Origin of the sequence: Yersinia artesiana (genome assembly GCF_902726545.1) — a bacterium.
Taxonomy (GTDB): Bacteria; Pseudomonadota; Gammaproteobacteria; order Enterobacterales; family Enterobacteriaceae; genus Yersinia; species Yersinia artesiana.
In genome coordinates, this window is record NZ_CACVAD010000028.1 from 1 (window position 1) to 57,671 (window position 57,671).

The following is a 57,671-nucleotide window of genomic DNA, read 5'->3' on the forward strand; positions in this document are numbered from 1 at the left end:
CAATAATTGAGAACTATAGTACGGTAATTAAAGAATATGCGGGGAATAACCTGAAGAAGTTTAAGGAGTTTTATCCCGATACAGAAATTAAAGACACTTATGGTGCCGATGAGTTAATGGATTATAGTTGTTTTTTCTTAAAAGAAAATCCCGAATTGAAAAACCTTTTACTTGAGTATGATCTAACTAATATGGATACATTGAATTCTATTACGGATGAGATGAGAGAAAAAATGGAGGATGTAGAGGATATTGAGAAGAGGGATAAGAAGATAGGTGAATTAACCTATACACTGATGACAGTTTCTGGCTCGCTGATAACCACGAAAAAACTAGATAATGATTATATGTGATCTGAATGACGTAATCACTTATCGTTACGCTCTCAAAAAATAAAGCCAATAGGGACAATGCCAAATTTCAATTTTTAATAAGCATTGTCCTTTTTCTTATGTTATATCCGCCATTCCCTCGGCGGCCTCTTGACGCCACTTGACGACTAATGCCTTCCGCCCTGTTACGCCCAGATTTTTAACAATTTCCGCAGTCGTACGCCCCTGCTGTAAATATTGTCGCAATGCGGGAAGAGGGGCTTTTGTTTGCAGTAGTAGCCGCTGTAACGCAGGCAAACTCGCCTCTAATGGGCGCAAAGCAAACGCAAACCCGGTAAGCTCGCGCCAGTCATCATCATTTAAGGTAGTATCAGGTTGCTCTGGCGGGTGTAACGATACTGGCATTTCCAGACCAATCCATTGCTGCAACCAATACCAATCCCGCTCTAATTGCTGCCGTGCCGCCTCACAGAGCATGTTCCCGGCGGGACTCAGGGGTAACACGGCCATTGCCGCGTAACAGCCACTGCTGGCTTCTTTATGACTCCCGATACGCACCAGATGAAAGCCGCAAGCATGCCAAAAATACGCTAATTCTGCCGTATAACCAAAGCTGACCGAAAGAAAATCCAGCCCTTCGCGCTGCGCCCGAGCTTGTTCGGCAGCAATCATCTGCCGGGCAATCCCTTGCTGTCGCCATAATGGTGCTACCGCGATTCGACTAATTCGTCTGGATAATAATATTGGCGCTTGCCATTGCCCGCTGTGGGCCGCCAGTGATTGTGCCACCAAACTGCCTTTTGGCCGCCGCCTGCCAGCCCAAACAGCATGAGCTAATGCGCTATCCAGCCCGCCTTCATCCACCAACCACAAAGCCCCCACCACTGAATCAGCAACCTTTACGGCTGAAAAATGCATACCGGGCGCATCCATCAAACGCCGCAAATCAAGTGGTGTGGTGCGATAATGAGCGCTGGAAAGCAAACCATAAAAGTGGCGCAATAATTCGGGATGGCTCAACCAATCGGACTGTTCGCAGGCGATGATCTCGACAGGTGTAGAGGCTGATTCTATTGACGACAATTTATCATTCATCCGGTCATCATTGAACAGCATAATATCGTCGATAATCTGCTCCAGCGGATCATGGCTGGCCCAGCGAATAGGGTCTGTCAGTGTTAAATGATGCCAATCACTTAAGGTCGCGCAAAATTTCAATAAGAAGCCACGCCCCGTGCCTTCATAACCCTGTACCGTTGTGGTTAATAAAGCTCGAGGAAAGTGGGTCAAAAGCGCCGACAATAGCGCAGTTGGGATAGCGGCGGCCTCATCAATCAATAACCAATCAACATCACTGACGTCATGTTGCTGGCAATACTCCAGCAGTGCATCTGGCGCCCAAAAACGCGCGCGATCCCCTGCTCGCTGACTTAATACTTGAGTAGCGGCCTTGCCCGGCCCAGTGACCCAACAATTGCCTGTAGATTGCGCCACCAGCATACCGGCAAGTGTCGACTTCCCCCGACCGCGTGCTGCTGTTAGTACCCAAACACCCTGCCTGGCCTGCATCAAGCGCTGAAGAATCGCCTGCTGTTCTGTAGTGGGGGTACCGTCTGGCGGCCGCCAGTTTGGACGAGCCTCAAACTGCGGTACAGGCGGCAACTTACCCTGTTGCCACAAAAACACATCGCGAGAGGCCAGAAGTTGGCGCTGCACATGGCGGATAAAATTCGGCGTCGTGATTGGCGCGCTCTGTTCACTCCAGCGCAGGCTGTCGGTATCGGGTAAATGTAGCCAATCGCCCCACTCAGGCACTAATAACAGTAGCCAACTTCCTGCCCGTAATACTCCTGCTAACACCGCCAGCGCTTCGGTATTCAAGCCATCGGTGGCATCAAATACACCGTGTAACCCCTCCTGCCCCAATAAGGTTTTGGCCGCCGTCGGTCGAATGCCATTGGCACCAGGGGGGAAATGCTCCCCCACCCACAGCCAATCGCCAGCTAGTTGTTCACTCAGATTTATCGCCTGCTGCCGCGCCCAATCAGCATCGCCACTGAGCACCAGCAAGCGCCGATGCCCCTGCTGTGCCATCAACACCTGGCTGGTGATAATCCCATTGATCACGCTAGGATTTACCAATAATCAGTGAGAGCAAACCCGCAGCGATCAATGGCCCAACCGGCACGCCACGGAACAAGGCAACGCCCAATACGGTTCCAACTAATAACCCAGCAACCACCGACGGTTGGTGTGTCATCAATGACACGCCCCGCCCGCCAAGCCAGGAAACCGCGACCCCAACCACAATGGCTAAAATCGATTTCCACTGGACAAAGGAGTGCAGCACTTCGCTGGCACTGATTTTTCCACTGGCAATCGGTGTCATTACACCAATAGTCAGAATCAATATACCGATAGTTAATCCGTATTTTTCTATCCAGGGAAAGAACTGATTCAGTGGGGTGATACGCACCGCGATTAGTGTCAGAATTGCGAGTGTAACAGTCATGTTGTGGCTAATAATACCGAGTCCAGCCAGCACTAATAGGATTAATAAAGTGGGGTCAAGAGCTGCCATTGTTATTGTGCCTTATCATAAGAGTGATGCTGCCTTGCAATAAAATGCCGGCAGCCAATGCACCGGCAAAAAGTACGCTTATGATAGTCTCTGCTTACTTGAGGTTCTAGCGCTATTAGCGGGTGGCAAAGGTGTTGCAGCTATTCGGGTTGCCGCTGTCGAAACCACGTTTGAACCAGGTATAACGTTGCGCCGAGGTGCCATGAGTGAAACTATCTGGCACTACGCGCCCTTGGCGCTGCTGCTGTAACCTGTCATCACCAATGGCCTGTGCAGCATTCAGCGCTTCTTGTAAGTCACCAACCTCTAATACATTTTGCTGTTCCATGGCTTTGCCCCAGACCCCGGCAAAACAGTCCGCCTGCAATTCCATTTTGACCGATAAGCGATTAGCTTCCACCTCAGATGCGCCTTGCTGTTGTTGCCGCACTTTAGTATCGATACCCATCAAATGCTGTACATGGTGCCCAACTTCATGAGCAATCACATAGGCTTGAGCAAAGTCGCCATCTGCACCCAGTTTATTTTTCATATCTTCATAGAAAGATAAATCGATATAAACCGTACTGTCCGCCGGGCAATAAAACGGGCCCATTACCGACTGACCGGTACCACAGCCGGTGCGTGTTGCACCGCGGTACATCACCAATTTAGGTTCTTGGTAGCTGCGGCCCATTTTTTGAAAAATAGGTTTCCAGGTGTCTTCAGTATCGGCTAGCACCACAGAGGTAAATTTAGCGTATTGGTCATCTTTGGCGCTGACAGAACCTTGTGGGCGTGGTTGAGTCTGGGTTTGAGACATAGGATCGCTGCCGTTTAACAGCGGCGTCAGATCAACTCCGTAATAGCCCGCCACCAGCACCACTATCAGGATAACCAGACCACCTTTGCCACCAATTGGAGGACGGAATCCGCCACCGCCGCCAGATGAATCACCCCGCCGGTCTTCTACATTGTTACTTTCGCGACGACCTTGCCAACGCATAGCTTTGCTCCCAGATATATTCCTTACGTATTATCGTAGGAAATCCGCGAAGCTAATACCATTAAAAGTACAAATGATTAATGTCACGGGGGAAAATAAGAAGAATAAGGGGAGATAGAGGTTATCTCCCCTTATACCCGTCATACTTCAAGCTGCATGTGCGTTGGCTGCTCTCGCTCACCCGAATCATTGACTAGTGTCAACTCCTCGGGATTTTCTCAATTGCCGCCTTCCTGCAACTCGAATTATTTAAGGTATAAAAAGGTTACGTCAGAGAAAACGTAATCGATTGCGTAGTTAGTCTAATTTTACGCCAATACGGTGTGCAACTTCTTCGTAGGCTTCAATCAAACCACCCAGGCTTTGACGGTAACGGTCTTTATCCATTTTGTTCAGGGTTTTCTTATCCCACAAACGGCTGCCATCAGGTGAAAATTCATCGCCCAACACCACTTCACCGTTGAACAAGCCGAATTCCAACTTGAAATCCACCAGGATTAAACCTGCATCATCAAACAGTTTGCTCAGCACGTCATTAGCCAAATAGCTCAGCTCTTTCATCCGCGCTAATTGTGCTTCTGTCGCCCAGCCAAACGTCTTGCAGTAAGACTCATTGACCATCGGATCATGCATAGCATCATTTTTCAAAAACAAGTCAAACAACGGTGGATTCAGTTCCAGACCTTCTTCGATACCCAGACGCTTGACCAAAGAACCCGCAGCACGGTTACGGATAACACACTCAACCGGGATCATTTCCAGTTTTTTCACCAGCACTTCGGTGTCTGATAGCAAGCGTTCCATTTGGGTGGGAATACCGGCTTCTTCCAATTTAGCCATAATGAAATGGTTAAATTTGTTGTTTACCATGCCTTTACGATCGAACTGCTCAATGCGCTGACCATCCAGTGCTGATGTATCGTTACGGAACTCCAATACCAATAGGTCAGGATTTTCGGTGGTATAGACGGTTTTCGCCTTGCCACGATACAACTCAGCTAGCTTTTGCATCTTAATTACTCCAGTAATGTGACAATCTTTGATATACCCTTGGCACTTGAAGCCACAGTGATATTTACTGCAACAACAAGCTCTTCGGGTAGAAATAAACAAAGGGGCCGAAGCCCCTTTGGTTTTATTGAGTACTTATAGCACTAGTCTGACTAAGCGCCGCCTGGAACACCGCTACCAGCGCATCGTTCTGCGACTGAGTAAGCGTTTGCCCCTTAGGCCCGATGAACTGTAGGCTACTGCGGTTATCGAGATCACCGACTTGCAGCTTATAATCACCGGTTGGCAATTCTGGGTCTTTGGCACCCAATGCATCCCAACTGCTGCTGCTCATCGATTTAACGGTAACATTGATCGTACCCAGTGGGCGGCTACGATCTGTGACTTTCATGCCCACTTTTTCAAGTGCATTTGGCAGACGTTCCCACAACACTGCATATGGCGCACGTACAATCAGTTGCGGTAAGCCGGTATCATCACTGCCACTTTGGACATCAAGAGTACCGACTTTGCGTGCTGCCTGGCTGCTTTCGCTATCAGAACGCACCTTATCCAGACCTTCGATAATGGCATTCAGCATGGCGCCATTGTAGCGCTGAATTTCGGTATAGCTGGTAATAGGTTTGCCACCTTGTTGTAACTCAAGGGATTTCACCACCAGAGCCAACTGATAACCTTGCTCTTGTACACTTATCTGATAACGCCCTTCAAACTGGACGTCTTCATCTGCACGATTCCATTTAACCCAGTCAGTTGTCAACGTTTGGCTGGCATCCTGACGGCTGGCGATCGCCCAGTTTTTATCCTGTAGCACGCGGGTAACCTGCGCCCACAAGTTACGATTTTGCGGGCTATTTTCTAACAATAGCTTGCTGGTATCGTTAGCATTTTCAGCGCGAGAACCGCTTAACAATGCCAGTGGCTGAACCGGAGGACGGATGTCCAACTGTTTGCCCACAGCGCCTTGAGTGTTGACGGAGCGGATATCATACTCACCATTTTGCACGGGCAGAATCATCCCTGCCGGTGAGTTCAGTGGTTTCAGCCCCGGAGCTTCAAGATAAGACTCGTCACCGCCAACCTGGCGTTTGTAGCGTTGGTCGGTGGTACAGCCTGCCAGCAACATCGCCAGCGAAACCCCCACAACCGTTACCACCGTCGACTTTTGCAATGTTATTGCCATCAAATTTCCCTAAGAGTTACAGCAAACCTACGCTTTTCAGCGCGTCTTCCACAATCCGTTGGGCCGGATCAGTCAACGGGGTCATTGGCAGACGCATAGTGTCGTTAGCCATTAATCCCAGCTTCTTCGCGGCCCATTTCACCGGAATTGGGTTTGCTTCTACAAATAAATGCTGATGCAAAGGCATCAAGCGCTGATTCAAACGGCGAGCTTCGGCAAAGTTACCCTGTGCAGCCAATGCACAAAGTTCAACCATTTCGCGCGCAGCAATATTTGCTGTCACCGAAATAACCCCTTTACCGCCCAGTTGCATAAAGTCCAGACCGCTCGCATCGTCACCACTGAGCAGGATGAAATCTTCATCATCAACCAGCACTTGGATCTGACTTACACGACTTAAGTTCCCTGTTGCTTCTTTAACAGCAACAATATTTTTAATCTTAGCTAAGCGAGCAATGGTCGGCGGTAACATATCGCAACCGGTACGCGAGGGCACATTATAGAGAATTTGTGGCAAATCGGTACTTTCAGCGATCGCTTTAAAGTGCTGATACAACCCTTCCTGCATCGGACGGTTATAATATGGCGTCACCGTCAGGCAACCCACCACACCGGTATCTTTAAATCTTTCTGTGAGTGAAATGGCTTCGGCGGTAGCATTCGCACCGGTTCCGGCAATCACAGGAATACGGCCATCGGCCAGTTCGAGCGTCTGCAAGACAACATCAACATGTTCGTCATGGTTCAACGTCGCAGATTCACCCGTCGTGCCTACGGAGACAATTGCCGCAGTTCCACTGGCTACATGATAATCGATAAGTTTCTTAAGACTCGCACGATCGACATTACCTTTGTCGTCCATCGGCGTTATCAGCGCAACTATGCTTCCTGTAAAGATCGAACTTCCCGTAGACATTGACCACCCCCACCTTAAACAAGTTACTCATGGTACTTTTGACCTCTATCCAAAAGCAAGCAAACAACTGTGTTGTAAGCGCTTGGCAGCAGGTTTTTTTTATGTTTACCATGGTAACCCCAAAGAGCATGACAGGAAGAGCGATTTTGCCGCAGCTTGATGAACATTATCTGGTCATTACCGCACTCGGTGCTGACCGCCCTGGAATCGTGAATACCATCACCCGCCATGTCAGTAGCTGCGGTTGTAATATTGAAGATAGCCGGCTGGCCATGTTTGGTGAGGAGTTCACATTTATAATGTTGCTTTCCGGCAGTTGGAACGCGATAACCCTACTGGAATCAACCTTGCCGCAAAAAGGCGCAGAGCTTGATTTGCTGATTGTGATGAAACGCACCAATGCACAAAATCAGAAAGCCATGCCTGCCACCGTCTGGGTGAAAGTCGAGGTGAATGACTCCCCCCATATTATTGAACGGTTTACCAATCTGTTCCATTGCCACAATATGAATATCGCTGAGTTGGTTTCCAAGACTCAACCGGCTGAAGGTAACATTCCTCCCCGGTTGCATATTCAGATAAGTGCGCACAGTCCTGCCAGCCAAAACAGTTCGATAATCGAACACGCTTTTTATCAGCTATGTACAGAACTCAACGCACAAGGCAGTATTAGCGTTGTGAACTATCCACAGCATGACTCACGAATGGAGAGTTAGTAATGAGCCCATTGAAAGCCGGTGATATAGCGCCGAAGTTTAGTTTGCCCGACCAAGATGGCGAGCAAATTAGTTTGGCCGACTTCCAGGGACAACGTGTCTTGGTCTATTTCTATCCTAAAGCGATGACGCCTGGCTGTACCGTTCAGGCCTGTGGTCTGCGCGATAATATGGATGAATTGAAAAAAGCAGGCGTCGAAGTGTTGGGTATTAGCACCGATAAACCTGAAAAGCTGTCACGTTTTGCCGAAAAAGAGCTACTGAATTTCACTTTACTATCTGATGAGAATCATGAAGTTGCAGAGCAATTTGGTGTTTGGGGCGAGAAAAGTTTTATGGGGAAAACCTACGACGGCATTCATCGTATCAGCTTCTTGATTGGCGCTGATGGCAAGGTGGAGCATGTGTTTGATAATTTCAAAACCACCAACCACCACGAAATCGTTATGGACTACTTGCACCAAAGTGCTTGAGTCATAACACAGCGGCCCTGGCCGATAAATGGCAAAAAAGAGCGCTCAAACGCTCTTTTTTATTGGCAATAAATCGAATGATCCCCAAAGCCATTGCTGTTGCAGCAAGGCAGCCAGCGAACTCATCCCGATGAGCTGACTCCGGTCAGTGATTCGGGTGAGTGAGTGCAGCTAACACCGCTGCGGCATCAAGGGCACAGGGGATAATTAATCCGCATCCGGGATAAACTCCTCCGGCCAGGCATGGATAACAGCTTTCACCAATGTTGCCAGTGGAATGGCAAAGAACACACCCCAAAAGCCCCACATCCCACCAAAAATGATCACAGACAAAATAATCACCAGCGGGTGCAAATTCACCGCCTCAGAGAACAGCACCGGTACCAGTAAGTTGCCATCCAGCCCCTGAACAACCAAATAAGCGACAAAAAGTGTCCAGAAATCAGCCCCTATCCCCCATTGGAACAGCGCCACCAGCACCACCGGAATGGTGACAATCACTGCGCCGATATAGGGGATCAGGACAGAAAAACCGACCAATACCGCCAGTAACAGCGCGTAATTCATGCCCATCACGAAGAACACCAGATAAGTGGCGATGCCGACCACCACCATTTCCAACACTTTTCCACGAAGATAGTTGGTGATCTGTTGGTTCATTTCCAACCAAACCTGACCTGCCAAACCACGATTGCGCGGTAAAATACGGCGCACCGCGTTTAGCATCTGCTCTTTATCTTTGAGCAGGAAAAACAGCATCAGCGGCACCAGAATCAAATAGATGGCCAATGTCAGCAAGCCAATTAATGAAGCCAGCGAGATTTTCACCACTGACTCCCCCATTCCGGAGAGCTTGCTACGCAGGTTTTCTGCCATCATGTCGACAATCCCGGCGTCTACTAATGCGGGGTAACGCGCAGGTAATGTCTGAGCAAATGCATTGAATTTATTCAACATCTTCGGCATATCTGAAATCAGATGATTACCTTGCTGCCAGACTGTCGGGGCAACAACAAACACCGCCAGCAGCGCAATACCACCAAAAACAACCAACACGATACTGGCCGCCCACGGACGCGAACAGCCAATTCGTTGTAATCGGGCCGTTGGCCACTCTAACAAGTACGCCAGAACAATAGCTGCCAATAACGGGGCCAAAATGCCGCTGAAGAAGTAAAGAATGCAGAATCCAGCCAGCAGAATAGCCAGCAAAGCGATAACCTGTGGGTCGGTAAAACGACGGCGATACCATTGTAACAACAGCTCTAGCATCCGAAATTGCTCCTTAAATACTATGAGGGATCCGCAAGTCAGCGAATTCCTTTAACAGCCCCATGCTGCAGAGGCATAATCCGAAGATCCGTTGATGCTTCAGCCGTTTTTTATCACCGTTGCCTTAGTCACCATTACTTTATATAACTATTTCTTTATATCTATAGGCTGACTAAGATAGTTGCGAGTCTCAGTAATGGATGATGAGCTTAACCTTTAACCTATTTCATACTTTTTTTGTGATCAAACTCGCTTTCGTGATGATTGTACTGGAGAGCAGAGCAAGGAAGAAGAACTCTTACACATCTCGGAGTCTAATTGTCATTACATCAGTAGGGGCAACCTCGTTTATGACATATCGGTTAAACAAAACAGGTCGGTTAAACAAAACAGGCCGGGTAAGTAAGACGGTGATAGCCACATTGCTTGGGAGTTTACTGCTCGCCGGCCCCATACCTGTCAATGCTGAGACACAGACACAAGACCTGCTGCCCGATATCGGCACCTCAGCGGGGGCAACCTTGAGTATTGATCAGGAAAAAGCCATGGGGGACTTTTATGTCCGCCAAATGCGAGCCAGTGCCCCACTGATTTATGACCCATTATTGACACAATACATCAATTCGCTGGGTAATCGCTTAGTCGCAAATGCTTACTCGGTACGTACGCCATTCCATTTCTATTTGGTGAATAACGATCAAATTAACGCCTTTGCATTCTTTGGCGGCAATGTGGTACTCCACTCAGCCCTATTCCGCTATACAGAAAACGAAAGCGAACTGGCCTCCGTATTAGCTCATGAAATATCTCATGTCACCCAACGCCACCTGGCGCGAGCAATGGAAGAACAGCAGCGTATGGCCCCCCTGACATGGGTGGGTGTACTAGGGTCTATCCTGCTGACAATGGCCAGCCCACAAGCGGGGATGGCGGGCCTGAGTGGCACACTGGCGGGTGCTCAGCAGGGCATCATCAGCTTTACGCAAGGTAATGAGCAGGAAGCTGACCGAATTGGCATTCAAGTGCTGCAACGGTCAGGGTTTGATCCACAAGCTATGCCCAATTTCTTGCAAAAACTGGCCGATCAGTCGCGATATGCATCCAAACCACCGGAAATGCTACTGACCCACCCATTACCCGATAGCCGTTTATCTGATGCACGTAACCGTGCTAATCAGATGAAACCGCACCCAACCGCCTCGTCGCAAGATTACTTGTTCGCCAAAGTTCGTATTCTGGGTATGTATGGTTCAGCCGAAAATAGCCTGACACCTGACCTGCTTGAGACCTTAAGCAAAGGCACTACACGCGAACAACTGGCCGCCAAATACGGTCAGGCGATCGTGTTGTATCAAGCCAAAAAATACGATGAAGCCCGCAATCAGTTACAACCGCTGTTAACCCAACAGCCGGGCAATGTGTGGTTTCTCGATTTGATGACAGATATCGATTTGGGGCAAAACAAAGCGGCCAGTGCCATCAACCGCCTGCAAGCCGCAACCGCTAAACAAAATAATGATCCGGTGTTACTGCTGAATTTGGCCAACGCCTATGTTCAGGGCGGGCAACCCGCGGCGGCCATCAAGATATTGCGTAACTACACATTCCGCTATCCGAATGATCCTAACGGTTGGGATTTACTGGCTCAAGCTGCTGCGGCACTGGGCCTGCGCGATCAGGAACTGGCGGCACGAGCGGAAAGCCTGGCATTGAGTGGCAAATTAACTCAAGCCATCGGCTTACTAAGTGATGCCAGTGCGCGGGTGAAACTCGGCAGCCTGGAACAGGCTCGCTATGATGCCCGAATTGACCAGTTGCGCCAATTGAATGAGCGCTTCCGTAAATACCAGAAGTCTTAAGGAAAGTTATGATGAAAGACGTCACGATTTATCACAATCCGCGTTGCTCCAAAAGCCGCGAAACACTCGCGTTAGTTGAGCAACAAGGCATTAAACCGCAGGTGGTATTGTATCTGGATACCCCACCCTCGGTGGCAACGTTAAAAGAATTACTGCAACAGTTGGGGTTCAGTGACGCCAGGCAATTGATGCGCACCAAAGAGGAGCTTTATAAGGAGCTGAATCTGGCAGATAAGGCGCTGACACAAGAGCAATTGCTGCAAGCCATGAGTGATAATCCCAAGCTTATCGAGCGCCCCATCGTGGTTTATAAAGATAAAGCGCGCATTGGAAGGCCGCCAGAGCAGGTATTGGAGATTTTGTAGTCATTGCCTGAATGGAATCATACCCTGCGTCATAAGAACGTGGGGTATTAAAGGCTGAGGATCTCTTTCACAAAGGGGATAGTCAATTTACGCTGCGCAGTAATGGAGGCTCGATCAAGCTGATCCAACGTCATAAATAAAGTGCGCATTTCTCGATCGAGACGTTTTAGCAGAAAACGGCCCACATCTTCCGGTAATTCAAAGCCGCGTAATTTGGCGCGTAATTGCAAAGCCTGCAATTTTTCATCATCTGATAAGGGCTGCAATTTATAGATCTGCCCCCAATCAAGTCGGGAAGCCAAATCAGGCAAACCAAGATTTAACTGCCGTGGCGGACGATCACCGGTGATCAATAAACGGGTACGGCCGGTTTCCACAATGCGGTTATAGAGATTAAACATCGCCATCTCCCACTGTTCGTCGCCAGCAATACACTCAATATTATCAATACAAACCAGGGCCAATTGCTCCATGCCATCCAACACTTCCGGCACGAAATAAGCACGTTTATCCAGCGGGACATACCCCACCGCCTCACCTTTTTGTGATAGCTCGGCGCAAGCTGCATGCAACAAATGACTGCGGCCACCGCCTTCGCGCGACCAAAAATAGATATAACTGCCATGAGACTGATGAACAGCGGACTGGATCGCCGCTAATAGGGACGGGTTCTCCCCCGGATAAAAACTGGCAAAAGTTTCATCATCGGGAAGATAGAGTGGCAGTGAAAGCTGTGCCGGCGTATTCAGAAGCACCTCAACCAACAAAACGGGCGGGAAAACGTGGCAAGCTTACCACAAAAAATGACAACAGCATAAAAACCTGATCTGCGGCAAAAAACTGGCCGAACCCACAAGTGCGGCTCGACCAGATAGCACTTTTACTTAAGCGCAGGTTCGTCTTCCGTCGCCTCAATAATTTCTTCTTCGGTGCGGATCAAGCTAATCACTTTGAACAACAGGCTCAGGCCGATACCTACGACAGTTGCCAGTGCCATGCCTTTCAACTCAGTTGCACCAATGTTCACTTTCGCGCCGCTCACCCCAATGATCAGGATAACAGAGGTTAAGATCAGGTTTTGTGCTTTGTTATAGTCAACTTTTGACTCGATCAACACGCGAATACCTGACGCCGCAATAACCCCGTACAGCAGCAGGGAGACGCCCCCCATAACCGGTACCGGCACCGCCTGAATTGCAGCGGCCAACTTGCCGACACAAGAGAGCATAATCGCCAGAATCGCCGCACCACCGATAACCCAGGTACTGTAAACACGGGTGATCGCCATAACGCCGATATTTTCACCATAAGTGGTATTCGGTGTCGAACCGAAGAAACCTGAAATAACCGTCGAAATACCATTAGCAAACATCGAACGATGCAGGCCAGGGTCACGAATCAAATCTTTTTTCACAATATTCGCTGTGACCACCAAATGCCCAATATGCTCGGCAATCACCACCAATGCCGCGGGCAAGATGGTCAGAATGGCAAACCACTCAAAACGCGGGGTATAGAATGTCGGCAAGGCAAACCAATGCGCTTCACGAATAGGAGTCAAATCAACCACCCCCATCACGAATGACAAGGCATAACCGACCAGTACACCAATCAGAATAGGGATAATGGCAAAGAAACCACGGAATAACACTGACCCCAGAATGGTCACACCTAAGGTCACCATTGAAATGATGATGGTGGCGGAATCGACTGTCACCCCTTCGGCAGGCAGCAACCCCGCCATTCCCGCAGCCACGCCAGCCAATTCAAGGCCGATAACCGCCACAATCGCCCCCATTGCCGCTGGTGGGAACAGCACATTCAACCAACCGGTGCCAGCTTTTTTTACAATCAGCGCCACCAGACAGAACAATACACCGCACATGATAAAACCGCCCAAGGCGACTTCGTAACCCAATGGCAGTAATAGCAATACTGGCGAAATAAAGGCAAAACTGGAACCCAGATAAGCCGGGATTTTTCCCTTACAAATAAATAAGTAAAGCAAGGTTCCGATGCCGTTAAACAACAGCACCGTCGCCGGGTTAATTTTAAACAGAATAGGAACTAAAACAGTGGCACCAAACATTGCGAACAAATGTTGGAAACTCAGGGGGATCGTCTGGAGCAGCGGTGGGCGCTCGCTGACGCCAATGGTGCGACGGCTCATTTTCTCTATCCTCTAATGAAAGTTATATGGTGTGGTGTTGAATGCTAAAAATTATTCAAAAAAAAGCCGACTATCGAGTCGGCTATCTACTAAAGGTTATTCCAGTATGCGGTAATGAGCACAGGCAGTTTGGACACGGACAGCGCACAGAAACCGGAGCGTACACGCAGTACGTGAGGATTTCGAGCACTGCCCTGGTTCAAAATGGCAAGCGAATAGCATAATGGGGTGACCTTTTATTTGGTTCCGAAAATCTTATCACCGGCATCACCCAATCCAGGGATAATGTAGCCGTGTTCGTTCAGGCCTTGATCGATGGAAGCGGTGTACAGCTCGACATCTGGGTGAGCGGCTTCCAGCGCTTTGATGCCCTCAGGAGCGGCGACCAATACCAATACCTTAATACTCTTACAACCCGCTTTCTTGAGCAGATCAATGGTGGCAATCATCGAACCACCGGTTGCCAGCATCGGGTCAACCACCAGCGCCATGCGCTCATCGATATTTGATACCAGCTTCTGGAAGTAAGGGACTGGTTTTAGGGTTTCTTCATCACGATAGACACCCACCACACTGATGCGCGCGCTAGGTACATTTTCCAATACCCCTTCCATCATGCCCAAACCAGCACGCAGAATAGGGACTACGGTAATTTTCTTACCTTTAATCTGTTCAATCTCAACCGGCCCGTTCCAACCCTCGATGGTGACTTTTTCAGTTTCCAGATCGGCGGTTGCCACGTAAGTCAGCAAACTCCCCACTTCAGACGCTAACTCGCGAAAACGCTTCGTACTGATATCATTCTCACGCATCAAACCAAGTTTATGTTTTACTAGCGGGTGTTTCACCTCAACGATCTTCATTATTTTTCTCCTGGTTAGGCGACTGGCGGCCAAAAAAATCGCGAGATTATACCGCCTTTTTTTTTGAACGCCACAATGAATAGCCTGATTCAGATCAATAGAAAATCATTATTAAGTCAAGAAAGCTAAAAATCGGAGTGATATCACAAGCTACTCGCAAACGTTTGCCTGCGCTGTTAGAATTGTCGCGTTTTCTTCCTAAGCTCAAACAGCCAACCGCAGTGGGGACCTCGCAGTGACCAACAAAACCTCTCTCAGCTATAAAGACGCAGGTGTAGATATTGATGCCGGCAATGACCTTGTTGATCGCATAAAAGGTGTGGTTAAACAGACTCGTCGCCCGGAAGTGATGGGGGGATTGGGCGGCTTCGGTGCCCTCTGCGCTTTGCCACAAAAATACCGTGAACCTATTCTGGTTTCAGGCACCGACGGCGTAGGCACCAAGCTGCGTCTGGCGATGGACCTGAAACGTCACGATACCATCGGTATCGATTTAGTCGCCATGTGTGTCAACGACCTGGTAGTTCAAGGCGCAGAACCACTGTTCTTCCTTGATTACTTTGCTACCGGTAAACTGGATGTGGATACTGCCGCCAGTGTGATTACCGGAATTGCCGAAGGGTGCAAACAATCAGGTTGTGCGCTGGTTGGTGGTGAAACGGCCGAAATGCCGGGGATGTACCACGGTGAAGATTACGACGTTGCCGGTTTCTGTGTTGGCGTGGTCGAAAAGTCAGAAATTATCGACGGCAGCAAGGTGGCACCAGGTGATGCACTGGTGGCGTTAGGGGCTAGCGGCCCGCACTCTAACGGTTACTCTTTGGTGCGCAAAATTCTGGAAGTCAGTCAAACCAATCCAGAACAGACCCAATTGGATGGCAAATCTCTGGCCGACCATCTGCTGGAACCGACCAAAATCTACGTAAAATCAATTCTTAGCCTGATTGAGCAGCTTGATATCCATGCTATTGCTCACCTGACCGGTGGTGGCTTCTGGGAGAATATCCCACGCGTGTTGCCACAAGGGACTCAGGCAGTGATTGATGAAGCTAGCTGGCAGTGGCCTACGGTATTTAGCTGGTTGCAAGAGACGGGTAATGTCAGCCGCCACGAAATGTACCGTACCTTTAACTGCGGTGTTGGTATGGTTGTTGCGCTCCCCGCTGAACTGGCAGACAAAGCGGTTGAATTGTTAACCGCATCCGGCGAAAAAGCCTGGAAAATTGGTGTTATCGCTGCGGCGACTGATGGTGCAGAGCAAGTCATTATCAATCCGTAATATTGATAATTCCCCCTGCAACTTCAAGTACGAAGGGTATTATGAAAAAGATAGTGGTATTGGTCTCGGGCCAAGGCAGTAATTTACAGGCACTGATAGACGCCCAACAACAAGGGCGTATTTCAGGGGAGATTAGTGCTGTTTTCAGTAATAATCCTGATGCTTATGGGCTGGAGCGAGCTGAACTGGCAGGTATTGCGCATCATGCTCTGGATACCAAGGCTTATGCCGATCGCGCCAGTTTTGATTTAGCATTAGCGCAAGCCATTGATCAGTATCAACCTGATTTACTGGTGCTGGCGGGTTATATGCGTATTCTTAGCCCGGAATTTGTTCAGCATTATGCTGGCCGGATGTTGAATATTCATCCCTCGCTGCTGCCGAAATACCCCGGTTTGCATACCCATCGTCAAGCATTGGAAAACGGCGACCAGGAACACGGTACCTCAGTGCATTTTGTCACAGAAGAACTGGATGGCGGCCCGGTCATCCTGCAAGCCAAAGTCCCGATTTTCAGTGATGATAGCGAAGCGGATGTGATGTTGAGAGTGCAAACTCAAGAGCACAGCATTTACCCGTTAGTGGTCGGCTGGTTTACTGATGGCCGTCTGGCAATGCGTGATAATGCCGCCTGGCTGGATGATAAACGCTTACCACCCCAAGGCTACGCTGCTGAGTAATATTGGCTTATTGCACAATAAAGGCGCGACTTTCTAAAAGGAGCGCCTTTTTTATTTCCTCTGTGCTAACACCTCAACTCAATAGTATAATTTTTACGGCAGCAACCGCTGTCCTATATGAGGAATAAGCATGTCAACCACTAGCAGCGTCCGGTTACGCCCATTGGAACGGGATGATCTGCCGTTTGTCCATCAGTTAGATAATAATGCCAGCGTGATGCGTTATTGGTTTGAAGAGCCTTATGAGGCTTTCGTCGAACTGTCTGATCTGTATGATAAACATATCCATGATCAGAGTGAGCGCCGCTTTATTATTGAAAGCCAAGGCACCAAAGTAGGTCTGGTGGAGTTAGTCGAAATTAACCACATTCACCGCCGCGCTGAGTTTCAGATTATTATCGACCCGGCCCATCAAGGTAAAGGTTTTGCCGGTTCGGCTGCACGACTGGCAATGGAATACGGTTTTTCTGTCCTGAATCTGTACAAACTGTATTTGATTGTGGATAAAGAGAATGAGAAAGCCATTCATATTTATACGAAATTAGGCTTTGAAATCGAAGGTGAATTGAAACAAGAGTTCTTTATCAATGGTGAGTATCGCACAGTAATCCGTATGTGTATTTTCCAGCCGCAATACTTGGCTAAACATAAGACACCATCGATAAAGAGTGCTTAACCGATAATCAGGTGATTGGCGCTGTAGCAATCCAAACCGCTTCAGCGCCAATCTCACCTAAATGCCATCAACCATAGCGTCCGGTAATATAGTCTTCCGTACGCCGCTGATGTGGTGAAGTAAATAACGCATCGGTAGCGTTATATTCCACCAACGTCCCCTGATGGATAAACGCGGTGTAATCTGAAACCCTGGCCGCCTGCTGCATATTATGGGTCACTAATACCACGGTATACTGCTGTTTTAATTCGGTAATTAACTCTTCGATAGTTAATGTTGAAATAGGATCTAACGCCGACGTCGGCTCATCAAGTAACAGCACTTCTGGCTCAATCGCGATAGCCCGGGCTATCACTAAGCGCTGCTGTTGACCACTGGAGAGACGAAACGCATTTTCGCGCAGCCGGTCTTTGACTTCATGCCACAAAGCGGCAGCGCGTAATGAGCGCTCGACGGCATCATCCAGTACTCGCCTATCGCGAATTCCCTGCAAACGCAGGCCATAAACCACATTCTCATAAATAGATTTTGGGAAGGGATTCGGCCGCTGGAAGACCATGCCGACCCGCCGACGCAATGCCGCCACATCGGTGGTTTTCTCGGTAATCACTTGGTCACCCAGCCGAATCTGCCCCTCAAGGCGGCAGTTATCCAGCAAATCATTCATGCGATTAAAACAGCGCAACAAGGTTGATTTACCGCAACCGGAAGGGCCAATTAGCGCGGTAACACGGTGTTTGGGGACATTAAAGGAAATATCATGCAGCACCTGCTTATCGCCATAAAATAAATTGAGCTTTTCGACCGCTAATGCAGTTTGCTCGTGGGTCAATTGCTGCACATCTAACAGCGGCAGCGAATCTGGCATCAAAAGTCCCATATCTCATCCTGCGGGTTAAAAAGTTCAGTCACAGCATTAAACCACGGTATTTTTCGCGCAGATGATGGCGAATACCAATAGCCGCTAAATTAAGGCCTACCACAATAATCACCAGCAGTAGCGCGGTGGCAAAGACTAATGGCCGGGCAGATTCTACATTGGGGCTTTGGAATGCCATATCGTATATCTGGAAGCTTAAATGCATAAATTTACGTTCTAAATGCAGGAACGGGAAAACACCGTCTACTGGCAATAGCGGCGCTGATTTCACCACCCCCACCAGCATCAAGGGAGCCGTTTCCCCTGCGGCTCGCGCTACCGCCAAAATCAGCCCGGTTATCATCGCCGGGGCTGCCATCGGCAACACAATATGCCACAGTGTCTCGGCTTTACTGGCTCCCAACGCCAATGAGCCTTGCCGCAAGCTGGCCGGAATGCGCGATAACCCTTCCTCAGTGGCAACAATCACCACCGGCAATGTCAATAAAGCCAGTGTTAACGCCGCCCAGAGCACACCCGGCGTACCAAATGTCGGGTTAGGCAAAGCTTCGGGATAAAACAGTTTATCCAGTGAGCCACCGATAAAATAGACAAAAAAACCGAGACCAAACACCCCATAGACAATGGAAGGCACACCTGCCAAATTCACCACGGAAATACGAATCATCCGAGTCAGCCAGTTTTTCCCTGCATATTCATGTAAGTAAACCGCAGCAATCACCCCCAATGGCATGACCACAATAGACATCAGGATCACCATCAGCACCGTGCCAAAAATAGCCGGGAACACCCCACCCTCAGTATTGGCGTTGCGCGGGTTATCGGTCAGAAACTTATGTGTTTGTACCGCGAAATGGCGTAGTTTCTGCCCAAGACTCATATCATTGGGGTACCAGGCACGGTTGATTTGGCTCAGTGGCAGTGGATGAATTTGCCCATTCATATCGCGCAATAGCAGAGTGTAACGGCTTTGGTCGCTTTGCAAGCCGCGTAATTGTTCCATCATCGCCTGATGGCTGCGCTGGAGTTCGCCCCACTCGGCTTCAATGCGGTCTTGCGCTTTGCCATCAAAGTCACCGCTCATTTGCAGGCGTTTTTTCTGTAGTCGCAATGCTTCGAACTGTTGATTCAGCATGTTCATCTGGCGGAACTGAATATCTTTGGACTGCCTGAGCAGCGCCTGTATGACCGGAATACGTTTTTGCAGTTCCTGAGCTAAATTATCGCCCACCACCGGCTGGCCGTTATCCAGCATTCCAGCCAGAAATCCGTATGCCGTACCATTAATGTGGCGGTCTAACACCAACACATCTTTAGGCTGGCTACGCTGTTGAATATCGGTGTTCAGCAAGCGATGAAAATCTTGTCCTTGTATCTCACGATTACCGGTCTTAATCAGATAACGGGTCACAGTTTCACCCGCTTCAGGCGGTAACATAATACCAGCCTGCTCTAGTTGTTCGCGTGGGAGGGACTGCTGCTGATAAATTTCACCAATCACCCGGACGGGGCCGGCGGCAGTTTGTTTGAGTTCAAAAACGTAAACCGGGCTGGGCCAGAAATAACGCAGCCCCTGCCCCGCCAGCAATAAAACCACGCCCAGCAAGGCCAACAAGCTGATACTCACCGCCCCAGCCGTCAGCCAGATCCACGGCGAGCCGGAAGCGAACCATTTTTTGGTAAAGCCAGTCATCAGACAATCTGCTCCATTTGATAGCGTTCACGTAACCGCAAGCGAATGGACTCGGCGAGTGTATTGACTAAAAACGTGAAACAAAACAGCACTAAGGCCGTCAAGAACAGCACCCGATAATGACCACTGCCCATCACCGCCTCCGGCATTTCAATGGCAATATTAGCGGCCATCGCCCGTAACCCTTGGAAAATGCTGCCATCGATAATCGGTGTATTGCCGGTCGCCATCAGTACAATCATGGTTTCCCCTACTGCGCGGCCAAAACCAATCATTAATGCGGAAAAAATACCGGCATAAGCGGAAGGCAGCACCACACGAATCAGGGTTTGCCACGGGGTCGCCCCCAATGCCAGAGAACCCTGACTCAGCGATGGCGGCACGCTAAATAGTGCATCTTCCGCCAGCGAGAAAATGACCGGGATCAGGGCAAAGCCCATGGCAACCCCCACGACTAAGGCATTGCGCTGGTCATAATTATCGCCCAACCATTCATGCAACGGCACTCCCAGCACAGCTATCGCCAGTTTTGGCCCCAACCAAAGTGCCAGCCAGCCAGTCAATAAAATGACCGGTAGCAAAATAATGACATCCCAGCCCGCAGGCAACTGGCGTTGCTTTTTTGCCGCCAATCGAGCGCTACCCCAGCCACACAATAAAATCGTCAATGCCAGCAAGGGGGACAACAATAAAATACCGGTCAAATACTGTTCGATAACCGGAGCCAGCCAAATTCCGGCAATCAAACCGATCACCACCGTTGGAAAGGCTCCCATCATCTCAATCGTCGGTTTAACCACCCGCCTTAGGCCCGCCGACATAAAATAAGCAGTATAAATAGCACCAGCCAATGCCAGCGGCACAGCAAATAACATGGCGTAGCCCGCCGCCTTTAAGGTGCCAAAAATAATGGGGATTAGGCTGAATTTGGCTTGATAGCTCTCTTGTGCCGAACTTGACTGCCAAACATAGGCCGGTTCGGGGTAGTTCTCATACCACACCCGCTGCCATAAGCTGCGCCAATTGATATCAGGATAGCGATTGTCTAATTGATAGGTAGACCAACCGGCAGCATTCTCGACCAGCAAGTTATCGCCCCAAGGGGAGAATGCCGCATGAGTCATGCCCGCCACCAGTTTATGTTGTAATAGCGGTGCTGACTGGATACTGGAGAACAGTGATAGTTCGCCTTGTGGCGATAATGAAGCAAATACCCGCCGCGTGTTTTCAGTGGTTAGTAAGCCCTTACCTGCGGGTGTAAAGCTGCGAATTCGCGTCAAATGATATTGGTTGTCTGGCCCTTTGGGGACATCAAACCATTGTGTGACGGCACCGTCCGGCGATTGAACTAACAGTGACTTTCCGCCCGCTAATAGAGAAAGGTGCAACGGCCCTTTCGACGGGTGTTTGTCATCTTGCAAAGAAACCACTTCTCGTAATGTCAGTTCAGCGCCAACTTGATAGATATACACCTGATGGTCAGATAACAGATAGAGCAGACGCCCGTCGGGTGCTAATAACAGTTGGTCAATGGCCTTGGGGACATCCGTTAGTTCGGTAACCTGCTGCCCTTGAGCAGTAAACACTCCGGCCATCAGGCGGCCATCTGCGGCAGTTGCAGCAATAGAAAAGTGTTGTGGTTGTGGTTCAGCCAGCACCAACTGGCTCAGTTTTTGGCCGGTCAAATCCAGAAAACGCGGTTGCTCGCCCAGTGGAAATTGCCAGCGTGGTGGTGTCGCTGAAAAATCAGGTTGCAGCAGCATAAAACGACCATTGCTCAAGCCAATGCCATACAAAGATTGACTACCCGCAGCACGGCTGATTGACACTGGCAGGGGTGATAATTGCTGCTCACTGATAAGGCTACCGGCGGGAGATTCACCCTGTTTATCCAGCCGAATGAAATAACCTCTGCCCTTATCATCAATGCGGTACCCCACCAGCCCTTGGGCATCCGTCCCCATAGCAATAGTCGGCGCACTGCGATTCACGGCAAACTGATGGTGCAAATTGATGGACGCGGGCTTAAATAAGGGGAGAGCAGCGTACAATAAATAGACGAAAATCAGCATTAGGGTCAGCAAAACCAACAGGCCACTACCCGTCACCAACATACGCACCAGACGTTCAATAACAGCCCGGCGCTTATCTCTCCCTGATGGTGTTACCACACCCGCTTGCTGCATAGTCTTGCTTACCTCTACTCTTGCGCTATATCCGGTCTATGTTGCCAATCCAAACGCCTATCTATAATAGATATACCGCCAGATGACCGAGCATCTTATGTCAGTTTTGTGGCGTTTGCATGACAATGTTTGTGATGAGGGTTTGGCAACGTTAACTAATGATATCTGTTGGACTTTCTTGTCAATCTTTCGCAATAATGATTAAGGACACTAAATACTCCCACAATAATCTTACTGGAGTTGCAATGGGTCAGGAAAAGCTCTACACCGAAAAAGAACTCAGTTGGTTATCTTTTAATGAACGGGTATTGCAGGAAGCGGCGGATAAGAGCAATCCACTTATCGAGCGGATGCGATTTCTTGGCATTTACTCCAACAATCTTGATGAATTTTATAAAGTCCGTTTTGCTGATCTGAAACGGCGCATTTTAATTAACGAGGAACAAGGCTCTGCCGTCACCTCCCGCCATTTGCTGAAAAAGATCCAAAGCAAAGTGGTGAAAGCCGACCAAGAATTTGACGGGCTTTATAATGATCTCTTGCTGGAAATGGCGCGTAATCAAATCTTCCTGATTAATGAGCGACAAATTTCCGAGAATCAGCAAATCTGGTTAAAGCAATATTTTAAGCAGCATCTGCGCCAGCACATCACGCCGATTCTGATTAACCACGACACTAATCTGGTGCAATTCTTAAAAGATGATTACACCTATCTGGCAGTGGAAATTATCCGTGGTCAGGAAATAGCCTATGCCCTGCTAGAAATTCCTTCAGATAAAGTACCGCGCTTCGTCAATTTACCACCGGAAGCACCACGCCGCCGCAAGCCAATGATATTACTTGATAATATTCTTAGGTATTGTCTTGATGAGATTTTTAAAGGCTTCTTTGATTACGATGCGTTGAATGCCTACTCCATGAAGATGACCCGCGATGCGGAATATGATTTGGTCACTGAAATGGAATCCAGCCTGCTGGAGTTAATGTCATCAAGCCTAAAACAGCGTCTGACCGCTGAGCCAGTACGCTTTGTTTATCAACGCGATATGCCAGATGAAATGGTGGAATTACTGCGCGAGAAACTGGGTATTTCGAATGATGACTCAGTTATTGCTGGCGGCCGATATCATAATTTCAAAGACTTTATCAACTTCCCTAATGTCGGCAAAAGCAATCTGGTTAACAAACCGATGCCACGTCTGCGCCATATTTGGTTTGATAAATTCCGCAATGGTTTTGATGCTATTCGCGAGCAAGATGTCTTGCTGTATTACCCTTATCACACTTTCGAACACGTATTGGAATTGCTGCGCCAGGCGTCATTCGATCCCAGCGTGTTGGCGATTAAAATCAATATTTACCGCGTGGCCAAAGATTCGCGCATAATCGAATCAATGATTCATGCTGCTCATAATGGTAAGAAAGTGACGGTGGTGGTGGAATTACAGGCACGCTTTGATGAAGAAGCCAATATTCATTGGGCCAAAAGTCTGACTGCCGCTGGCGTGCACGTTATTTTCTCCGCACCGGGGCTGAAAATTCATGCCAAATTATTCCTGATCTCTCGCCTAGAAGGCGAGGAGATCGTGCGTTATGCTCATATTGGCACCGGTAACTTTAACGAGAAAACAGCACGTATTTATACCGACTATTCTTTACTGACGGCAGATGCGCGTATTACCAATGAAGTGCGGCGGGTATTTAATTTTATTGAAAATCCTTACCGCCCTGTTAAGTTCGATAATTTGATGGTGTCACCGCAGAACTCGCGCTTGATGTTATATCAATTGATCGATCAGGAAATTATTCATGCTCAGGCGGGCGAAAGCGCCGGGATTACCCTAAAGATAAATAATTTAGTGGATAAAGGGCTGGTAGATAGGTTATATAGCGCCTCCAGTGCGGGGGTGAAGATCCGGCTATTAGTGCGAGGGATGTGTTCGTTAATCCCCAACATGCCGGGGATCAGCGATAATATTCAGGTCACCAGTATTGTTGACCGCTTCTTAGAGCATGACCGGGTATACGTTTTTGATAATAAAGGCGACAAACTGGTCTATCTCTCTTCCGCTGACTGGATGACCCGTAACATTGATTATCGTATTGAGGTGGCAGTCTCATTACTGGACCCGAGGTTAAAGCAGCGGGTGCTGGATATTTTAGAGCTGCTATTCAACGACACGGTAAAAGCCCGTTATATTGATAAAGAACTGAGTAATCGTTATGTACCGCGTGGAAATAAGCGCAAAGTACGTGCACAGATTGCCATCTATGATTATTTAAAAGCGCTGGAACAACCAGACGTATCGAGCTAAAACTATGCCGCTAACCAACAATTCAATTACCTCGAAACCGCAAGAAATTGCTGCTATCGACCTGGGATCTAACAGTTTTCATATGGTCATTGCCCGCGTCGTCAACGGCGCGTTGCAGGTTTTAGGGCGCCTGAAGCAGCGAGTGCATCTGGCTGATGGTCTGGATAGCAATAATATGCTTAGCGAAGAAGCCATTGAGCGGGGTCTGGCTTGTCTGGCCCTGTTTGCAGAACGTTTGCAAGGTTTCTCACCAGATAATGTCTGCATCGTGGGGACGCATTCACTGCGACAAGCCGCGAATGCAGAGACTTTCCTCAAGCGCGCCGCCGAAGTCATTCCTTATCCGATCGAGATCATTTCAGGTCAGGAAGAAGCGCGTCTGATTTTCATGGGAGTCGAACATACTCAGCCGGAAAAAGGCCGCAAACTGGTGATTGATATCGGTGGTGGTTCAACCGAGTTGGTTATTGGCGAAGATTTTGAACCTCTGCTGGTTGAAAGCCGCCGTATGGGGTGTGTCAGTTTTGCACAACAATTTTTCCCACACGGCGAAATCAGTAAGACCAATTTTAAACGCGCCCGTCTGGCTGCCGCGCAAAAGCTGGAAAATCTCGCCTGGCAATACCGCATTCAGGGCTGGCAATATGCTCTGGGTGCCTCTGGCACTATCAAAGCCACCTACGAAGTATTGGTAGAAATGGGTGAGAAAGACGGCTTGATCACCCCGGAACGCCTCGAAATGCTGGTTGAGCAAGTGCTGCAATACAAACACTTCTCTGCACTGAGCCTGCCAGGTTTATCGGAAGATCGCCAATCGGTATTTGTGCCGGGTTTGGCTATCTTGTGTGGTGTATTTGATGCATTGGCAATCAAAGAGTTACGTCTGTCTGATGGTGCATTACGTGAAGGCGTGTTGTATGAAATGGAAGGCCGTTTCCGTCATCAGGATATCCGTCAACGCACGGCAAAAAGTTTGGCCGAACACTACAATATTGACCGGGAACAAGCCCGGCGGGTACTGGAAACCACCGAGCAACTTTATGCACAATGGATGGCGCAGAATACCAAGTTAGTGCAACCTCAGTTGGAGGCCTTGTTAAATTGGGCGGCCATGCTGCACGAAGTGGGGCTAAGTATTAATCACAGCGGGATGCACCGCCACTCTGCCTATATATTGCAAAATACCAACCTGCCCGGCTTCAATCAGGAGCAGCAATTGCTGCTGGCAACCCTGGTGCGTATGCATCGTAAAGCCATTAAGCTTGATGAGTTACCACGTTTGAATTTGTTCAAGAAAAAGTATTATTTGCCGTTAATTCAATTATTGCGTTTGAGCACCTTATTGAATAATCAACGTCAATCAACCACCACACCGGAAACATTGCGACTGATAACCGATGACAGCCATTGGACATTACGTTTCCCGGCGGGTTACCTGGCACAAAATAATCTGGTACAACTGGATTTTGAACGTGAGCAGGCTTATTGGGATGATGTGGTCGGCTGGAAGCTAATCATTGAAGAAGAAGCAGCGGAAGAAGCCGAATCTGAGGCCGACAAAGCGTAATCAGGATAAGTGATTGCAGCAAGGCAGCAAATAAGAGAATCCCGATGAGCTTACATCAGAAAGTGATTCGGGTGACAAATCGGTCAGGAACCGATTTGAACGCTGCTTGCAGCGGCCTCGCAGAGGCGAGGCCCATGGACGGGCCGAGTAACGAATGCAGCTAACATTTATTGATATAAATCAGGCTGCAATTTCAAGGACGCAGGATATTCCCCAAAGTCATTGGGATTGCAGCAAGGCAGCAAATAAGAAAATCCCGATGAGCTTACATCAGAAAGTGATTCGGGTGAACGAATGCAGCTAACACCGCTGCAATTTCAAGGACGCAGGGGAAAGGGTAAATATGAAGAGACGGCCATCGACCCAACTAACAAAAATCATCTTGCTGGTGAGCTTTCTCATTCTATTTGGCCGCTTATTGTTCGCAGGGATCGCCTCTATTTCTCACCATCAGGAGCGACGTGAAGCACAACGAGTTGAGTTGTCAGTGGACGGTGAACTTCCTGGCCCACATGAGACGGATGTTAGCCCCTAGATTTTCGTACTTATACGCTCGTTTTATATACACGGACACCACATATTATGCCAGTACCAATCATTCCGGTTTCGTTTTCTGCTGCGGCCAAAAAAACCTCTAAAAATAACGCGAAAAAACTGGCAGAAATACGCAATCGAATACTATCCCTCTTATTAAATAATAAAGCCTTAGTCGATGGCATTCTTGGCCGTCAGGATGAGCGGGAAAAACTCAGTGATGAGCAACTTGCTGAACAAACATTAGAAATCAAAACGCTGCTCGACGATCTGCACGCCGCTGACCTCGCCGACTTACTCGAAGCCTTACCTAACGATGAACGTTTGGCATTGTGGCGGCTAGTCAAAAACGAGAAACGCGGTCAAACGCTGGTCGAAGTCTCTGAAACAGTGTGGGACACACTGATCAAAGAGATGAGCGACAAAGACCTGTTAAAAGCGATGCGCACCTTGCATGTCGATGAACAGGCTTACCTGGCTGAATACCTGCCGCGTAACTTGATGGGCCGCTTGCTCACGTCACTGGACCCGGACCAACGCGCCCGGGTGCGGGAAGTCATCCAATATGGCCGTGATACTGTCGGCCAGATGATGGATTTCGAACTGGTGACGGTTCGGGCCGATGTCACCCTTGCCACCGTGCAGCGCTATTTGCGTTATCGGAAGAATATCCCCGATGCTACGGATAAGATCTTCGTTATTGATCGCAAGAATACCTTACTGGGCGAACTACCTCTGACTGCTATTCTCCTCAATGCACCGGATACCAAAGTATTCCAGGTGATGGAGAGCAACCCGACAACTTTCCAACCGGAGCAAAAAGCAGAAGACGCCGCAGGTGCCTTTGAACGTTATGACTTGATCAGCGCCGCCGTTATTGATGCCAAAGGCAAACTAATGGGCCGTTTGACCATCGAAGAGATTGTTGATGTGGTCAATGAAGAGAGTGACACCACCTTAAGGCGCATGGGGGGCTTAAGCCCGGAAGAAGATGTATTTTCCCCGGTGGGACGTGCTGTTCGAACTCGTTGGTCATGGCTGGCCATTAATCTTTGTACCGCCTTTGTGGCCTCAAGGGTCATCGGGTTATTTGAAGATACCATCTCACAATTAGTCGCATTGGCGGCATTGATGCCAATTGTCGCCGGTATTGGCGGTAACACCGGCAATCAAACCATCACCATGATTGTGCGCGCCCTGGCGTTGCATCATATCCAGCAGGGTAATGTCACTTTTCTGATGTTCAGAGAGTTAGGTGTCGCGCTGATCAATGGGTTGATCTGGGGCGGGATTATGGGGGTGGTCACCTATCTGCTCTATGACGATCCGGCGATGGGCGGCGTGATGACGTTGGCGATGATCCTTAACTTATTAATGGCAGCACTGATGGGGGTCATTATCCCGATGACCATGGCCCGTTTAGGTCGTGACCCAGCTATCGGTTCCAGTGTCATGATCACAGCTATCACCGATACTGGCGGCTTTTTTATTTTTCTGGGACTCGCCACCCTATTCTTAGTTTAATGATTATGATAATAAACAAATCATTAATTGAGCATGGGATCAACAAATAGCAACCATCCATGCTTAGCTATACTAAACTACTAAATATGACCGTATTTCAAATACGGTCTATTTTTATATGGTAGATTTTTCTATCATAATCAACATGTTTGCGAGCAAAATAAGGCGTTATATGGATCTCAGCGCGGCTGAAAAACCGGCTCCTGACAATAAAACACTGCTGCACATCACTATCATCAGCATCGTGGTGTTTTTGCTCGCACTATTTTGTATCCGCCTTTCTGAGCAATCAGAAAACCTGGCTCCGTTATGGTTCCCAACCGCAGTATTGATGGTGGCACTATTCCACCACCCCATGCGCTATTGGTCGTGGCAATTATTATCAGCAGGAATATGTATTGTTGCCGCCAATTATATTTTATATGGAATCAGTTGGTTTCCGCTGCCGCTGACATTGATAAATCTTGCAGAAGCAGCGGCGGGCGCCTGGCTACTGCGCAAATTTCTCCAACCTAAAGATCCGTTAAATAACCTGTTCAGTTGGCTCAAATTCTCGATTTGTACCGTGGTTATCGTCCCCCTGATCAGCGGGCTGGCAGCGGCGTGGTATTTAGCGCCGCAAAACGGCAGCTTTACCCAAGTGCTAACGGTGTGGTTTATGTCCGAAGCCATCGGCATGTTGGCGCTAGGGCCAGTCGGGCTACTGTACCGCCGAGGTTATTTTAATATTACCAACAAAACCAAAGCGCTGTTCGACATGACATGGATGATGATAGTGTCACTGTCAGCTTGCTATCTCGGTTTGATGTATCTGCCATTTCCCTTTACTTTCATCATCATGGCATTGATCTGGACCTCTATCCGGCTACCGCGTTTTGAAACCTTTACTATCTGTTTTCTGGCCACCTTGCTGATTGCGCTGATGATCAATTTCAACCTGTTTACCCTTCAGGTTGATACCAAACTATCAGTGCAGGCATTTTCCTTTATTCCATTATTGATGGTGCTGATTCCTCCCCATGCTATGGCGATGGTGATGCATTCTTTTCGGATGGAAAAAGAGCACATCGTTGAAAGTGAAAACCGCTTTCGCAATGCGATGGAATATTCGGCCATTGGTATGGCTCTGGTGTCGCCGGAAGGCAAATGGATGCAGGTCAACCAGGCACTGTGTAAATTGCTGGATTACCGGCAGGAAACCTTACTGACCCTGACCTTTCAGCAAATCACTCACCCGGAGGATCTCTCCGCCGACCTAAAATTGCTTGATGATTTGTATCATGGCCGCATCCCCAGCTATTCGATGGAAAAACGCTATATCCGTAGTGATGGCGAGGTGGTGTGGGCGCTACTGGTGGTCAGTGTGGTGCGCGACCATGAGCAACAGCCGCTCTATTACATCTCGCAGGTGGAAGATATTAATGATCTGAAAAAAAGCGAGATAGTTAACCGCCGTCTGATGGAGCGCATCACACTGGCAAACGAAGCCGGTGGGATCGGTATCTGGGAATTGGATATCAGAAAACAGCTGATCAGTTGGGATAAACGGATGTATGAGCTTTATCATGTCCCGCTCAATACCCCGGTTGATGAAAAGGTTTGGCAGCAATACATTCACCCGGAAGATATCAACCGCGTGAAACGTGAATACAGTGCCGCCCTCACTCAACGTCTGCCGTACCGGCTTGAATTCAGATTATTGCTGCCCAATGGCGAGATTGTCCATTTGCGTAATCAGGCCAATATGATTTGCGACAAAAATGGCAATATTCTGCGCCTGATTGGTACCACGCTGGATATGACCGAAATCAGAAATCTGACTGAAGCGCTGCATGAAGAGAAAGAGCGCTTACATATCACGCTCGATTCCATCGGCGAGGCCGTGGTATGTACTGATCAGGAAATGAAAATCACCTTTATGAATCCGGTGGCGGAGAAAATGACCGGTTGGGCCAATACCATCGCACTGGGCCAACCCATACAGCACATTATTAAGCTCACTGATGGTATTGATGGGCCGGAAATTGATAATCCGATAGAACATTGCCTCACCCAGCGCCCTTATTCCTCACTGAATGAGTCGATGGTATTGCATCATCGCGACGGGCTGCATTACGACATTCAGGAATCTGTCGCCCCCCTGAAAACACTGGAGGGAACCATTGTCGGGGCGGTATTGGTGTTCCAGGATGTCGGCGAGTCGCGCGCGATGATGCGCAAGCTCAGCCACAGCGCCTCTCACGATAACCTTACCGGGCTGCCAAATCGCGCCAATTTTGAAAATAAGCTGAAAGCAGCTATCCAGAAAAGCATCGATTTTGACCAACAACACGCGCTGGCTTTCCTTGATCTGGACTATTTCAAAGCGGTTAACGACACCGCCGGGCACCCTGCGGGTGATGCGCTGCTCAAAGAACTCAGTCAGTTAATGCGCCAGCATCTGCGCAACAGTGATTGTGTTGCGCGGTTGGGGGGCGACGAATTCGGTTTACTGATGCTCAATTGCACCCTGCCTCACGCCAAAGCTATCACCCAAAGCCTGGTATCCATGATCAATGGCTATCATTTCTACTGGGAAAATAAGCTGTACCGTATAGGTGCCAGTGCCGGTGTCACGCAAATCAGCCGCAGCAACAGTCAGCGCAGCGAAATCATGGCGCAGGCTGATATCGCCTGTTATACCGCCAAACACAGCGGGCGTGGTCAGGTTTATCTCTATCAGCCGAGGCAAAAGCAGCTATTAGCCCGCCAGCACGAATTGCTGAGTCGGGAAGATGTAGCAAGCATTCTCAGTGAGAATCAACTGTTACTACAGTTAACCCCAACCGCACCGCCGAAAACGCCGTTGTCAGTGTGTTTCTATCAGGTCAGTTTCGAAATTAATCGGCCAGACAATATCATCGTCAGTCAGTCGGCCTTTGAGGAGGCGGCAACGTTGTATAACTTGCTGCCGAAAGTTGATAGCTGGATATGCAAGCAATTGTTAGTTGTTCACGCCCAGGCAATCCAGCAGAAAGGGCTGGCGCTGGCGATCCCGCTATCAGAATTGGCGCTGCTCAAAGAGGATTTCCGCCAATCACTGCTCACATTGATGCAACAGACCCTGGTGCCACCACAAAGTTTGTACTGGATGATAGATGAGTCCACATTGCTGCAATATCCGTTTGCGATTGGCAACTTCCTCGCCAAGCTGCAACAACTGGGCTGCAAGCTCATTGTGAAAGAGTTTGGCCATAATCTGAATGATTTTGAATTGTTAGCAGAGCACCGCATTGATTACCTAAAATTTAACAGCGAATTAATCGCCCATATTCACATTAATCAAATGGACGAAGTGCTGATATCCATTATCAACGGCACCGCACAGCGTGCGAATATCGCCACACTGGCAGGCCCGGTAGAACTGCCGCCAACCTTGAGTAAATTGATTGATATCGGTGTTGATTTAGCTGACGGCACAATGATTGGCCGCACTGAACCTTTATCCGAAGTGCTTAACAGCGGTTATTTCGCCATTAAATAACCAAATCTCCCGACTTGATGATTGCCCCGTTGCTCACTCTAAGGTAAAGTCGCCCCCCTTTATTTGGCCTGGGGGCAATTATGTTCATTGGATTTGACTACGGCACAGCAAACTGCTCAGTTGCCGTGATGCGGGATGATGCTCCCGAATTGCTGGTGCTGGAGAATAATGACGTCTATTTGCCCTCTATGCTGTGCGCCCCGACCCGCGAAGCCGTGAGTGAGTGCTTGCACCGCCACTGGCAGGTGCCAACCGGCAGTGACGAAAACCAGCAACTGTTACGCCGCGCCATGGCGTTCAACCGCGAAGAAGATATTCCGGTGACAGCTGATAGCTTGATGTTCGGCCTGTCAGCGCTGGCCCACTATATTGAAGATCCCGAAGAAGTTTACTTTGTAAAATCGCCTAAATCTTTCCTGGGTGCCAATGGATTAAAACCGCAACAGTTGGCGTTGTTTGAGGATTTAGTCTGCGCCATGATGTTCCATATTAAGCGCCAGGCAGAATCGGTATTGGCAGCTGAAATCAGCCAGACAGTGATTGGCCGCCCGGTTAACTTCCAGGGTTCCGGCGGTGAAGAAGCCAACCAACAAGCTGAAGGTATTTTACTGCGCGCCGCGCAACGCGCTGGTTTTCGCGATATCGCTTTCCAGTTTGAACCAGTGGCCGCCGGGTTGGATTTTGAAGCCACACTCAAGAGCGAGAAAACCGTGTTGGTAGTAGATATCGGCGGCGGGACCACTGACTGTTCAGTACTGCTGATGGGGCCGAAATGGCAAGGTCTGGCCGATCGCCAGCAAAGTCTGCTGGGCCACAGTGGTTGCCGTGTCGGAGGGAATGACCTCGATATCATGTTGGCATTCAAGCAACTGATGCCACTGTTTGGTATGGGCAGCGAAACCGAAAAAGGGATTGCGATGCCGTCATTACCTTACTGGAATGCTGTTGCCACCAATGATGTTCCGGCTCAGAGCGATTTCTATAGCACGGTTAATGGCCGTTTCCTGCGGGATTTGATCCGTGATGCCGCCAATCCACAGCAAGTTGAGCGCTTACTGAAAGTCTATCAACAGCGCTTAAGTTACCGCCTGGTGCGAGCCGCAGAAGAGAGCAAAATTGCGCTGTCCGAGCAACAACAGGTCGCCGCGGCACTGGATTTTGTACAACCAGAGTTGGGGCAAACTATCAGCCAACAACAGCTCGCCGAAGCCATATCCCAGCCACTGCAACGCATTCAAGAGCAAGTCAGTCTGGCACTCGCCACCAGCCACGTCACGCCGGATGTAATTTACCTGACCGGCGGCAGCGCTCGTTCCCCGCTACTACGCGCGGCATTACAGCAGCAATTACCGGGGATTCCATTAGTGGGTGGTAATGATTTTGGCTCCGTCACCGCTGGGTTGGCGAGGTGGGCACAGACGCTTTACCGGTGATATTGATGGTGGTGATTAGTGATTAGTGATCAATTCGGTTGTTAGAGCTTCACGGCTCACCTTACCTCCGATGAACCAACCGCCAAAGGGGTTACAAGCGCGTAACCCTCTTGGAACCCCTGCGCTTACGCACGTATCGCTTGCCCACTGCGTGGGTTCCCTCCCTCATCATTTCGCTGACGGATCGGGCCGATTCGCATCCATGCCTCGCGTCCTACCTTCATTCTTCACTCGGCTGCTCAAATGTGCTTTTAACTTCAAGGTCAAAACAATGGTTTTGATTTTCTCTTTTGACCTTGAGCGCAATTAGGAATATTACCGACAAGGATGGAGGGTAGAGTGAGCGGGCATGGACAAATCTACCGGGAGCAGATTTGAACGCTGCTAGCAGCGGCCCCGAAGGGGTGAGTCCCAGGGATGGGACGAATTACCCCGGCGAAAAGCGCGCTGGAGCAGGAAGCGACTCGCGCTGGCTCGATAAGGCCAACGGCTGCCGGAGGGGACTGCGAATAGCAGTAATATTTCGCGCAAGCCGCAGGTGCAGGAGGGCCGGCTTGCCCTCCTGCTCGGTTGAGGCCGCAGAGGTAAGGTGATAACAGAACGTCTAGCAACCGAAATCAGATCCCGTACTCTAACACACCCCAATTAATATCCCCGACCTGTTCCGATCTATTTCCAAACCACTTTCAATAAGCCAAATAAGCCCACTTCCAAACAATTCCAGCAAAAATAATCATAATAATGCCGCCTTAGTCACTATATTAAGGCGGCATTACACTATTAATAATAAATAATCCCGCCTTAGTGAATCCCACTCGCTATTACCTGGCATTAATTCCAAAACATTTCTATTTCTTTTGATATTTCAGCTCACTATATTAGCTGCCAAGATGAAACGGCAACAAACACCTTTCATTGCAAAACCGGTCATTAGGCCAAAACAAATTAACTATTAAACATTACCATTAACTATCGCGAACTATTTCGCACCGGAGCTTTATTATGAATATCACGATGAAAAAGAAACTGATTGTTACCTCTTTACTGGCCGCCTCGGTATTTGCCTCTGCGGCGAATGCTGCGAGTGGTTCAATTAATGTTACAGGCAAAATCACAGCAAGCCCATGTTCTATAGATACAACAAAATCAACTACCACTCTAGATCTTGGCAGTATTAATCTGAACAGTAAAGATACTATTCCCGCCGAAAAAGAAATTACAATCAGTCTTAAAGACTGCCCCTTCACGGCCCAAACTGCCACGGTAAAATTTACCGGTACAGCAGATGGAGACAATTTCAAGTTTGAAGGTGGTGCTAAAGGCTATGCATTGCAACTAATTGATACAGATGGCTCAACGCCGATTAAGAATGGTGTTGATGCCGCCCCTCTGAACATGGGAGGGCAAGCAACTAATGACCTAAAATACAAAGCTAAATTTATCAAGACCGGTACTGCTGCTACTGACTTCCAAGCTGCTTCCAAAACTACTGGTGATGTAAATGTATCGTTAGGTTACGACATAACATTTAACTAATCCCCACCCGCGCTAATACCTTTATTAACGCAGTAATTATGCAGTCTTTACCGCCCCGATATTTTATTTGTCGGGGAAGTAATTTTTATTATTTATTGTTGCCACCAAGGCAAAAATTAATCTATTTAGAGAGAACAACCATGCCGTGGTTAAAATCGTTATTCTTTATCGCCTGTTTAACCGGCGTGATGCAGTCAGCTCAGGCCGGTGTTGCGGTCGGCGGCACCCGGGTTATTTATGATGGTGCTAAAAAAGAAGCTACTTTATCCGTGACCAATCAGGATAAAAACACCCCTTATTTAATTCAAAGCTGGGTCGATAATTTTGAGGCCACCAATAATAACAAAGTGCCCTTTATTATCACCCCGCCGTTATTCCGTTTAGATGGCGGGCAGGAAAGTAACCTGCGTATTTTATTAGCGGGCGGTAATTTGCCGCAAGACCGCGAATCAGTGTATTGGCTGAATGTCAAAACCATTCCCTCCAGTAAAAAAGGCGATGGCAACCAGCTATTTATCTCGATTAAAAATCGCATCAAATTATTTTACCGCCCGGCCGGGCTGGCCGGTAACGCCGCTGATGCCTATAAAGCACTGCGCTTCGCGCGCCAGGGCAAGCAATTACAAGTGAGCAACCCCACCGCCTATCACGTCTCCTTCCATACCCTGAAAGTGGGAAGCAGCGAAATCAAAGGCGCGCTGATGGTAGCTCCTCAAGGCACCCTCACCGTTGACCTCCCCGCTGGCGCTACAGGCGCGGTGAGCTGGCAGGCAATTAATGATTTTGGCGGCACGTCAGATATTGCCAGCGCCAGCTTATAACCCCGGATGACCACCATGACGCAGCATCATTTTGCTTTACCAGCCAGTGGGCGGGCTTTAAGGTTGGCTATTCAGTTAGCGCTGGGGTTAACCACCTTATCGGCCCCCGCCTGGGCTGAGGATTATTTCCATCCCGGTTCGTTAGAAATTAAAGACGCCAGCTATGCGGCCATTGATCTCAGTGTATTTTCGCAATCCGGTTCACAGTTGCCCGGCACCTATCGGGTAGATATTTACCTGAATGGCCAGCAGATAGAGACGCGCGACGTCACCTTTATTGCTGATAACGGCAACTTACTGGCCGAAATCACCCCGCAGCAACTGGCTGATTTAGGGGTGAAAGTGGCCGCCTTCCCGGCTTTGCAACAGCAACCGGTGGATGTGCCACTGACGCAATTGAGCGAATTTATTCCGGCCGCCAGCAGCAGCTTTGATATTCATCACCAGCGGCTGGATTTAAGCATTCCACAGGCGGCGCTGAACAGTCAGGCGCGCGGCTATATTGACCCGAAACAGTGGGATCAAGGTATCCCCGCGCTGATGGTCAATTACAGCCTGAGCGGTGCCAATAGCTGGCAGGATAACCAGCCGGGCAGTAGCAGCAGCCATTTTCTCAACCTGCGCAGCGGGCTGAACTGGGGGCCGTGGCGTTTGCGTAACTATTCCACTTACAGCCAGAGCAGCAATGGTCAGGCACAGTGGAAAAACATTACCAATACCTTACAGCGCGATATTCACGCCATCAAAGGCCAACTGACCCTCGGTGACAGCTACACCCCCGGCGAGATCCTGAACGGTGTGGCTTTCCGTGGTGCGCAGTTATCATCTGATGACAGTATGTTGCCCGATAGCTTGCGCGGTTTTGCCCCGGTCATACGCGGTATTGCCGATAGCAACGCGCAGATCACCATTCGTCAGAATAATAATGTGATTTACCAAACCTACGTGCCACCGGGGGCTTTCGCCATTGACGACTTGTACCCGACCTCTTCCAGTGGTGATTTAGAGGTGACCATCAAAGAGGCCGATGGTCGCGAGCGCAGCTTTAAGCAGGCGTTTGCTTCCGCGCCGATTATGCAGCGCGAGGGCAGCCTGAAATATTCTCTGAGCGCCGGTCAATACCGTGGCGGTGGCAACGGCAGCCCTACGCCGCACTTTGCCCAGACCTCGCTGGCCTACGGCATGCCGTTCGGCTTTACCCTGTATAACGGCTTATTAATCTCAGCTGATTATCAGGCCGGCGCGCTAGGGGTGGGGGTGGGTTTAGGCCGTGTCGGTTCGGTATCCATGGATGTGACCCAAGCCAAAACCACCTTTGAAGATAGCACTACCCGTCAGGGGCAATCATACCGGCTGCAATATGCCAAAAGTTTTACTGAAACCGGCACGAACTTCTCGCTCGGTAGCCACCGCTACTCCACTGAGGGTTTTTATGATTTCAGTGAAGCTAACCAACTGACCGGCGTGGGCAGCATTAACTCGTTGGGGCGCAACAATAACAAGCGCAGCCGTACCCAGTTTCATATCAGTCAGTCACTGAATGATTTTGGCAGCCTGTATCTTTCCGCTTATCAGCAGGATTACTGGCAGCGCAAAGGCTACGAGCGCAATGCCACACTGGGCTACAACATTTCTCTCTCTGGCATTAGCTATGGCCTAAATTACAGCTATAGCCAGACGCCGGGCCAGCAGCAAAATGATCAGCGCGCCAGTCTGAGTGTCAATATTCCGTTGAGCAAATGGCTGCCCAATAGTTGGGCCAATTACAGTATTAACAGCAATAAAGGCGGGGCGACCAGTCAGCAGTTGGGGCTGAGTGGCAGTGCGCTCGATAATAATCTCAGCTACAACCTGCAACAAAGTCGCGCCAATCGCGGCGGCGGCAACAGCGGTAGCCTGAGCAGCAGTTATAGCGCTAGTTACGGCCAGGTAAACGCCGGTTACAGCTACAGTGCGAACAGCCGTCAGTTGAACTATGGCCTGAGCGGCGGTGTGCTGGCGCATCCTTACGGCGTCACCCTGTCACAATCCCAGAGCGATACCTTAGTGTTGGTGCGCGCCCCCGGAGCCAGCGGTGTCGGCGTCGGCAGTGGTCGCGGGGTAAAAACCGACTGGCGTGGCTATGCAGTGGTGCCCTATGCCACCCCTTATCGCCAGAACAGCGTGGCGCTGGATACCCAAAGTATGGGGGACAGTATCGATATGGATATCACCAGCCAAAACGTAGTACCCACCCGCGGCGCGGTGGTGCTGGCTAACTTCCAGCCACGCCTCGGTAGCCGGGTGCTGATTAACCTCAGTTATCAAGGTAAGCCGGTGCCGTTCGGTGCTATGGTCAGCTTGCAGGGTGAGGCAGCCGACAGCGCCAATAGCAGTATTGTCGGCGATGACGGCCAGGTGTATCTCAGCGGCGTGCCGGATAACGGCAATTTGCAGGTGCAATGGGGCAATCAGGAAAAGCAGCAGTGTCGCGCGGCATTGACCTTACCGGCAGCAGAAACTGATACCACTTCGGCAGTGCGCATATTGGATGCGGTGTGCCGGTAAATAAACTTAGGGTTGCGGGTTAATCTTTACTAGCCCGTGGCTCAATAAAATAATCGTGTAGGTCATTATGTTTAAGTCAATTGCAAAAGCTATAAATCAGAATAAAAAAAATAAATTAGTAAAATTAATTACAGTTTTATCAGTTTTTTATATATTTACACCTTATATTTCTCATGCTACTCCGGAATGTACAGGGGATTCTAAATTTTTTATGAGAAAAGATAAAATTAAATTCATGAACACAAGTAATATTGGTCATCAAGAAAAATCCTTGGAGATTAGTTCTGACATGTCATGTAGTAAAATTACACCTCAAGATGTTGGAGAAAAAATTGTATTCAGATTAGTACCCACAACAACCCCGATATTTATCAGCAGTGATACTTTTGATAGCGGAATATCAGGAATAGGCATAAGAATTGAAGAGATGTATCAGAATCCTGAGTGTTCCTTCGATAGCACCAAATTAGAATATACATGTGAAATACTAAACAACCACCAACGGGGAGTAAAATATATGTTTCTCGTATATTTATATATTGTAAAGTTAAATTTAAATCATGGCATTGGTGAATTTTCATCACCAACATACTCTGGGGAATATTATGTAGAGTCCAATGGTCCAGGATCGGCCAAGAGAATAAATATTGGAAATAATAATTCACAAAAAATAGAAATCACATCTAATACTTGCACCCTGAATACTCTCAATATTGATTTTAACTTAGGAGAACAGCAGCAAAAAGATTTTACTGGCATGGGGTCTAAAGGCCGTGAAAATACCAATAAAATAGCTTTAACCTGCGATCCCAATACTAAATACTCCCTTAAAATCGATGGCGATGCTGAGCCTGGTCATCAGAGCGTACTTAAATTAACCCCAGAACCCGGTGCTGCCAGCGGGGTGGGAGTGCAACTGCTTGTTGGTAACAATAAAGACCCGATGGAAATTGGCAAAGCTAAAGAAATGGGTATCACCGCCAGTACTGGCACTGACATAAAGAAAGAAATCGATATCACCGCCCGCTATTATCAAACCGAAAACAAAGTCACCCCCGGCACCGCCAATGCCAGCGCCACCTTTACCATGACATATCAATAAAAAAGCACATCGCGGCGGCAGTGAGTTAATTCACTGCCGTCACAGCGGCCGCTGTCAATAGTCAGAATGGCGTTTTCCCAAAAAGTCATACATCACGGCTATTTTATCCAATTTATACTTTCTCTGACCGCAGCTTAATTCCACGATCTGAATATTCCGTTTAAAAATATAACTGTTAGATTAGCGGGCAATAATCAACATTATCCCAAGAGAATTTTTTATGTGGTGGTTTAAACCGCTATTATTGATAGCCTGCTTAAGCGGCGCGGTGCATTCCACCCAGGCGAGTCTATTAAGCAGCACAGACAATCTACTATTGCTGACCATTAAACAGCGGATTAGCCAATTCTACCACGCAGTTGAACTGCCTAATACTCTGGCTAATGCCTATAAAACGCTGACCTTTTCCCGCCACGGCAATCAATTACAGATCACTAACCCCAGCCCGTATCACATCTCTTTTCATAACCTGAAGATCGGTGGCAATGAGATTAAAAACGTCACCAAGATTGCGGCCAAAAGTACACTCACATTGCCGCTACCCACCGCCCATTCTGGTTCAGTAAGCTGGCAGGCCATCAGTGACTTCGGCGGTATTTCCCCGGTGGCAACGGCTATTATTGTGGATAACGCTAATCTGAGCGATAAATTAGCCGCTGCGCATACACCACTGAGCAGAATAGAAGATGATGATTAATTTAATACTTAACCGGATTAATATCCGCAAATATTCTGTTGCTGCCCCGCTAATTTTATTATTAGCGGGCCTATATGGGTTTATACCTGCTACCAGTTATGCCGATGTTCAATGTGATGTATTTAACCCTGGTGAAATAAGACTAGAGCCGGTCACCATATATAATTCAGATCCACTGGGCACTGAGAAACATCTCTATTCCCGAGGTTCTCGCATGAATTGTACCTTTACCCCGCAGCAAGAAAAAATGGGGAAATTAATTTTTGAACTGGACCCAGCCGCCGCCAGTAATACCACTTATCCTGAAGCATTTAATACTAATCTGGCTGGCGTGGGTCTTAAATTTGCGATTACTGGCAACCCGGCATGTGCAATAGAGGATAGAACCAAAATAGCCTGTAATATTAAACTCAAAGATCAAGTAGTGCATTTTGTTATCCTCAGGCTGTTTTTTAAAACTGATCTCCAGCAAGAATTTGGCACCATTAACATTCCTCAAGGCAATATCAAGTATTATCTGGAAGAGGATGGCCCGGCCACAGCCAAAGATCTGCCCGGTATACTCGGCGCAGCCACAAGGGTGATAAACAAAAATGGTTGTATGCTAAAGACGCTCAACCTTGATTTTGATTTAGGCAAACATCAGCAAAATAGCTTTAAGGGCATCGGTAGCACCGGGCGGGAAATAACCCAGCCGATTATTTTATCCTGCAACCCGAAAACCAAATATTTCCTTAGCGTTAATGGCGACGATGCCGGTGCGCTGGGGGTGATTAAACTCAGTCAGGCCCCCGGCATGGCCAGCGGCATTGGGGTACAGTTGCTAACAGCAAATGATAATCAGCCAATAATATTAACGGCGACCAAAGAAATGGGTACCTCGGCTGACAATAACAAAGATTCAGAGCAAACCATTGGCATTACCGCGCGCTACTATCAAACCGACACTAAAGTCACTCCCGGCAGCGCCAATGCCAGTGCCACCTTTATCATGACTTATGAGTAGCAATATGGGGCATAGGAACAGGTCTCGGTTGATAGTCGTTCTGTTATCACCTTACCTCTGCGGCCTCACCGAGCAGGAGGGCAAGCGATACGTGCGCAAGCGCGGGATTCCACAAGGGTGCGCGCCCGCACCCTTTGGCGGTTGGTTCATTAGAGGCTAAGTTAGCTCGGTGCTCTAACAACCGAACCGGCTCACTTAATCAATCAACTAAAACAATTTTAAATGTCAAAATTGTAAACTCCACTCCCCAAACCCTGACAATACTTTCATATTTCCTCCATTTTTACCCACTCAATACCCACTAAACTAGTAACATATCAAAATTCTCATTTTTGCACCTGCGTGCACATAAACAGATCAATAAAAGGGATTCTCCACCATTATGAAAGCTCAATCCAAACGCACTTCCCGGTTACTGATGTTATTGGGGGTAGTGGTGGCGATTATTGTTACTGTGTTTGTCTGGCGTCATTTCAGTGCAGCCCCGCAGAGCAGTGCGCCCGGCGCACAACAAGCCGCGAGTGGCAGCAGCTCCGCCCGCGCTGGGGGGCGGCGTAATATGCCGATGTCTCCAGTACAAGCCGCCACAGCGACCGAACAAGCGGTGCCACGCTATCTCACCGGCTTAGGCACAGTGATTGCCGCCAACACCGTGACGGTCACCAGTCGGGTTGACGGTCAGCTCATGGCTATCCACTTTACCGAAGGCCAACAGGTCAATGCTGGCGACTTACTGGTCGAAATTGACCCGCGCCCATACGAAGTCCAACTGACTCAAGCTCAGGGGCAGCTGGCGAAAGATCAAGCCACACTGGATAACGCGCGTCGCGATTTAGCCCGCTACCAGAAATTGGCGAAAACTGGCCTGATTTCACAACAGGATCTGGATACCCAAGCCTCGCTGGTTCGCCAAAGCGAAGGCAGTGTAAAAGCTGACCAAGGGGCTATCGATAGCGCCAAATTGCAATTGACTTATAGCCGTATTACCGCGCCTATTTCCGGTAAAGTCGGGCTAAAACAAGTGGATGTCGGCAACTACATTACCAGCGGCAGCGCCACTCCGATTGTGGTTATCACTCAAACACATCCAGTTGATGTGGTCTTTACCCTGCCAGAAAGTGATATCCCTGCCATTATGCAAGCGCAGAAAAATGCGGCAAAAAACAATACTACCGTTCCGGTTGAAGCCTGGGACCGCACCAACAAGCAGATGCTGGCCCAAGGCCATCTGCTCAGTATTGATAACCAGATTGATACCACCACCGGCACCATTAAGCTAAAAGCCCGCTTTGCCAATGAAGATGACGTGCTGTTCCCGAATCAATTTGTCAACGCGCGTATCAAAGTGGATTTACTGCAAAACGCCGTGGTAGTTCCAACCGCTGCGGTACAGATGGGCAACGAAGGCAGCTTCGTCTGGACGTTAAATGACGAGAACAAAGTCAGTAAGCACTTGGTTACCACTGGGATTCAGGATAGCAAACAAGTGGTTATCAGCGCCGGGTTGGATGCCGGTCAGCGCGTAGTCACTGACGGCATTGATCGCCTGACAGAAGGTTTACAAGTTGAAGTGGTGACGCCGCGCTCAGCGGATACCACGCCAACCGATGCAGCAGAAAAGCCGGCTACGGCTGAGAAAGGCACACACCGTCGGGGCGGAAAACCCGCGACGGACGCAGCGGCGGGCAGTACCACCACTGCGGCGGAGAAATCCTGATGCAAGTGATGCCTCCAACGCCGGGCGGCGGGCCATCACGGCTGTTTATCCTGCGCCCTGTCGCCACCACCTTATTTATGGTCGCCATTTTGCTGGCGGGGATTATCGGCTACCGCGCCTTGCCGGTTTCCGCCCTGCCGGAAGTGGATTACCCAACCATTCAGGTGGTCACACTCTATCCCGGTGCAAGTCCGGATGTGGTGACCTCCTCTATTACCGCACCACTTGAGCGCCAGTTTGGTCAGATGTCTGGCTTGAAACAGATGGCGTCACAAAGCTCCGGTGGCGCGTCGGTTATCACCTTGCAATTCCAGCTCACTTTGCCGCTGGATGTGGCCGAGCAGGAAGTGCAGGCGGCGATTAACTCCGCCACTAACTTGCTGCCAAATGATCTGCCCTACCCACCGATTTACAGTAAGGTGAATCCGGCGGATCCACCGATTCTGACGCTGGCCGTCACCTCCACCGCCATCCCGATGACACAAGTGGAAGACATGGTGGAAACCCGCATTGCGCAAAAGATCTCGCAAGTCACCGGCGTCGGTCTGGTCACCATTTCAGGTGGGCAGCGCCCTGCCGTGCGGGTCAAATTGAATGCCCCGGCGGTAGCTGCTTTGGGGCTGGACAGTGAAACCATTCGTACCGCCATCAGCAATGCCAACGTCAACTCGGCCAAAGGTAGCCTGGATGGGCCAACCCGTTCGGTAACCTTATCCGCCAACGACCAGATGAAGTCGGCTGAGGATTACCGCGACCTGATTGTTGCTTACCAAAACGGCGCGCCAGTTCGCTTGCAAGATGTCGCCACCATCGAGCAGGGCGCAGAAAATAACAAACTGGCGGCCTGGGCCAATAACCAGCAGGCCATTGTGCTGAATATCCAGCGCCAGCCGGGGGTCAATGTGATCGCTACCGCCGACAGTATTCGCGAAATGCTGCCGGAGCTGATCAAAAGTCTGCCTAAATCGGTTGATGTCAAAATACTGACCGACCGCACCACCACTATCCGCGCCTCGGTCAATGATGTGCAGTTCGAGTTACTGCTGGCCATTGTGTTGGTGGTGATGGTGATTTACCTGTTCCTGCGTAATGCGGCGGCCACCATTATCCCCAGTATTGCCGTGCCGTTGTCATTAATCGGGACGTTCGCCGCGATGTATTTCCTCGGTTTCTCAATCAACAACCTGACATTAATGGCGCTGACTATTGCCACCGGCTTTGTGGTCGATGACGCCATTGTGGTGATTGAAAATATCTCGCGCTATATCGAAAAAGGCGAAAAACCGCTGGATGCCGCGCTGAAAGGGGCTGGTGAGATTGGCTTTACCATTATTTCACTGACGTTCTCATTGATTGCCGTATTGATTCCACTGCTGTTTATGGGTGATATCGTCGGCCGCCTGTTCCGTGAGTTTGCGGTGACATTGGCAGTGGCAATCCTGATTTCAGCCGTGGTGTCCCTGACACTGACGCCAATGATGTGCGCACGCATGCTCAGTTATGAGTCACTGCGCAAGCAAAACCGCCTGTCACGCGCCAGTGAGAAATTCTTTGACTGGGTGATTGCCCATTATGCGGTAGCACTGAAAAAAGTCCTTAAGCACCAATGGATTACTTTGGGTGTCGCGCTGAGCACCTTAGTGCTGACAGTCTTGCTTTACCTGATGATGCCGAAAGGATTTTTCCCATTACAGGACAACGGATTGATTCAAGGTACGCTGGAAGCGCCACAATCGGTTTCATTCAGTAATATGGCGGAGCGCCAGCAGCAAGTGGCCGCCATCATCCTGAAAGATCCGGACGTCGAAAGCCTGACCTCATTTGTCGGGGTGGATGGCACCAACGCCACACTGAACAATGGCCGGTTGCAGATTAACCTTAAACCATTGGAAAGCAGAAAAGATCGTATCCCAGAAATCATTACCCGCTTGCAACAGAGTGTATCCGGCGTTCCGGGTATTAAGCTCTATTTGCAGCCAGTGCAAGATTTGACTATCGATACCCAACTGAGCCGCACCCAGTATCAGTTCACCCTGCAAGCCACCTCATTGGAGGAACTGAGTACCTGGGTACCGAAACTGGTCAGTGAATTGCAACAACAAGCGCCATTCCAGGATGTGACCAGCGACTGGCAGGATCAGGGGCTAGTGGCATTTGTGAATGTGGATCGAGACAGCGCCAGCCGTCTGGGGATCACTATGGCAGCCATCGACAGCGCGTTGTATAACGCATTTGGTCAGCGGCTAATTTCCACCATTTATACCCAAGCCAACCAGTATCGGGTGGTGTTGGAACATGACGTCAAAGCTACGCCGGGGCTGGCGGCCTTCAATGATATCCGCCTGACCGGCAGTGACGGCAAAGGTGTGCCATTGAGCAGTATTGCCACCATCGAAGAGCGCTTCGGGCCGCTTTCTATCAACCATTTGAATCAGTTCCCGTCAGCCACCATCTCATTCAATTTGGCACCGGGCTATTCTCTGGGCGAGGCGGTGGAAGCCGTGACACAAGCGGAGCAGGCCATTCAACTGCCGGCCGATATCACGACGCGTTTCCAAGGCTCGACACTGGCGTTTCAGGCCGCACTCGGCAGCACACTATGGCTAATTATTGCCGCCATTGTGGCGATGTATATTGTGCTCGGCGTGTTGTACGAAAGCTTTATTCACCCGGTCACTATCTTATCTACCCTACCGACCGCCGGTGTCGGCGCGTTATTGGCTCTGATATTGACCGGCCACGAGCTGGATGTGATCGCCATTATCGGGATCATTCTGCTTATTGGGATCGTGAAGAAAAACGCCATCATGATGATCGACTTTGCGCTGGCCGCCGAGCGCGATCAGGGTATGACCCCATATGACGCAATTTATCAGGCCTGCTTATTGCGTTTCCGCCCAATTCTGATGACCACCCTGGCCGCACTGTTTGGCGCATTGCCGCTGATGCTCAGTACCGGAGCCGGTGCCGAACTGCGCCAGCCGCTCGGGGTCTGTATGGTCGGTGGGCTGATTGTTAGTCAGGTGTTGACTCTGTTTACCACACCGGTTATTTATCTGTTGTTCGATAAACTGGCACGCAATACCCATAATCATCAGGATATTGATACACCAGCCTTGCCGAATGGACGGGAACAGCCGTGAAATTCTTTGCTCTGTTTATTCAGCGCCCAGTGGCCACCACGCTGTTGACACTGGCGATAACACTCAGTGGAGTGATCGGCTTTAGCTTATTGCCGGTTTCACCGCTACCGCAAGTCGATTACCCAGTGATTATGGTCAGCGCCTCCATGCCCGGCGCGGATCCGGAAACCATGGCGTCATCCATTGCCACACCACTGGAGCGCGCACTGGGAAGAATTGCCGGGGTCAATGAAATGACCTCAACCAGTTCATTGGGTAGCACGCGGATTATTCTGCAATTTGATCTCAGCCGCGATATTAATGGCGCAGCTCGTGATGTGCAGGCCGCACTCAACGCCGCTCAGAGTTTGCTCCCATCAGGGATGCCCAATCGCCCGACCTATCGCAAGATGAACCCGTCGGATGCGCCAATCATGATAATGACCCTGACCTCGGATACTTTCAGTCAGGGGCAATTATATGACTTTGCCTCAACCCAACTGGCGCAGAAAATTGCCCAGACCGAGGGGGTCAGTGATGTCTCCGTCGGTGGCAGTTCCCTGCCAGCGGTGCGGGTAGAACTTAATCCAAGTGCGCTGTTCAATCAGGGCGTGTCGCTGGACGCGGTGCGTCAGGCGATCAGTGCCGCTAACGTGCGCCGCCCGCAAGGTTCAATCGACAGCAGTGAACAACACTGGCAGGTGCAGGCCAATGATGAGATCAAAACGGCCGAGGGTTATCGCCCGCTTATCATTCACTACAACAATGGCTCTCCGGTGCGGCTACAAGATGTCGCTAATATCGTCGATTCTGTGCAGGATGTGCGCAATGCCGGGATGTCTGATGGCAAGCCGGCCGTGCTGTTGGTGATCAGCCGTGAGCCGGGCGCAAATATTATTGCCACTGTCGATAGAATTCGCGCCGAGCTCCCTGCCCTGCGCGCCTCGATCCCCGCCTCGATTGAGTTGAATATTGCTCAGGATCGCTCGCCGACTATCCGCGCCTCACTGGATGAAGTGGAGCGTTCACTGGTGATCGCCGTGGCATTGGTGATTTTGGTGGTGTTTCTGTTCCTGCGATCAGGCCGTGCCACCTTGATCCCCGCTGTCGCCGTGCCGGTTTCGTTGATCGGCACCTTTACTGCCATGTATTTGTGCGGTTTTAGCCTCAATAACCTGTCGCTGATGGCGCTGACCATCGCCACCGGTTTTGTGGTTGATGATGCTATCGTGGTGCTGGAGAATATTTCCCGCCATCTGGAGGCGGGCGTGAAACCGATGGCTGCCGCCTTGCGCGGGGTGCGCGAAGTCGGTTTTACCGTGCTGTCGATGAGTATTTCTCTGGTGGCGGTGTTTATTCCGCTGCTGTTGATGGAAGGGTTACCGGGGCGATTATTCCGTGAGTTTGCCGTCACATTGTCAGTGGCAATTGGTATCTCGTTAGTTATTTCGTTGACCCTGACGCCGATGATGTGCGCCCATTTATTACGTGCACAGCCGGCAGGGAAACAACAACGTATTCGTGGCTTAGGTAAAGTGCTGATGGCTATTCAGCAAGGTTATGGTCGCTCGCTCAATTGGGTGCTGGGCCATACACGCTGGGTAATGGTTGTGCTGCTTTCCACTATTGCTCTGAATGTTTGGCTCTATATCAGCATTCCCAAAACCTTTTTTCCCGAGCAGGATACCGGCCGCATGATGGGCTTTATTCAAGCCGATCAGAGTATTTCGTTTCAGGCGATGCAGCAAAAGCTGAAAGATTTTATGAAAATTGTCAGTGCTGACCCGGCGGTCGATAATGTCACTGGTTTTACCGGCGGTTCGCGCACCAACAGTGGCTCGATGTTTATCTCATTGAAACCACTAAGTGAACGCAATGAAACGGCGCAACAAGTGATTACCCGGTTACGTGGAAAATTGGCAAAAGAGCCGGGAGCCAGCCTGTTCCTCTCTCCGGTACAAGATATCCGTGTTGGCGGCCGACAATCTAACGCCAGTTATCAATTTACGTTATTGGCCGACGATTTAGCGGCTCTGCGTGAATGGGAACCGAAAGTGCGGGCTGCTTTGAGCAAGTTACCAGAGCTGGCGGATGTTAACTCCGATCAGCAGGATAAAGGCTCGGAAGTGGCCCTGACGTATGACCGCGAAACTATGGCGCGGCTGGGTATCGATGTGTCAGATGCCAATGCGTTGCTCAATAACGCCTTTGGTCAGCGGCAAATTTCCACCATTTATCAGCCATTGAACCAATACAAAGTGGTGATGGAAGTCGCCCCTCAATACACGCAGGATGTGAGTTCGCTGGATAAGATGTTTGTGATTAACAGCGCAGGCCAGTCTATCCCGCTGTCCTATTTCGCTAAATGGCGGCCCGCCAATGCGCCGTTGTCGGTTAATCACCAGGGCTTATCGGCTGCCTCAACTATCTCATTTAACTTGCCCGATGGTGGCAGCTTGTCTGAAGCGACAGTCGCCATTGAGCGGGCGATGACGGAACTGGGTGTACCAAGCACAGTGCGCGGTATGTTTGCCGGTACGGCGCAAGTGTTCCAGGACACCTTGAAATCCCAGCTCTGGCTGATTATGGCGGCGATCGCCACGGTGTATATCGTGCTGGGGATTTTGTATGAAAGTTATGTCCACCCGCTGACCATTCTTTCAACACTGCCCTCTGCGGGAGTCGGGGCATTACTGGCGCTGGAGCTGTTCGATGCGCCCTTTAGTCTTATCGCCCTGATTGGCATCATGCTATTGATTGGTATCGTAAAAAAGAACGCCATCATGATGGTCGATTTTGCCCTTGATGCCCAACGCAATGGCAACCTTAGCGCCCGCGATGCCATTTTCCAGGCCAGCCTATTGCGCTTTAGGCCGATTTTGATGACCACCTTGGCTGCCTTATTCGGCGCGCTACCCCTGGTGTTAAGTAGCGGCGATGGTGCCGAACTGCGCCAACCGCTGGGGATTACCATTGTCGGCGGGCTGGCGATGAGCCAATTGCTCACTCTGTATACCACGCCGGTGGTTTACCTCTATTTTGACCGGCTGCGCAGCCGCTTTAGCAAAAAACCGTTAATGAGACTGGAATAATTTATTATGAAATGCCCAATAGCTTTTAAATTGCAGCCAACACAGCAGCAGGTTGAAAGATGACAGCCTATCTATACCCTATAGATTTCAAGTTGCAGGAAGGCGGCAAGCGAGTGACTAATCGGTTGAAAACCGATTTGAACAGCATTTATGCTAGCCCGCAGGGTGAGCCTCTTTGAGGCTCATTAATCCCGATGAGCTTACACCAGTAAGTGATTCGGGTAAGCGAGCGCAGCCAACGCATCTGCGGGTTGAAAGATGACGGGTATACGTTGGCAACTGTGGATAGTGGCCTTCGGCTTCTTCATGCAAACGCTGGACACCACCATCGTCAACACTGCCCTGCCCTCAATGGCGGCCAGCTTGGGCGAGAATCCGCTGCGCATGCAGTCGGTGATCGTCTCCTATGTGCTGACGGTGGCGGTGATGTTACCCGCCAGTGGCTGGTTGGCGGATAGAGTGGGCGTTAAATGGGTATTTTTCTCCGCCATTATTTTATTTACCCTCGGCTCATTACTGTGCGCGCAAGCTGAAACCCTGAATGAGCTGATTTCTTCCCGCGTCATTCAGGGGGTTGGCGGTGCCATGATGGTGCCGGTTGGCCGCCTGACGGTGATGAAAATCGTCCCGCGCGAGCAATATATGTCAGCAATGGCATTCGTCACATTGCCCGGTCAGATTGGGCCATTGGTCGGGCCTGCGCTGGGCGGTTTTTTGGTGGAATATGCCAGTTGGCACTGGATATTTTTAATCAATTTACCCGTCGGAGTGGTCGGTGCATTAGCCACTTTATGGTTGATGCCCAATTACACCACCCGCACCCGACGCTTTGATATCAGTGGTTTTATTATGTTGGCTATCGGTATGGCAACCCTGACACTGGCGCTGGACGGACACAAAGGATTGGGTCTGCCGCCGCTGGCGATTGTCGGTCTGGTATTGTGCGGAATATTAGCACTGGCCGGTTACTGGTGGCATGCCAAAGGTAACAGTTCGGCACTGTTCACACTGCGGTTATTCAACAATAAATCTTACTCTCTTGGCCTGATAGGCAGCATGAGCGCCCGTATCGGCAGTGGCATGTTGCCATTTATGACGCCGGTTTTCCTGCAAATCGGGCTGGGATTTACCCCCTTCCATGCCGGTTTGATGATGATCCCGATGATTATCGGCAGTATGGGCATGAAACGGATTATCGTGCGCGTGGTCAACCGTTTCGGTTACCGGCGGGTGTTGGTCAGTGCCACATTGTTGCTGGCGGTGGTCAGTCTCTGCTTCCCATTGGTAGCTTTGATGGGATGGACATTACTATTGCCGGTCGTGTTATTTTTACAGGGAATGCTCAACGCCCTGCGCTTCTCCACAATGAATACATTAGCGCTGAAAGATCTCCCCGATCGCCTGGCCAGCAGCGGCAATAGTTTATTGTCGATGGTGATGCAGTTATCCATGAGTCTGGGGGTCAGTACCGCCGGGATATTGCTCGGCGTATTTGCTCATAATCAGGTGGTGACGAATACCCCGGCGACCCACAGCGCGTTCTTATACAGCTATATCTGTATGGCTATTATTATTGCGCTGCCCGCCCTGATATTTAACCGTGTGCCACCGGATACCGGCACTAACCGTAATCTGCCTCGCGCATCCGCGAAAGCGGCCAACCGATAAAACAGGTGGAAATATCATGAGAATCGGCATTACCGGAAAACTGTTTATGGCGATTTTTGCCACTTGCATGCTGGTGCTCATTACGATGCATTGGGGGGTTAGAGCCAGCTTTGAGCGCGGTTTCATCGATTATATCAAGCAAAGTAATGAACAAAGGATCGCCATGCTGGGGGATGCGCTTGAAGTGCAATATCAGCGCTACGGTAACTGGGATTTTCTGCGCAACAATGACCAAATTATCTATCAGATAATGAAGTCTTTTGAGCAAAGTGGTGATAACAGCCGCAACCTGCCGCCACATGGCTGGCGCGCTCAGTTTTGGGTGGTCGATAGTCATAATAATCTGCTGGCAGGCCGTACCGACCGGGTGCCCAAAGAAGCCAGCCGCCAACCGATAACCGTAAATAATCAGGTGGTGGGCTGGGTGATGTCGACCCCGCCGGAAAAACTGACCCGTAATGCTGATATTAACTTTGACAGGCAACAACGCCGCACCAGTTGGATTATTGTTGGCCTGTCGACCCTGCTGGCCGCCGCCGCCACCTGGATTTTATCGCGCGGCATGCTTGCCCCGGTCAAACGTCTGGTAGAGGGAACTCATCGGCTGGCGGCGGGCGATTTCAGTGCTCGCGTGGCCGTCAGTAGCCGTGATGAGTTGGGCCGTTTGGCGCAAGATTTTAATCAGCTTGCCAGCTCACTGGAGAAAAACGAGCAGATGCGGCGCGACTTTATGGCAGATGTCTCGCATGAGTTGCGCACTCCGCTGGCGGTACTGCGCGGTGAACTGGAGGCGCTGCAAGATGGTGTGCGGGCACCGACACCAGAATCGTTAATTTCACTGCAAGCCGAAGTCGGGATACTGACCAAATTGGTTAACGACTTACACCAGTTATCACTTTCTGACCGTGGCGCATTGGCTTATCGTAAAACACAGCTCGATGCGGCTCGTCTGCTGCAAATTGCCATTGCCAGCTTCCGTGGCCGCTTTGAAAGCAAAAACATCACCATCACCACCCACCTACCGGAACAAGCGGTGATGTTCGGTGATCCCGATCGGCTAAACCAACTGTTTCATAATTTGCTGGAAAATAGCCTGCGCTACACCAACGAAGGCGGCCAGTTAGACATTAGCGCACAACAAGAAGAAGAGACCTTAACGCTGCGCTGGCAGGACAGTAAACCCGGCCTGAGCGACGAACAGTTACAACGTATTTTTGAGCGTTTTTATCGCACTGAAAGTTCACGTAACCGTGCCAGTGGCGGTTCGGGGCTAGGGTTGGCGATCTGTCACAATATTGTCGAGGCGCATGGAGGGAAAATCAGCGCCGAACATTCGCCTATGGGTGGCCTGCGGATTACGGTAGTATTCCCCCTATTCCATTCAATAGGGTAATTCATGTGATGCACGAACCGCTTCAGTCTGCCAGCCAGCCTGGCACCGTATTGATTGTTGAAGATGAACCCAAGCTCGGCCAGTTATTGGTCGATTACCTGCAAGCTGCGGGTTACAGCACCCAGTGGCTCACCAATGGAGCCGAAGTGGTCGCCGCAGTTCGCCAGTCTCCTCCGGCTATTATTTTGCTGGATCTGATGTTGCCCGGCAGTGATGGCATCAGTATTTGCCGTGAAATTCGCCGTTTTTCCGACGTGCCAATCATGATGGTCACCGCGAAGACAGAAGAAATTGACCGATTATTGGGATTAGAAATTGGTGCTGACGATTATATTTGCAAACCATACAGCCCACGGGAAGTGGTGGCTCGGGTTAAAACTATTCTGCGTCGCTGCCAACAACAGCGGGAACAACCCAGTGAGAGTGCGCCGCTGCTGATTGATGAATCCCGCTTCCAGGCAAGCTATCAGGGCCATCTGCTGGAGCTGACCCCGGCAGAATTTCGTTTGCTGAAAATCCTGGCAACCCAACCCGGCCACGTTTTTAGTCGCGAACAACTGCTGAATAATCTGTATGACGATTACCGCGTGGTAACTGACCGCACTATCGATAGCCATATCAAAAACCTGCGCCGTAAGCTGGAAGCACTTGATGGAGAGAAGCCATTTATTCGCGCGGTTTATGGAATGGGCTATCGCTGGGAAGCAGAGATCTGTCGTTTACTTTAATCTCATCATCTTAGGTTGGTGGTGACTCCGTGATTGACTACACTCATTGGAGGTACCACCACCAACAGGAGAAACATCATGGCCATGGGTCACTTTGAGATTAAGAAAGCAAAGAATGGGCAGTACTATTTCAATCTGAAAGCCAGTAATGGCGAAATCATTCTCACCAGTGAGATGTATGCCAGTAAAGCCTCCGCTGAAAATGGCATATCATCGGTACAAAGTAACTCCCCACTGGAAAGCCAATATGAGCTGAGACACAACACCAAAAATGAGCCTTATTTTGTGTTGAAAGCGAAAAACCATCAGATTATTGGTGTTAGTGAGTCCTACAGTTCCGAAGCTGCCGCTAAAAATGGTATTGCCTCAGTGATGAAAAACGGCCCGACCACCATTATTAAAGATCTAACGCTGTAATTTTATTGATTCGATAGCGCTTTTTACCTATTTATCCTGCTAAAAATGTATTCGCGCGGGGCCATTGACCGCGCTTTTCACGCCTCAGATTGATCCAGATCATTTAAACCTTACAAAAATTGTGCGATGGCTGATTTTCATGGTTGCCAAGGTTACAATCCTCGGCTTTTAGCCACCCCCTTGGGCGTGGTTCTGACTTGAACTCAGACTGAGAGCCGTTATATGTCTTTAACAAAAGTATCGTCACCAACATCTTCATCAAATACGCCTTTTACACCAGAATTGTTATCCCCGGCCGGTACCCTTAAAAACATGCGTTATGCCTTTGCTTATGGCGCAGATGCCGTTTATGCCGGACAGCCGCGCTATAGCCTGCGGGTGCGTAATAATGAATTCAATCATGAAAACCTGGCGTTAGGTATTCAGGAAGCCCATGCTTTGGGCAAGCGTTTCTATGTGGTGGTGAATATTGCGCCCCACAACTCCAAGCTGAAAACCTTCCTGCGTGATTTAAAACCGGTGATTGAGATGGGGCCTGATGCCCTGATTATGTCTGATCCCGGTTTGATCATGATGGTACGTGAGGCTTTCCCACAGATGGATATCCACCTGTCGGTGCAAGCGAATGCCGTGAATTGGGCGACCGTTAAATTCTGGCAGCAGATGGGGCTGACGCGCGTGATCCTTTCTCGTGAATTATCACTGGAAGAAATCGCTGAAATCCGCGCGCAAGTACCGGACATGGAACTGGAAATTTTTGTCCACGGCGCACTGTGCATGGCCTATTCTGGCCGCTGTCTGCTCTCCGGCTATATCAACAAGCGCGACCCGAATCAAGGAACCTGCACCAATGCCTGCCGCTGGGAATATAACGTCCAGGAAGGTAAAGAAGATGATATTGGCAATATCGTGCATATTCATCAGCCAATTACCGTTAAGAATGTCGAACCGACATTGGGTATCGGTGCCCCTACCGATAAAGTGTTTATGATAGAAGAAGCCCAGCGCCCAGGTGAATATATGACGGCATCGGAAGATGAGCATGGCACTTACATCATGAATTCCAAAGACCTGCGCGCCATTCAGCATGTCGAGCGCCTGACCAAAATGGGGGTGCATTCGCTGAAAATTGAGGGCCGAACCAAGTCATTTTATTACTGCGCCCGTACCGCGCAGGTGTATCGCCGTGCGATTGATGATGCCGTTGCTGGTAAGCCTTTCGATCCGACTCTGCTCACCACACTGGAGGGCTTGGCCCACCGCGGTTACACCGAGGGCTTCCTGCGCCGCCATGTGCATGAAGAGCAGCAAACTTACGAATACGGTTATTCGGTTTCAGAACGTCAGCAATTTGTCGGCGAATTTACCGGTATACGTCGTGATGGACTGGCGGAAGTGATCGTCAAAAACAAATTCTCAGTCGGCGACAGTGTTGAGCTGATGACCCCCAACGGGAATATCCAGTTTACACTTGAGAGCATGCAGGATAAAAAGGGCCAACCGGCAGATGTCGCACCAGGTAACGGGCATATCATGTATTTGCCAATTCCAGAGGACATTAATGTGGAATATGGCTTACTGATACGCAATCTGAACGGGACAAATAGCCGCAATCCCCATGAAAAAGCGTAACGAGAAGCAATAAAAAAATAATGCCATCGTCAGGATGGCATTTTTAGCAAATATTAGAAATGGATCACATCAATTATAATAACACTGGGGTAGGATAGCTCGAGTACAATCAAGAACTAAAAAAGTTTTAAAGCAAGACTAGGAACCACCTCCTTGGCTAGCCCAATCTCCCTTGGGCTGGCCTTTTCTTTTTTATTAACTAACCCATTGATTATAAGTAATTTTAACAATTTTCTATTATTAATGATTCTTGTTAAAGCGTTAGGCAATAATAAGAATAGCCCTTTATCGCGAATAACCCACCCTAAATAAAAATTATCTTCGCTAAATAAATATTTCAGTAAAAATAAAAACTATTTTATTAAGAATAACTATTACTGATATTCTGCGTTATTTATTGAATAATCTGATAGATAAATTAAACAGGTATGGGTTACTGTTACTCTTATTGCAGAAACTCACTGGAGCAAGTTATGACCTCAATGCCGCACGCTCTTCTTATCCTAAATGGCAAAGAAGCGGGTAATCAAGATGTTCGCTGTGCAGTCAAAAACTTGCGTGATGAAGGTGTGACTCTCCATGTTCGCGTGACCTGGGAACAAGGCGATGCAAAACGCTATGTCGATGAGGCGGCGATACTGGCGGTCGAGACGGTCATTGCCGGTGGAGGCGATGGCACTATCAATGAGGTAGCCAGTGCGCTAATGGCATTACCGGAGTCCAATCGCCCCAGTTTGGGTATTCTGCCACTGGGCACGGCCAATGATTTTGCCACCAGTTGCAGTATTCCTCTGCAAATAGACAACGCATTACAGTTAGCAGTTAAAGGGCGAGAGGTAGCCATCGATTTAGCACAAGTGAATGACAAACACTATTTCATCAATATGGCGACAGGTGGCTTTGGCACTCGCATTACCACCGAGACCCCCGAGAAACTCAAAGCCGTGTTGGGGGGCGCGTCTTACTTTATTCATGGCTTAATGCGCATGGATACGATTAAAGCTGACAGTTGTGAAATTCGTGGCCCTGACTTTGAATGGTCTGGCGATGCCTTAGTTATAGGGATTGGTAATGGCAGGCAAGCCGGTGGCGGGCAGCCTCTCTGCCCCGATGCGCTGATTAATGATGGTCTGCTGCAATTACGTTTGTTGATCGCTGAAGAATTGCTTCCCGCCCTGCTAAGCAGTGTCTTTCGTGGTGAGAAAAACAAAAACGTGGTTGAGACCACTTTGCCTTGGCTCGAAATCACCGCTCCCCATGACATCACTTTTAATTTGGATGGCGAACCGCTGTCAGGAAAAAACTTTCGTATTGAGGTTATTCCTAATGCTATCCAGTGCCGCTTACCTCCCAATTGCGAGTTATTAGGCTAAAGAGCTGAACATGGGCTATTAATGATTAGCCCATGAATATCCTCGATTTTATTGCCATTCCAGCTTTGCCATCTCCTCTGTATCATCCCAAAACTCGTTAAAGTAGCTGCATTTCCCACAACAAAACCTTTCATTTCAATCCAATTTTCTTTTATTTTTAATATTCACTTTGAAAGGTTTATCTTTCAAAGTGTGATCTATATGCAATAAATAGATCTAAAAAATGATTATGGTAGTGCACATGGCGACAAACAAGATGCTGAAGTTCATTCTGATACCTCAGTGTTTTGCAACCGCTTTAGCACGCGGAACACTAAATTTCTTTTGATAACAAAAGATTATAAAAACAGCCATAACCTCGATTACAGGAGAAGAAGCATGATTGAACTTATAACCCATGGAGCCGAGTGGTTTATCGGACTCTTCCAAAAAGGGGGAGAAGTTTTTGTTGGAATGGTCACCGGGATTTTACCTTTATTAATTAGTTTGTTAGTCATCATGAATGCACTGATCAAGTTTGTCGGTCAGGACAGAATTGAACGATTGGCACAACGTTGCGCGGGTAACCCCGTGTCGCGTTATCTGTTACTGCCAGTGATTGGTACCTTTGTATTCTGTAACCCAATGACATTAAGTCTTGGGCGTTTTATGCCAGAAAAATACAAGCCAAGTTATTACGCAGCCGCATCCTATAGCTGTCACTCAATGAATGGTTTGTTCCCACACATTAACCCGGGCGAGTTGTTCGTGTACCTCGGTATAGCCAGTGGCTTAACCACTCTGGGCCTGCCATTAGGCCCGCTGGCGGTGAGCTACTTCCTGGTCGGGATGGTTACCAACTTCTTCCGCGGCTGGGTTACTGACCTGACGACATCCATTTTCGAACGCAAAATGGGCATTCGCCTGGATCGTAACGTACAACTTTAATATGTAATTCAAATACATACTGTGTGGAGCAGATCATGAGTGAGTTTATCCGGATTGAAAAAGGCGAAGGCGGTTGGGGTGGCCCATTAGAGTTGCCAATCGTCCCCGGTAAAAAAATTGTTTATATCACCGCGGGCACTCGCCCAGCCATTATTGACCGCATTAGCGAACTGACAGGCTGGGAAGCGGTAGATGGCTTCAAAGAAGGCGAACCGCCTGCTGAGGAAATCGCGGTCGCTATTATTGATTGCGGTGGCACCTTGCGTTGCGGCCTGTATCCGAAACGCCGTATACCAACCGTCAACATCCATTCAACAGGTCAATCAGGGCCGATGGCGAAATACATACTGGAAGATATCTATGTTTCCGGTGTACGTGAAAAAAACATCAATAAAATCAGCAAAACCGATGGCGCAGCAGCCGTAGCTGCACAAACAGAATCCACAGTAGAAGCTGCTCCGCAAGCGGCAGCAACTGCCGCCAAAGGTGGCCGTGATTACGATACCACCAAGAAAATCACTGAGCAAAGTGACGGTTTGTTGGCAAAAGTAGGTATGGGCATGGGCTCTGTGGTTGCGGTGTTCTTCCAGTCAGGCCGCGACACCATTGATACGGTACTGAAAACCATCCTGCCGTTTATGGCCTTCGTCTCGGCATTAATCGGCATCATCATGGCATCCGGTTTGGGTGACTTTATTGCCCACGGCTTGACACCACTGGCCAGCAGCCCAATTGGATTAGTGCTCTTGGCGCTGATCTGCTCCTTCCCGCTGCTGTCTCCGTTCTTAGGCCCAGGGGCCGTTATTGCACAAGTTATCGGTGTATTGGTTGGGGTTCAAATTGGTTTGGGGAATATCCCACCACAATTAGCCCTGCC

44 protein-coding genes (1 of these 44 running past the window's edge) are annotated in these 57,671 nt (G+C 49.4%); 31 read left to right on the top strand and 13 right to left on the bottom strand.

Annotated elements, in window-relative coordinates:
- Positions 1-353, top strand: a 353-nt coding sequence (locus HU019_RS11235; RefSeq protein WP_235921484.1) for a hypothetical protein, incomplete at its 5' end; no start/stop codon positions are given.
- 96 nt (positions 354-449) lie between these two features.
- Here HU019_RS11235 and HU019_RS11240 read toward each other — a convergent pair.
- The 6 genes from HU019_RS11240 to dapA all read right to left on the bottom strand — a co-directional run bounded on the left by HU019_RS11240 (position 450) and on the right by dapA (position 6,990).
- Positions 450-2,459 carry a tRNA(Met) cytidine acetyltransferase TmcA gene (locus HU019_RS11240; protein ID WP_174849042.1) on the bottom strand — a complete coding sequence of 670 codons (2,010 nt, stop codon included), beginning with the start codon at positions 2,457-2,459 and terminating at the stop codon, positions 450-452.
- A gap of 1 nt (position 2,460) precedes the next feature.
- Positions 2,461-2,913 (bottom strand): DUF441 domain-containing protein, encoded by a 453-nt coding sequence (locus HU019_RS11245; RefSeq protein ID WP_005162074.1) that lies wholly within the window; start codon positions 2,911-2,913, stop codon positions 2,461-2,463.
- Between the two features lie 115 nt (positions 2,914-3,028).
- Positions 3,029-3,898, bottom strand: coding sequence for a KPN_02809 family neutral zinc metallopeptidase (gene ypfJ / locus HU019_RS11250; protein WP_174849043.1), 870 nt, complete (start codon positions 3,896-3,898; stop codon positions 3,029-3,031).
- 297 nt (positions 3,899-4,195) lie between these two features.
- On the bottom strand, positions 4,196-4,909 hold the full coding sequence (purC, locus tag HU019_RS11255; protein WP_019083680.1) for a phosphoribosylaminoimidazolesuccinocarboxamide synthase: 714 nt from the start codon (positions 4,907-4,909) through the stop codon (positions 4,196-4,198).
- A gap of 124 nt (positions 4,910-5,033) precedes the next feature.
- Positions 5,034-6,092, bottom strand: coding sequence for an outer membrane protein assembly factor BamC (gene bamC / locus HU019_RS11260; RefSeq protein WP_174849044.1), 1,059 nt, complete (start codon positions 6,090-6,092; stop codon positions 5,034-5,036).
- 16 nt (positions 6,093-6,108) lie between these two features.
- On the bottom strand, positions 6,109-6,990 hold the full coding sequence (gene dapA / locus HU019_RS11265) for a 4-hydroxy-tetrahydrodipicolinate synthase (RefSeq protein ID WP_174849084.1): 882 nt from the start codon (positions 6,988-6,990) through the stop codon (positions 6,109-6,111).
- A 164-nt stretch (positions 6,991-7,154) separates the two neighbouring features.
- Between dapA and HU019_RS11270 the strand changes: the two genes are divergently transcribed.
- Entirely contained in the window at positions 7,155-7,724 is a 570-nt protein-coding gene (locus HU019_RS11270) for a glycine cleavage system transcriptional repressor (protein WP_174849085.1), read from the top strand.
- Positions 7,725-7,726: 2 nt separating this feature from the next.
- Entirely contained in the window at positions 7,727-8,197 is a 471-nt protein-coding gene (bcp, locus tag HU019_RS11275) for a thioredoxin-dependent thiol peroxidase (RefSeq protein ID WP_174849045.1), read from the top strand.
- Positions 8,198-8,404: 207 nt separating this feature from the next.
- Here the strand turns inward: bcp and HU019_RS11280 are convergent, their stop codons facing one another.
- On the bottom strand, positions 8,405-9,469 hold the full coding sequence (locus tag HU019_RS11280; RefSeq protein WP_174849046.1) for an AI-2E family transporter: 1,065 nt from the start codon (positions 9,467-9,469) through the stop codon (positions 8,405-8,407).
- A 350-nt stretch (positions 9,470-9,819) separates the two neighbouring features.
- Here HU019_RS11280 and bepA point away from each other — a divergent pair, with 350 nt between their 5' ends.
- Entirely contained in the window at positions 9,820-11,328 is a 1,509-nt protein-coding gene (bepA, locus tag HU019_RS11285) for a beta-barrel assembly-enhancing protease (RefSeq protein ID WP_174849047.1), read from the top strand.
- A gap of 11 nt (positions 11,329-11,339) precedes the next feature.
- Positions 11,340-11,693, top strand: coding sequence for an arsenate reductase (glutaredoxin) (gene arsC / locus HU019_RS11290; RefSeq protein ID WP_174849086.1), 354 nt, complete (start codon positions 11,340-11,342; stop codon positions 11,691-11,693).
- A gap of 47 nt (positions 11,694-11,740) precedes the next feature.
- Here the strand turns inward: arsC and hda are convergent, their stop codons facing one another.
- The 3 genes from hda to upp all read right to left on the bottom strand — a co-directional run bounded on the left by hda (position 11,741) and on the right by upp (position 14,726).
- Positions 11,741-12,448 (bottom strand): DnaA inactivator Hda, encoded by a 708-nt coding sequence (gene hda, locus HU019_RS11295; protein ID WP_005172380.1) that lies wholly within the window; start codon positions 12,446-12,448, stop codon positions 11,741-11,743.
- Between the two features lie 125 nt (positions 12,449-12,573).
- Complete coding sequence (gene uraA, locus HU019_RS11300; protein WP_174849048.1) at positions 12,574-13,863, bottom strand: uracil permease; 1,290 nt, start codon at positions 13,861-13,863, stop codon at positions 12,574-12,576.
- Positions 13,864-14,099: 236 nt separating this feature from the next.
- Positions 14,100-14,726, bottom strand: a complete 627-nt coding sequence (upp, locus tag HU019_RS11305; protein WP_005162121.1) for a uracil phosphoribosyltransferase — start codon at positions 14,724-14,726, stop codon at positions 14,100-14,102.
- A gap of 235 nt (positions 14,727-14,961) precedes the next feature.
- Between upp and purM the strand changes: the two genes are divergently transcribed.
- The 3 genes from purM (at position 14,962) to speG (ending at position 17,361) form a co-directional block, all read left to right on the top strand.
- Positions 14,962-16,005, top strand: coding sequence for a phosphoribosylformylglycinamidine cyclo-ligase (gene purM, locus HU019_RS11310; protein ID WP_174849049.1), 1,044 nt, complete (start codon positions 14,962-14,964; stop codon positions 16,003-16,005).
- Between the two features lie 41 nt (positions 16,006-16,046).
- Positions 16,047-16,685, top strand: coding sequence for a phosphoribosylglycinamide formyltransferase (gene purN / locus HU019_RS11315; RefSeq protein WP_174849050.1), 639 nt, complete (start codon positions 16,047-16,049; stop codon positions 16,683-16,685).
- Between the two features lie 130 nt (positions 16,686-16,815).
- The gene (gene speG, locus HU019_RS11320) at positions 16,816-17,361 is read left to right on the top strand and encodes a spermidine N1-acetyltransferase (protein ID WP_174849051.1); all 546 of its coding nucleotides are present in this window, start codon (positions 16,816-16,818) and stop codon (positions 17,359-17,361) included.
- A 67-nt stretch (positions 17,362-17,428) separates the two neighbouring features.
- Here speG and pstB read toward each other — a convergent pair whose 3' ends face one another.
- Genes pstB through HU019_RS11335 form a run of 3 tightly spaced genes read right to left on the bottom strand, consistent with a single transcriptional unit; the run spans position 17,429 to position 22,120 of the window.
- Positions 17,429-18,241, bottom strand: a complete 813-nt coding sequence (gene pstB / locus HU019_RS11325; protein ID WP_174849052.1) for a phosphate ABC transporter ATP-binding protein PstB — start codon at positions 18,239-18,241, stop codon at positions 17,429-17,431.
- Positions 18,242-18,269: 28 nt separating this feature from the next.
- The gene (gene pstA / locus HU019_RS11330; RefSeq protein WP_174849053.1) at positions 18,270-19,934 is read right to left on the bottom strand and encodes a phosphate ABC transporter permease PstA; all 1,665 of its coding nucleotides are present in this window, start codon (positions 19,932-19,934) and stop codon (positions 18,270-18,272) included.
- Positions 19,934-22,120, bottom strand: coding sequence for an ABC transporter permease subunit (locus HU019_RS11335; protein ID WP_174849054.1), 2,187 nt, complete (start codon positions 22,118-22,120; stop codon positions 19,934-19,936). Before HU019_RS11335 ends, pstA begins: the two co-directional genes overlap by 1 nt.
- Positions 22,121-22,365: 245 nt before the next feature.
- On the opposite strand from HU019_RS11335, the gene ppk1 reads away from it, so the two are divergent.
- The 23 genes from ppk1 to srlE all read left to right on the top strand — a co-directional run.
- Positions 22,366-24,435: a polyphosphate kinase 1 gene (gene ppk1 / locus HU019_RS11340; RefSeq protein WP_174849055.1), complete on the top strand. Its 2,070-nt coding sequence runs from the start codon at positions 22,366-22,368 to the stop codon at positions 24,433-24,435.
- Positions 24,436-24,439: 4 nt separating this feature from the next.
- Positions 24,440-26,002, top strand: coding sequence for an exopolyphosphatase (ppx, locus tag HU019_RS11345; protein ID WP_072076535.1), 1,563 nt, complete (start codon positions 24,440-24,442; stop codon positions 26,000-26,002).
- Between the two features lie 343 nt (positions 26,003-26,345).
- Positions 26,346-26,537 carry a YfgG family protein gene (locus HU019_RS11350; protein WP_011815811.1) on the top strand — a complete coding sequence of 64 codons (192 nt, stop codon included), beginning with the start codon at positions 26,346-26,348 and terminating at the stop codon, positions 26,535-26,537.
- 47 nt (positions 26,538-26,584) lie between these two features.
- Positions 26,585-28,060: a magnesium transporter gene (gene mgtE / locus HU019_RS11355; RefSeq protein WP_174849056.1), complete on the top strand. Its 1,476-nt coding sequence runs from the start codon at positions 26,585-26,587 to the stop codon at positions 28,058-28,060.
- Between the two features lie 172 nt (positions 28,061-28,232).
- A complete protein-coding gene (locus HU019_RS11360; protein WP_174849057.1) occupies positions 28,233-31,583 on the top strand; it encodes a diguanylate cyclase in 3,351 nt (1,116 codons plus the stop codon).
- 80 nt (positions 31,584-31,663) lie between these two features.
- Entirely contained in the window at positions 31,664-33,016 is a 1,353-nt protein-coding gene (yegD, locus tag HU019_RS11365) for a molecular chaperone (protein ID WP_050076329.1), read from the top strand.
- Between the two features lie 1,002 nt (positions 33,017-34,018).
- Positions 34,019-34,552: a fimbrial protein gene (locus HU019_RS11370; protein WP_174849058.1), complete on the top strand. Its 534-nt coding sequence runs from the start codon at positions 34,019-34,021 to the stop codon at positions 34,550-34,552.
- A 140-nt stretch (positions 34,553-34,692) separates the two neighbouring features.
- Complete coding sequence (locus HU019_RS11375; protein WP_174849059.1) at positions 34,693-35,373, top strand: fimbrial biogenesis chaperone; 681 nt, start codon at positions 34,693-34,695, stop codon at positions 35,371-35,373.
- 6 nt (positions 35,374-35,379) lie between these two features.
- On the top strand, positions 35,380-37,920 hold the full coding sequence (locus HU019_RS11380; protein ID WP_407083952.1) for a fimbria/pilus outer membrane usher protein: 2,541 nt from the start codon (positions 35,380-35,382) through the stop codon (positions 37,918-37,920).
- A gap of 67 nt (positions 37,921-37,987) precedes the next feature.
- The gene (locus tag HU019_RS20285; protein WP_227739210.1) at positions 37,988-39,022 is read left to right on the top strand and encodes a fimbrial protein; all 1,035 of its coding nucleotides are present in this window, start codon (positions 37,988-37,990) and stop codon (positions 39,020-39,022) included.
- A gap of 220 nt (positions 39,023-39,242) precedes the next feature.
- Complete coding sequence (locus tag HU019_RS11390; RefSeq protein WP_174849061.1) at positions 39,243-39,719, top strand: fimbrial biogenesis chaperone; 477 nt, start codon at positions 39,243-39,245, stop codon at positions 39,717-39,719.
- Positions 39,720-39,933: 214 nt separating this feature from the next.
- Positions 39,934-40,725, top strand: a complete 792-nt coding sequence (locus HU019_RS11395; protein ID WP_227739211.1) for a fimbrial protein — start codon at positions 39,934-39,936, stop codon at positions 40,723-40,725.
- A gap of 382 nt (positions 40,726-41,107) precedes the next feature.
- A complete protein-coding gene (locus HU019_RS11400; protein WP_174849062.1) occupies positions 41,108-42,442 on the top strand; it encodes an MdtA/MuxA family multidrug efflux RND transporter periplasmic adaptor subunit in 1,335 nt (444 codons plus the stop codon).
- Positions 42,442-45,585 carry an MdtB/MuxB family multidrug efflux RND transporter permease subunit gene (locus HU019_RS11405; protein WP_174849063.1) on the top strand — a complete coding sequence of 1,048 codons (3,144 nt, stop codon included), beginning with the start codon at positions 42,442-42,444 and terminating at the stop codon, positions 45,583-45,585. The genes HU019_RS11400 and HU019_RS11405 overlap by 1 nt, the downstream gene beginning before the upstream one ends.
- The gene (gene mdtC / locus HU019_RS11410) at positions 45,582-48,656 is read left to right on the top strand and encodes a multidrug efflux RND transporter permease subunit MdtC (protein ID WP_174849064.1); all 3,075 of its coding nucleotides are present in this window, start codon (positions 45,582-45,584) and stop codon (positions 48,654-48,656) included. The genes HU019_RS11405 and mdtC overlap by 4 nt, the downstream gene beginning before the upstream one ends.
- 258 nt (positions 48,657-48,914) lie before the next feature.
- Complete coding sequence (gene mdtD, locus HU019_RS11415) at positions 48,915-50,324, top strand: MFS transporter (protein ID WP_174849065.1); 1,410 nt, start codon at positions 48,915-48,917, stop codon at positions 50,322-50,324.
- Positions 50,325-50,340: 16 nt separating this feature from the next.
- The gene (gene baeS, locus HU019_RS11420; protein ID WP_174849066.1) at positions 50,341-51,717 is read left to right on the top strand and encodes an envelope stress sensor histidine kinase BaeS; all 1,377 of its coding nucleotides are present in this window, start codon (positions 50,341-50,343) and stop codon (positions 51,715-51,717) included.
- A gap of 8 nt (positions 51,718-51,725) precedes the next feature.
- Complete coding sequence (gene baeR / locus HU019_RS11425) at positions 51,726-52,445, top strand: envelope stress response regulator BaeR (protein WP_174849067.1); 720 nt, start codon at positions 51,726-51,728, stop codon at positions 52,443-52,445.
- Between the two features lie 78 nt (positions 52,446-52,523).
- The gene (locus tag HU019_RS11430) at positions 52,524-52,862 is read left to right on the top strand and encodes a YegP family protein (protein WP_174849068.1); all 339 of its coding nucleotides are present in this window, start codon (positions 52,524-52,526) and stop codon (positions 52,860-52,862) included.
- Positions 52,863-53,084: 222 nt separating this feature from the next.
- Entirely contained in the window at positions 53,085-54,494 is a 1,410-nt protein-coding gene (gene trhP / locus HU019_RS11435; protein ID WP_174849069.1) for a prephenate-dependent tRNA uridine(34) hydroxylase TrhP, read from the top strand.
- 482 nt (positions 54,495-54,976) lie between these two features.
- Positions 54,977-55,867: a lipid kinase YegS gene (gene yegS / locus HU019_RS11440; protein WP_174849089.1), complete on the top strand. Its 891-nt coding sequence runs from the start codon at positions 54,977-54,979 to the stop codon at positions 55,865-55,867.
- Positions 55,868-56,245: 378 nt separating this feature from the next.
- Complete coding sequence (srlA, locus tag HU019_RS11445) at positions 56,246-56,794, top strand: PTS glucitol/sorbitol transporter subunit IIC (RefSeq protein WP_174849070.1); 549 nt, start codon at positions 56,246-56,248, stop codon at positions 56,792-56,794.
- A gap of 35 nt (positions 56,795-56,829) precedes the next feature.
- On the top strand, positions 56,830-57,671 hold the 5' portion of the coding sequence (srlE, locus tag HU019_RS11450; RefSeq protein ID WP_174849071.1) for a PTS glucitol/sorbitol transporter subunit IIB. 181 nt of this gene lie beyond the right edge of the window; only the first 842 of its 1,023 coding nucleotides appear in the window; it begins with the start codon at positions 56,830-56,832; the stop codon falls past the right edge of the window.

Bases quoted from the DNA above. Each gene is read 5' to 3' on its own strand.
- HU019_RS11245 (WP_005162074.1), bottom strand. From the start codon at position 2,913: ATGGCAGCTCTTGACCCCACTTTATTAATCCTATTAGTGCTGGCTGGA.
- ypfJ (WP_174849043.1), bottom strand. From the start codon at position 3,898: ATGCGTTGGCAAGGTCGTCGCGAAAGTAACAATGTAGAAGACCGGCGG.
- purC (WP_019083680.1), bottom strand. From the start codon at position 4,909: ATGCAAAAGCTAGCTGAGTTGTATCGTGGCAAGGCGAAAACCGTCTAT.
- bamC (WP_174849044.1), bottom strand. From the start codon at position 6,092: ATGGCAATAACATTGCAAAAGTCGACGGTGGTAACGGTTGTGGGGGTT.
- bcp (WP_174849045.1), top strand. From the start codon at position 7,727: ATGAGCCCATTGAAAGCCGGTGATATAGCGCCGAAGTTTAGTTTGCCC.
- HU019_RS11280 (WP_174849046.1), bottom strand. From the start codon at position 9,469: ATGCTAGAGCTGTTGTTACAATGGTATCGCCGTCGTTTTACCGACCCA.
- bepA (WP_174849047.1), top strand. From the start codon at position 9,820: ATGACATATCGGTTAAACAAAACAGGTCGGTTAAACAAAACAGGCCGG.
- arsC (WP_174849086.1), top strand. From the start codon at position 11,340: ATGAAAGACGTCACGATTTATCACAATCCGCGTTGCTCCAAAAGCCGC.
- uraA (WP_174849048.1), bottom strand. From the start codon at position 13,863: ATGAGCCGTCGCACCATTGGCGTCAGCGAGCGCCCACCGCTGCTCCAG.
- upp (WP_005162121.1), bottom strand. From the start codon at position 14,726: ATGAAGATCGTTGAGGTGAAACACCCGCTAGTAAAACATAAACTTGGT.
- purN (WP_174849050.1), top strand. From the start codon at position 16,047: ATGAAAAAGATAGTGGTATTGGTCTCGGGCCAAGGCAGTAATTTACAG.
- speG (WP_174849051.1), top strand. From the start codon at position 16,816: ATGTCAACCACTAGCAGCGTCCGGTTACGCCCATTGGAACGGGATGAT.
- pstB (WP_174849052.1), bottom strand. From the start codon at position 18,241: ATGGGACTTTTGATGCCAGATTCGCTGCCGCTGTTAGATGTGCAGCAA.
- pstA (WP_174849053.1), bottom strand. From the start codon at position 19,934: ATGACTGGCTTTACCAAAAAATGGTTCGCTTCCGGCTCGCCGTGGATC.
- HU019_RS11335 (WP_174849054.1), bottom strand. From the start codon at position 22,120: ATGCAGCAAGCGGGTGTGGTAACACCATCAGGGAGAGATAAGCGCCGG.
- ppk1 (WP_174849055.1), top strand. From the start codon at position 22,366: ATGGGTCAGGAAAAGCTCTACACCGAAAAAGAACTCAGTTGGTTATCT.
- ppx (WP_072076535.1), top strand. From the start codon at position 24,440: ATGCCGCTAACCAACAATTCAATTACCTCGAAACCGCAAGAAATTGCT.
- HU019_RS11350 (WP_011815811.1), top strand. From the start codon at position 26,346: ATGAAGAGACGGCCATCGACCCAACTAACAAAAATCATCTTGCTGGTG.
- mgtE (WP_174849056.1), top strand. From the start codon at position 26,585: ATGCCAGTACCAATCATTCCGGTTTCGTTTTCTGCTGCGGCCAAAAAA.
- HU019_RS11360 (WP_174849057.1), top strand. From the start codon at position 28,233: ATGGATCTCAGCGCGGCTGAAAAACCGGCTCCTGACAATAAAACACTG.
- yegD (WP_050076329.1), top strand. From the start codon at position 31,664: ATGTTCATTGGATTTGACTACGGCACAGCAAACTGCTCAGTTGCCGTG.
- HU019_RS11370 (WP_174849058.1), top strand. From the start codon at position 34,019: ATGAATATCACGATGAAAAAGAAACTGATTGTTACCTCTTTACTGGCC.
- HU019_RS11375 (WP_174849059.1), top strand. From the start codon at position 34,693: ATGCCGTGGTTAAAATCGTTATTCTTTATCGCCTGTTTAACCGGCGTG.
- HU019_RS11380 (WP_407083952.1), top strand. From the start codon at position 35,380: ATGACCACCATGACGCAGCATCATTTTGCTTTACCAGCCAGTGGGCGG.
- HU019_RS20285 (WP_227739210.1), top strand. From the start codon at position 37,988: ATGTTTAAGTCAATTGCAAAAGCTATAAATCAGAATAAAAAAAATAAA.
- HU019_RS11390 (WP_174849061.1), top strand. From the start codon at position 39,243: ATGTGGTGGTTTAAACCGCTATTATTGATAGCCTGCTTAAGCGGCGCG.
- HU019_RS11395 (WP_227739211.1), top strand. From the start codon at position 39,934: ATGAATTGTACCTTTACCCCGCAGCAAGAAAAAATGGGGAAATTAATT.
- HU019_RS11400 (WP_174849062.1), top strand. From the start codon at position 41,108: ATGAAAGCTCAATCCAAACGCACTTCCCGGTTACTGATGTTATTGGGG.
- HU019_RS11405 (WP_174849063.1), top strand. From the start codon at position 42,442: ATGCAAGTGATGCCTCCAACGCCGGGCGGCGGGCCATCACGGCTGTTT.
- mdtD (WP_174849065.1), top strand. From the start codon at position 48,915: ATGACGGGTATACGTTGGCAACTGTGGATAGTGGCCTTCGGCTTCTTC.
- baeS (WP_174849066.1), top strand. From the start codon at position 50,341: ATGAGAATCGGCATTACCGGAAAACTGTTTATGGCGATTTTTGCCACT.
- baeR (WP_174849067.1), top strand. From the start codon at position 51,726: ATGCACGAACCGCTTCAGTCTGCCAGCCAGCCTGGCACCGTATTGATT.
- HU019_RS11430 (WP_174849068.1), top strand. From the start codon at position 52,524: ATGGCCATGGGTCACTTTGAGATTAAGAAAGCAAAGAATGGGCAGTAC.
- trhP (WP_174849069.1), top strand. From the start codon at position 53,085: ATGTCTTTAACAAAAGTATCGTCACCAACATCTTCATCAAATACGCCT.
- yegS (WP_174849089.1), top strand. From the start codon at position 54,977: ATGCCGCACGCTCTTCTTATCCTAAATGGCAAAGAAGCGGGTAATCAA.
- srlA (WP_174849070.1), top strand. From the start codon at position 56,246: ATGATTGAACTTATAACCCATGGAGCCGAGTGGTTTATCGGACTCTTC.